This is a genomic window from Streptomyces sp. SP18BB07 (assembly GCF_036322545.1).
In the GTDB taxonomy this organism is placed as follows: domain Bacteria; phylum Actinomycetota; class Actinomycetes; order Streptomycetales; family Streptomycetaceae; genus Streptomyces; species Streptomyces deccanensis.
In genome coordinates, this window is the sequence record NZ_JAQYWT010000296.1 from 115344 (window position 1) to 170357 (window position 55014).

Genomic DNA, 55014 nt, shown 5'->3' on the forward strand with positions numbered 1-55014 from the left:
TCTTTCTGGGTACACGCTCTGGAGGACCTGGCGCACGCCCACACGGACGTCTCCTTCGTGGAGCTGGCCGACCTGATGTCCATCGACGTGGGCGGCGCGGCCGCGCTGGCGGTCACGGCGCAGCGACTGGGTACGGGCCGGATCGTCGTGGACCGTCCACCGCCGGAGTTGGAGCGGATCCTGGACATGTTCTGGCCCGGCCTTTCGAAGATCGAGGTGGCGGGGCGATGAGTACGGCCACGAACAGAGAACACGAACCTTTTGTGCACCCTGCGCTGTTCTACCGGGGCAGGGAGCAGTACACGGCGGGCACGGTGCCGTTCCTGCTGGAGGGACTGTCCGCCGGGGAGGCCGTCGCGGTCGCCGTCCCGGGCCCCAACCTGGAGCTGATCAGGGCCGAGATGGGCGCGAGCGCCGCCGAGGTCAAGTTCCTCGACATGACGTCGGCGGGCCGCAACCCGGGGCGGATCATTCCCGGGGTACTGCGCGCCTTCGCCGACGCCCACCCGGCGAGCCGGGTGAGGATCATCGGCGAACCGATCTGGGCCGACCGCTCGGCCGTGGAGTACCCGGCGTGCGTCCAGCACGAGGCCCTCATCAACGCGGCCTTCCAGGGCCGCGACGTGACGATCCTGTGCCCGTACGACGCGGACGCCCTCGCCCCGGAATCGCTCGCGGACGCCTATGTCACCCACCCCGTCGTCATCGACGCCGGCGTCGAACTGACCAGCGACGCCTACGATCCCGAGCACGCGGTCGCCCGCTACAACCAGCCGCTCACCAGCCCGCCCGGAGCGGCCTCCCTCTCCTTCGACGGGGACGCGCTCCCGCTGGCCCGCTCCTTCGCGGTCCAGGAGGCCGGGCGGCTGGGCCTGGCGGGCGCCCGCTTGCAGGATCTGATGCTGGCGGTGGCCGAGCTGACCACCAACAGCGTGGTGCACGGCGGTGGAGCGGGCACCGTGCGGGTCTGGGCCGAGGGACCGCAGGTCGTCTGTGAGGTCCACGACGGAGGGCGCCTGACCGACCCCCTGGCCGGCCGCAGGCCCCCGGCGCGCGACCAGCTGGGCGGCCGCGGTCTGATGCTCGTCCACTACGTCGCCGACCTCGTGCGCTTCCACACCACCGAGGACGGCACCACCATCCGCTTCTATCTGGACCTCTGACCGATCACGCCCGGCACGCGACCCGGGCGTGATCAGTAGGAGAGCGCGTCCTCGGCCGTTCCGAGGAAGTTGGTGACCGTGCCGTCGTTGACCGTGACGGGCCCGTCGGCGATCGTCACCGTCGCCGGGCTCTCCGCGGCCGTGAGCGCGATCTCCACCTGGTCGGCGGTCTTGCCGCCCTCGGTGCCGGCTCCCGCGAACAGGATCCCGGCGTAGGCGCGCTCGCCGGCGTTCAGCATCCAGTCGTCGACGGTGGGGCCGCGGTGCTCCGCCGCGCCGTCGAGACCCGGAATCGTGATCACCAGGTCGTTCGCCGACAGCAGGCAGGGGTCGCCGCTGTCGTTGGTCGCGGTCAGCAGGGCGTGGTTGGCCGGCTTCGACGCGACGGTGACGTCGTAGCTCAGGTCGGCCGTCTCGCACATGCCCACGCCGCCGTCCTGGTCGTCGTCGGTTCCAGTCTCCTCGGACACGGACTGGTCCGATCCGGACTTGCCCGATCCGGCCTTCGACGGGGGCGGGGTGCTGCCGCCGCCGGTGGAGCCGCCGCTGCCGCCGACGCCACCGTTGTCCCCGGGGGAGGCCGTCGAGGACGCGTCCGCGCCCTTCTCCCCGCCCGGGCCCTTGCCCGCGCCCTTGCCCTTGTCCGTGCTCTTGCCGGGCGCGGTCGCGGACGCACTCGGGGAAGCCGTGTCCTTGTCGGCGCCCCCGCCGCAGGCGGTCAGTGCCGCGACGCCGAGTGAGCAGGCGGCGAGTACGGCGGTGATACGGCGTGAACGGGCTGCGTGAGCCATGAGGAACCCCCCGAAAGTGTGAATGTCCGGTGATCGTGCCTCATGGGAGCGTTCCCGCCACCCGCTCACACCGACAGGGAACGGTCTTCGGACCGTCCCCGGACAGCCCTGTGACACTGTGACACTGTGGCCGGGCCGGGACGGGGCGCGAAACGGTTCCGGCCAACCTGATCGTTTCTGAGTACGCGTACTCAGGTCCGGCGGTGATCAAGCGGGCAGACTGTGACCTCCCGAACAAACGAACGAGGGAGTGCGCGTGAACCGAACAGGACGAGCCCTGGCCGTGACGGCGCTGACGGCCAGTGTGCTGGCGGCTTCCGGCGTGGGGTCCGCCGCGGCGGCCGGAGATCCCCTGCTGCCCCATCCCGGTCCGGAGGGCCTGGTGTGGGTGCCGGAACAGACCGGCGACGGCGGGGTGGCGTCGGGAGGTGCCTGGGACATGCTGCCGACCGTTCTGACGGTGGCCTGTGAGGGCGGCGGTCAGGTGCGGGTGACGATGCGATCGCAGGAGACGGAGGTCGCCGCGTACTCGGTCGACTGCCCGGCGGGCACGGCCGGTGTCGGCTCGGTGACCATGGACGCCGGTGTGGTCCAGAAGGGCTCCTTCACCATCGGCGTCGACGCGTCGTCCGAAGAGATCCGCTGGGCGCTGACGGTGACTCAGCCGGAATAGCCATCGCATGATGGGCGCATGAGCGATCACGAACTTCCCGCCGCGGTGGACTCGGCGGCGCTGCTCGACCTGTCGCGAGGCCATCACGGACGGACCGTACGTCCTCTGGGCACGCGGGAGGCCGCCGGTCACCTGGTCAAGGTGTACACCCTGGAGGCACCGGGCCGCAGCGTCGCGGAGCAGGACACGGCCGAGGCCCTGCGGATCGCGGCGGCGCATCTCGAACTCGGGCGCGTCCGCGGGTCGCTCGGGCTCGCCGCCCTGATCCTGCACGCGGGCGGCGACGGCGACTACGTCCTGGTCCACACCTGGATCGAGGGCCACATGTCCGACCTGGCGGTCTTCACAGGCCCGGCCGGGCGGCCCGACCGGCTCCGCCCGGGACGCACCGGCCTCGCCCCCTGCGTCTGGGAAGCCGCCGTCATCGCCCACGAACGGGACGCGTTCTCCCAGCACGTCCTCGACGGCACCGCTCCGCTCGCCGACCGCCTGGCAGCCTGGCAGGAGGACACCCTGACGGGCAGCCTGCGGTGACCGGCGCCCCGACGCGGCGGCAGCGACGTGGGCGACTGGCGGTCGGACCGGTCGCCCTGGCCGGTGCGGCGCTGTCATCCAGGATCCGGTCTCCCGCGACGGGAGACGTGCGTGGCGGCGCACGTCAGGGTAGAGGGACCGCGACGCCGGGCGATCCGCCCCGCGGAAGGACGCCAGGCAACCCGTTCTGAGAGAAAGGCCGAGAATGGCCATCGACGTCACCGCGCTGCGGGCCCACTTCCCCTCCCTCGACACGGGGCTCGCCTTCTTCGACGGCCCCGGCGGAACGCAGACCCCCCGCCCCGTCGCCGACGCGATCGCCGCGACGCTGACCGGCCCGCTGTCCAACCGGGGAACCGTCAGCCCCTCCGAAGTCAACGCCGAGCGCGCCGTCGAGGAGTTCCGCGCCGCCTACGCCGACCTCCTCCAGGTGCCCGCCGACGGCGTCGTCCACGGGCGCAGCGCCACCCAGCTGACGTACGACTTCTCCCGCCACCTGGCCAAGACCTGGCACCCGGGCGACGAGATCGTCCTCAGCCGTCTCGACCACGACGCCAACGTCCGCCCCTGGATCCAGGCCGCCGAGCGCGCCGGAGTGGCGGTCCGCTGGATCGAGATCGACCCGGACACCACGGAGCTCGACCTCGACTCCTACGAGCGGGCCCTGACGCCCCGTACCCGTCTCGTCGCCGTCACGGCGGCCTCGAACGTGCTGGGCACCAAGCCGCCCGTGCGACGGATCGCCGACCGCGCGCACGACGTCGGGGCCCTCCTGTACGTGGACGGCGTCCACTACGCCGCGCACCACCTCGTGGACGTTCCCGCCCTCGGGGCCGACGCGTTCGTCTGCTCGCCGTACAAGTTCCTCGGACCGCACTGCGGAGTCCTCGCGGCGGCGCCCGAGTTCCTCGAAACCGTGCGCCCGGACAAGCTCGTGCCGTCCCCCGACACGGTGCCGGAGCGATTCGAGTTCGGCACACTGCCCTACGAGATCCTGGCGGGCGCCACCGCCGCCGTCGACTTCCTCGCCGCGCTGGACCCGGGCACGGCGCTCTCGCGCAGGGAGCGCCTCGCCCACTCCCTGGACTCCCTGCACACGCACGAACTGACGCTGCGCGCACGGCTGCAGGAGGGGCTGGAGCCACTGGGCGACGCCGTCACCGTCCACTCGAAGGCGCCCGACCGCACGGCGACCCTCCTGATGACCCTGGAAGGCCGCGACGCCCGCGAGGCCCAGGCGCACCTGGCCGCGCGCGGCGTGGTGGCACCGGCCGGGTCGTTCTACGCCTACGAGCCCTTCAACGCGCTCAAACTCGAAGCCCCCGCCCTGCGCGCGGGCCTGGCCCCCTACAACACCACCGACGACGTGGACCGCTTCCTGACCGGGCTCGCCGCCTTCCTCTGACCTCGTCGGCAGGGCCGTCCACGCGACGCGCGAGCCAGGCTACCGCGACCACAGCCCCCGGCAGGTCGCCGAGGAGGCCTTCCGGCTCGCCGACGGCTGCACGATGAGCGCGAAGAAGGACCTGGCGGGCCGCGACCTGGACATGGTCGCCGAGGGCCTGCGCGAGGTCACCGACCCGGGGTATCTCCACGCCCGGGTCGGTGACACCGCCTACCTGGCGGACGTGGTGCGGTCGGCGGGCGTCGACATCGTCGAGCCGCCCGGGCTGCACGCGCGCTACCTCAACGCCGGCCGTCTGCTGCCGCGCATCCCGCCGCACCACTTCCCGTGACCGTTCGGGGCGGCGGTCACCTCTCGCAGCTGTCCTTCAGGTCGTTGGCGTCGCCCGTGCAGGTGTCGGTGCCGGCGTCGCCGAAGGAGCGGTCGTTTCCGGGTGCAAAGTCTCCGGCGTTGATGCGGTCGTCGCCGTTCCTGCCGAACATGACGTCGTCACCGGAGCCACCGGTGATGTTGTCGACGCCGGCACCTCCGAAGACGGTGTCGTGCCCGCCCTGTCCGTCCAGGAAGGTCCTCGCGGTGGCGGTGTAGTCCATGGTGATGATGTCGTCGCCCGTGCCGCCGGTGATGTCGGCGGCCAGGTTGCCCGTGACGAGGACCATGTCACCGAGGTCCCCCATGGCGAGCGTGAGGGTGCGGCCGTCGTAGGGGCAGGTGACGGTGTCACGGTCGACCTGGGTGCAGCCCGATCCCGCGGTGACGGCGTCACCGCCGTCGCTGATGGTCACCGTGTTGCCGGACCGGGTGACGGAGAGGTCGTTGGCCTTCCCCGCCACGGCGTTGACGTGGATGCGGACGGTGTCCACGCGCACCCCCGTCGCGGCGTGCGCCTGCCCCGCCGACAACACCGTCGCCGCCCCCAGCGCCACGCTCGCCACGCCGACCTGCACGATGGTGCGTATCGAGGTCTTCAATGCTGCTCCTCTTCCCCTGATGACCACGGATGATGACCACGGACTGGTTGTGCCGTGATCCATCGTGGGCGTGCGGTGGTGCGGGCACATGAGGGGAGAACCCCCAACTATAAGATCCGTGTGATGGAGCCTGACCGGAAGGCGTGCTGAACATGACCGGAGATCGCGACCGCTGGGCCGAACTGACCGGCGGACAGGCCGGAGAGGAGTACGCCCGGCGCTTCGCGCGACTCGCCGCATCGGGCCACGACGTCCACGGCGAGGCCGATTTCTGCGCGGCGCTGCTGGCGCGGCCCGCCGCCCGCGTGCTCGACGCCGGCTGCGGCACCGGCCGGATCGCGATCCGGCTCGCCGAACTGGGCCACTCCTGCACCGGCGTGGACATCGACGCCTCGATGCTCGCCGTCGCCCGCCGGGAAGCCCCCGCACAGGAGTGGCTCCTCGGTGACCTCGCCCGGCTGGACACCCTCGGCCTGGAACCGGGCTACGACCTGGCGATCGCCGCCGGGAACGTCGTCCCGCTGCTGGCCCCCGGCACCGAGGCGGCGGTCGTCCAGCAGTTGGCCGCCGTACTGCGCCCCGGCGGAGTGCTGGTCACCGGCATGGGCCTGGACGCGGCCCACCTGCCGCTGCCGGAACCGACGGTGACCCTCCCGGAGTTCGACCACTGGTGCGCCCAGGCCGGACTGACGCTGCGTCAGCGCTATGCGACCTGGAGTGGCGACCCCTACGAAGACGGCTGCGGATACGCCGTCAGCGTGCACGCCCGCTTCACCACGTGAGCGGCTCGGTGGTGTCGGCGCCCCGTCGCGTGGGGCGGCCTCAGCGGGCGAAAACGCTCGCGAACTTCCGGCCCGCCACCACCGGGTATCCGAAGTCCGTCGCGTTGAAGGAGGTCGCCGAGGTGGTCGTGAGGCCGGAGGCCGCACCCCGCAGCACCCATCCCGCCCCGTCGTCGTAGCCGTTCGGCACGACGTCCTCGCCGTACGCGCCGATCGCGAGGTCGGCCTTGCCGTTGCCGTTGATGTCGCGCAGGCGCAGCGACGAGCCGAAGTGGTCGCCGGCCTCCGCGGCACCCGGTACACCCGCCGTCGCCTGGTGGAAGGACTGGGCGCCGGTCGTGGTCAGACCACTCGAACTCCCCTTGAGCAGCACGGTGTTGCCCACGGTGCGCTTGCCGTCGACGCCTTCACCGGGGGCGCCGATCGCGAGGTCCGCGCGGCCGTCGCCGGTCACGTCGCCCAGGGCGAGCGCCGAACCGAACGCGTCGTAGGCCTCGTCGGTGCCGGGGACCCCGGGGCTGTCCTGGTGGTACGTGCGGCCCTTGAGCGGGAGTCCGGACGCCGACCCGTACCGCACCGTGAACGAGCCTCCCTTGGCGCCCGCGGAGTCGGCGACGACCAGGTCCTCGTACCCGTCGCCGTCGATGTCGCCCGTCGCGACGGCCGACGACCACCATGCCGCCGAGCCGGTCGTCCCGTCGTCGCTCAGGACCGTGTGCGCGGAGCCGATGTCGCCGGGCCCGCCGCGCAGTACGCCGATGTAGCCGGGGGCGGGGGTGCCGTCGGGCTCGGTGCGGCTGCCGTGCAGGACGTACTCGTAGCCGTTGCTGCCGTCCTTGGAGGAGAAGTGGCCGGCCACGATGCCGTCGAGGCGCACGCCGTCCGGCAGGAAGTCGACCTCCGGGGCGATCGCGCCGTCCTGCGTGGGCCCTCCGTCGCCGTACCACCAGAACGTGTCGGTGCCGACGACGGCCAGCTGGGCGGTGCCGTCCCCGTCGAGGTCGGCGAAGGCCGCGCCCTCGCCGAAGCCGGCCGCCTCGGCGGTCGGGGCGGTGAGGGCGATGCCGCCCGAGGTGAACGGCTTCGCGCCGCCCCAGACGATCGTCACCGAGCCGCGCGGCTTGCCGGTGACCTCCTCGCCGGGCGCGCCGACGATCAGGTCGGCGTAGCCGTCGTGGTTCACATCGCCGCTGGTGACGTTCTCGCCGAACTTGTCCACGCTCTCCGAGGCACCGGGCACCCCGGGTGTGTCCTGGGTGACGTTCACGAACCGGGTCCGGCTGACGCCGGAGGAGGAGCCGAAGAGGACGGTGACCGTGCCGCCGCTCGCCTTGGGCGTGCCGATGGCGAGATCGCGGTAGCCGTCGCCGTTGAAGTCGTCCGCGAGACCGGAGGGCGCCGCGCCGGCCGAGGGCGCGCCGAGCCCGGTGACGGCAAGGGCGAGGGCGGCGACCGTGGCCACCGGCAGGGTGCGTGCGCGCAAGGTGATACTCCTGTCTGATGATGCGACGTCCGTACGACCCTCCAGGTGGACAGAGGGTTGTACGTGACGGAAGACGGGGTGAACGGACCGCCCGACGCACGGGCCCGCTCACGGCCTCGCCTCGCCCGCGCCTCGCCCTCGTCCCGGCGCGCTGCACGAGGGGCGCAGTGCGGTCGGCTACTGGTCGCCCAGCCCCACGGCCCGCTGGTCCACCTCGATGTCCGTGCGAGGTACGTCCTTGAACCGCGTGGGCCGGAAGGGCGCGAGGAGGCTCTGCTCCTGGTCGGTGGTGAGTTCGGCCGCGACCAGGCGCCCCAGGACCGGTGCCAGGGTGATGCCGCTGTGCGAGACGAGGCAGTAGACACGGGACCGCGCGGAGGCGTAGCCGGCGATGGTGTGGCCGTCCGCAGGCAGTGACCGGATGCCGACCCGCAGGTCGATCTCCGGCTCCCGGCGGGGGCCTGGCAGCAGCGCCGAGAACCGTCCGGCGAGAGTGCGTGCGATCTCCCCGTCGACGGACGGAGGGTTCGCCGGATCGACGCCGGCGTTGAGGTCGAGGGCCTGAAGGACGGTACGTCCGCCGCCGGCGGGGCGGAGGTTGAGGCCCGGACTGTGGATCACGCACCGCAGGTCCAGGGCGGGGGAGGCGGCGTAACCGAGCAGGCCGACGGTCTGCGCTCCACGACCGGTGTCGGTCACCATGGGAATGTCGATCCCGGCCCGTGCGGCGAGTCGATGTGTCCAGCGGCCTGCCGCCAGGACGACGCGATCGCCCTGGTGGACCTGACCTCCGACCAGGGTGACGGAGACTCCGTCCGGCCCTTCGTCGACGGCCTCGACCTCGCCGATCAGGTAGGTGGCGCCGTGCTGCCGGGCATCCGTCAGCAGGTTCCGCACGAAGAGCTCCGGCAGCACGTACCCCTCGCCGGGGAAGTGCGCGATGGACGTGATGGTGGCCGGTACGCGGAGCTCGCCCGCCGTCCGGGTGGCCTCGTCGGCCGTGACCCAGCGCACGGGGTAGCCGAGGGAACGCAGGCGTGCCACGTTGTCGGCGAGCCGCTGCTCGTTCGCGGCGTCCGCCCACTGCAGTGCCCCGCTGGGGAAGTACGACGGCGCACCGGGCAGCGCCTCGGCGAGCCTGGCGTGCTCCTCCATGCCCGCGAGGTTGAGCCGGTGGTAGGCGGGGTCGGGTTTACGGCTGGAGTTGGTCCAGGCGAAGGTGGTCGCGCTCGTGCCGGTGCCCGCTCCCCGCTGATCGAGGAGGAGCACGTCCTGACCGGCGACGGCGAGTTGCCTCGCGACACTCACGCCCAGCACACCGGCACCGATGATGATGACCTTCATGTCCGCACATCCCTTTCCGGAGGCGACTGGTGCTCACATGTCCGGGACCGGCAGCTCCAGGAAGAACTCGGCGGTTCCCGGACGGACGAGGGTCGTGACCACCTCGACGGTGGTCGCGTCCTCGGCACGCAACTCCCTGCGCCTCATCAGCGCCGGTGTCCCGATCTCGCTGTCCAGCAGCGCGGCGTCCTGCTCGCCGAGGACGACCGGGTCGAGGTAGAGCCGGATCACGTCGATCGGCACGCCCCTGCTTCGCAGGTAGGGGAGGGTGACGAGGTGGTCGAGGTTCTCGTTCAGCAGGTCGGGGGCGGCCGCGAAGAGCACGACGTGCCGCTCGACCGACTGCGGCTCCTCGCGCACGTTCAACTTGCGGCGGACCAGCTCCACCACGGCCGTGTCGGCGGCGGCGCCGGGGAGCGCCAGGACCGCGTCGGCGGCTCTGACGATCCGCGCGGAGACGACCTCGTGCCGGCCCGGCACGCCCTTGGCGGCGGTCGCGGGGGTGACGAAGTTGAGCAGATTGATCTGCCGCGTCACGTCCGCGACGAACGTACCGTGACGCCGTCGGCGGATCGCCAGCCCCGCCTCCGCCAGGTCGTTGAGGACGCGTTGCGCCGTGGCGCGACTGACACCGTGCCGCACGGAGAGATCCTTCTCGGTCGGCAACCGCGTACCGGGAGGCAGTTCCCCGGCGCGGATCCTCGCCTCGATCTCGCGTCTGATCTGCACGTAGAGCGGCGCTGCCAACTGACCAGTCCGTTCGTCGAATCCGCCGACCGGCGGCACTGTTCCCCGACTCTTCGACCATACAATTGCGCAATTGACCGGTCAATTGCGGGAGTTGCTGGATCTCGTACTGTGACTCCGCATGACCGAGCGTGAGATCGAGATCACCGCAGACCTGGTGCGCGAGTTGGTGCGAGAGCAGCATCCGGACCTCGCGGCGCTGGCCGTCCGTGAGGTGGCGGGTGGCTGGGGAAACCAGATGTGGCGGCTCGGGGACGAGTTGGCCGTACGCATGCAGCGCATGGACCCCACCCCGGAACACCAGTTCAAGGAGCGGCGGTGGCTGCCCGTGCTGGCCCCGCGACTGCCGCTCCCGGTGCCGACCCCGGTCCGCGACGGCGCACCGTCCGCGCGCTTCCCCAAGCACTGGACCGTGATGACGTGGGTTCCGGGCGAGCCGTTGGACCACGGCATGATCAGCCGTGGTGAGCACGCGGCCGAGACGCTGGCGGGTTTCCTCAGGGCGCTCCATGTCGAGGCGCCCGCCGAGGCGCCGGCCGGTTCGGACCGCGGTGGTCACCCCAAGGAGTGCACGGACGGCTTCGAGAGGTTCTTGCGAGCCGTCGATCCCGGCGACATCACCGCCGACGTCCGGGCCGTCTGGGACGACGCCGTGGCGGCCCCCGAGTGGGAGGGCCCACCGCTGTGGGTGCACGGTGACCTGCACCCCGCGAACGTCGTCGTCTCGGACGGGACGCTGACGGGCGTGGTGGACTTCGGTGACATGTTCGCCGGTGATCCGGCATGGGATCTCGCGGCCGCCTGGGTTCTCCTTCCCGCAGGCGCCGCCGCACGCTTCTTCGACGTGTACGCGCGTGCGGACGAGGCGACGATCCGCCGCGCCCGCGGGCTCGCCGCCATGAAATCCCTGTTCCTCATGCTCATGGGCCAGAACGGGGACCGGGGCCTGCCCGGCGGCAAGCCGACCTGGGGCCCCGCGGGCCGGGCAGCGCTCGAACGCGTCACCGCGGACCCGCGCTAGCGACACCGCGACCTGCGCCGGCGCACCGTCGACCCGCGCCGGCGCACCGACGGCGTGCCGCTACTCGGGGAGGCGGTCCTCGGAGCACCGATCCTCGGAGAAGCCGCGCTCGGGAATGCGGTCCTCGGGAATGCGGTCCTGGGGGACGCGGCGGCCGAGGAAAGCCGCCACCCGGTCGAGGGGCGGGCCGTGCTCGGGTGCGGACCGCACCGGGGCGACGGATCCACCGGCGGTGCGGGGCAGTCCGCCGTAGATCTCCCGGACGACCGGCAGGGCGGCGCGCGCGAGGTCGGGCTCCAGATCCCGGTCGCGGCCGAGCGCGGTCGCGAGGTCCCAGCCGTGCACCAGCAGCTCGACGAGGAGTTGCTCGACCGCACGACGGCCGGGAGCGGGACCGAAGGAGCGGTCCAGCAGGCCCGGTTGCCGGAACGCGGCGCGAGCCGTGGCGGCGGCGGTCTCGAAGGCGGCGATGTGGTCGTCGCCGAGATGGTCCTCGGCGTGGCCGACCGTGGGCGGCGTGCCCTGGGCCAGCCCGCCCCAGATGATGTTCTCCCACACCAGATGGTCGAGCAGGTCCCGTACGGTCCACTCCTCGCAGGGGGTCGGCAGGCCGAACTGTTCCGGCGCCGCCGCGCGCACGAGTGCGCCGACGGTGTCCTGGACGCGCGTGAAAGCGTCCAGGACACCGCCCGGCCAGGGGTCGGTGTCGTCCGTGTAGAGGGCCGCGAGAACGGCGTCGCGCACCGGGCGCGGGGTTGGCGCGCAGCGAGGTGACGAGCCACCGTCCTTCCTCCGCGATCCCGGCGGGTGCGGGCCGGCCGCCGAGGACGCACAGCAGTTGCCAGAAGCGCTCCACGGCGGGCTCGGCCGCGGCGGTGAGCTGCTCGCACAGGAGAGCGCGTGCCGCGGTGCCGTCGGCGACCACGGCGGGGTCGGTGTTCGCGCGGCTGGGCAGCCAGACGGCGATGATGTCGGCGACGACCCGGTCGGCCGCGGGGGAGTCCGCCGCGGTGCCGGTCCGCATCGCCTCGCGGACATGTGCGGTCCAGGTGTCGGTGAGCGCCCGCATCTCCTCCGCCGTGGAGGTCTGCCGCACTCCCCGCTCCTGACGGGCGGCGTACTCTGCCAAGCGCCGCACGGCGGGGCGCAGTTCCCCGGCGGCGACCAGTTCGCCCAGTTCCAGCCAGGCTTCGACCTGCTCGTCGGTGGGGTCCTCCGGTAGGTCGGAGCCGGCCGCGAGGAGCCCCTCACGGAAGTGGGGCACGTTCAGATCGCCCAGTGTTTCGGTGAGGAAGTCGTGGACCGACTCGCGACGTTCGTCGGGGGACATGTGGGCGGTGCGGGTCATCAGAGCGAGCCCTTCGTGGGTGGTACGTCGGGTGACGGTGCGCAGGACGGCCTGGTGGGTCCGCAGGCGGCGGATCTGCGCCTCCAGAGCCTCGACATGCGCGGCCGCGACCTCCGGGAGTCCGTCCTCGCGGTCCAGGGCGGCCCGGATGTCCCCGAGCCCCATCCCCAGGTCCCGCAGGGTGCGGGCCAGGTGCAGCCTGGCCACGCCGGCGGTGTCGTAGCGGCGGTAGCCGCCGGAGGTCCGGCCGACGGGTGTCACGACACCCACGTCCGACCAGTGCCGCACCACCTTCACCGGCAGCCCCACCTGCCGAGCCACGGCCCCGATGCTCCATGTAGGCCGCGACGCGTCGTCCCTGTGCATGCGCTCCACTCTCGACTCTCCCTTCGTGGGAGAGTCAAGCAGCCGCGTCACTCGGCAGGAGGGAAGCGCCAACTCGGCGCCGCACAAGCCGAGTTGTGGCAGGATTCAACGGCATGTCGCCGTCAATCATCTGGTCGCCCACGTCACGTCGTCGTCTGATGGGTGTCCTGCTCGTCCTGCTGGTGCAGCTTGTCGCGATCGGCCCCGGTGCGCGGGACGCCGGTGCGGCGGCCGGGCCGGGAGGGATCGAGGTCGCGACACCGGACCTCGCCCGCTACGACGTGTCCCTGCGCTCCGACGCCGACGGCGGTCACTGGACGGGACGGCAGCGGGTGTCGTTCCGCAACGCCTCCCGGCAGCCGCTGCACGAGGTGTACCTACGGCTGTGGGGCAACGGCGAGGACCAGTGCGGCACCCCCGGCGCGCCGGCACCGGTCACCGTGTCGAACGTCGACGGCGGCACGCCGGACCGGCTCGGCGTGGGGTGCACGGCCCTGCGCATCGCCCTCCCTCGGCGGCTCGGGCACGGCGAGCGGACGTCGGTCGCCTTCGACGTCTCCCTCACCGTGCCCGACCGCACCGCGCGCTTCGGCCGCGAGGGCGCCCACCGCTTCCTCGGCAACGCCCTCCCGGTGCTCGCCGTGCACGACGCGCAGGGGTGGCACCTCGACCCGTACGTGGCACTCGGGGAGAGTTTCTACGCGCTGGCGAGCGACTTCCGGGTCCGGCTCGACCACCCGTCGACCCTGAAGGTGCCCGCGACCGGCCGCACCCGGGCCCTCCCCGGCGGCCCCGGCCGCACGGTCACGCAGAGCGTCGCGCACCGAGTGCGGGACTTCGCGTGGGCGGCGGGCCCGTTCCGCACCGCCACGGAGACCACACCAGGCGGCGTGCGCGTGAAGTCGTACTGGGCGAGCGACACACCGGCCGAGGGGGTGCGCCTCAACCGCGCGGACGCCGTCGCCGCGATCGACCGTTTCGGCGAGGAGTTCGGCCCCTACCCGTACGGCGAGATCGACCTCGTGATGACCCCCGGGTTCGGCGGCGGCATGGAGTACCCGGGCCTGGTCCTGCTCGGTACCACCGAGGAGGGCGGCGCCGTCGTCCACGAGGTGGCGCACCAGTGGTGGTACGGCATCGTCGGCAACGACGAGTACGCCTCACCGTGGCTCGACGAGAGCTTCGCCCAGTACGCCAACGCCCGCTTCTACGGGTGGGAGACCCGTGACTGCTGGTCGGACGTCCAGTGGCCGAGCGACGGTGCCGCGCTGACCAACTCGATGGCCTACTGGTCCGGGCACCGCGGCGAGTACCACCTCGTCTACACGGCGGGGCCCTGCGCCCTGGCCGACCTGGAACGCGTCCTCGGCGCCGACACCATGGCCTGGTTCCTCGAGCGGTACGCCCGGGACCACTGGTACGGCGTCTCCACCACGGCCGCGTTCAAGAAGGCCGCACAGGCGGCCACGGACGAGGACCTCGGCCCGTTCTGGGAGACCCACCGCATCCGGTGACGACGCAGCACACGAGCACGGGCGGCAAACGCATGGGGGCGGTGGGGGCGGTGGGGGCGGTGCGTGCGGTGGGGAGCAGCAGCTGCGGCACCGCCGATCTGAACATCGTCCTCCGGACCGCCGTACTGACGGAGGAGGGCCCGCACGCAGGCGCCGGTGGTGCCGTCGTGCTCGACCCCCAACTCGTCGAGGAGCACGAGGAGATGCTGCTGAAAGCGGCCACATCGCCGCGGGTGCCGCTCGCGGCCACGTCCGGCCAGGACGCCACGCCCCCGACCGGCGGCACGGTGCGGACCCGAGCCGCGGAGGGCGGGCTCCGATGAACGAGCGGGCCGACGGCGTCCGTACCCACTGTCCGTACTGCTCCCTGCAGTGCGGGACGGTACTGCGGCCCGCCCCCGGCGGGGCGGCACCTCCCGCGGTCGACGGATGGCCGGAGTTCCCGGTCAGCCAGGGGGCGTTGTGCGGCAAGGGGCAGAGCGCCGCCGACCTGCTGGACCCGGCGGGCCGGCTCACCACCCCACTGGTCCGCGACGGCCGGGGCAGGCCGTTACGGCCGGCCACCTGGGACGAGGCGCTCGGGCGCGTGGTCGCGGGCATCCGCTCGACGCAGAGCGCGTACGGCCGGGACGCCGTAGGGGTGTTCGGCGGTGGGGCCTGACCAACGAGAAGGCGTACCTGCTGGGCAAGTTCGCCCGCGTCGCGCTGCGCACGTCGGCCATCGACTACAACGGCCGGTTCTGCATGTCGTCGGCGGCGGCCGCCGTCAACCGGGCCTTCGGCCTGGACCGGGGGCTGCCGTTCCCGCTCGCCGACGTCGCCGGGACCGACTGCCTCCTGCTGGTCGGCGCCAACCCGGCCGGCACCATGCCGCCCGCCCTGCGCCACCTCACCCGGCTGGCCGACCGCGGTGGCCGGTTGATCGGGGTGGACCCGCGCCGCACCCGCACCGCCGCACGGGCCGACCTGCACCTGAGCCCCCTGCCCGGCACCGATCTGGCCCTCGCCCTCGGCATGCTGCACATCGCCCTCGCCGAGGGCCAGGTCGACCAGGACTTCGTCGCCGCCCGCACGACGGGCTTCGAGGCGGTGCGCGCCACCGCGACGGAGTACTGGCCCGCCCGCGTCGAAGACACCGTGCACGGCTGGATCAACCTCTGCCTGGCCCTGGGCAAGGCGGGCCGCCCGTACAGCGGATACGGCCGCCTCACCGGGCAGGGCAACGGGGTCGTGCACGACACGGCCGCCCCCGCCTGGCAGCAGGCCGAGGTGCTCGCGGCCAGGCTGTCCGGGCACGACCGGCACGCCCGGTTCACGGGAGCCCGCACCCTCACCCGGCTCATCACGGAGCAGGTCGACCTGGCGGTCTTCGGCGAGGCCACCACCTCGATCGGGACCGGTGCCCGGGGTGGGCCCAGGATCGATGTGCTCTCCGTCTCGGACGACCGGCGGCGCGTCCACAAGAAGATCGTCACCCGCGACGACCGCGTCGTCGGCGGCATCCTGCTCGGTGATCTCTCAACCGTCGACACGGTGCGCCGGGCCTACGAGAGGACCGAACCCCTGCCACCGGACCGCCTCCACCTGGTCTCGACCCTCGGAGGCGACGGATGACCGACCGTCTGGTCCTGGTCGGCCACGGCATGGTCGGCCACACCCTGCTGACCGCCCTGGACGCCCGCGGAGTCTTACGGGACCGGCAGGTCACGGTGGTCGCCGAGGAGGACGTACCGCCGTACGACCGCTCGCCCGGGCCGGTGCCCGGACTGCCGGAAACAGGCGAGGCGCATGCACAGCACTTATCAACGAGCTCTGAATGAAAGACCGTTGGGATCCCGCCGAGCCATCGTTCGGCTGCGGGTCCGCCGGTACTTCTGCGACCGGAAGAAGTGTTCCCGCAAGACGTTCGTCGAGCAGGTGCCGGGCCTGTCCGAGCGGCACCGCCGCTCCAGCACCGGGCTGACGGGGTGGCTGCGGTCGATCGCGGCGGAACTGGGTGGCCGTCCGGCCGCGCGGTGGTGCCGCCGCCTGCAGCTGGTCGCGGGCCGGACCCGGCTGCTCAGACTGTTGACGACGCCGAAGGTGCCGGATCGTGCGCCGCGTGTGCTGGGGGTTGATGAGTTCGCCTTCCGCAAGGGCTGCACCTACGGCACTGTGCTGGTCGATGTCGAGGCCGGCCGGGTCGTGGACGTGCTGCCCGACCGCACCTCGGAGACGTTCGCGGCCTGGCTCACCGAGCACCCCGGAGCCGAGATCATCTGCCGGGACCGGGCCACCGCCTACACCAAGGCGGTCAGGGAAGCCGCCCCTCATGCCCTGGAAGTCGCTGATCGCTGGCACCTGTTAGAGGGCATCTGATCTAGGTAGTTGGTGTTCTGGGATGTTTTTGTGACTGGCGGCGTCGGCGGTCGTTGCACGGTGCGTGAGTTCTCGCCGTCCGTATCGCAGTGATGTGTCCGATGCCCGCTGGGCTCTGATCGAGCCGGTCTTCGCCGCCTGGCGGGCGAGACGGACCGGTCCCGGCACGGCGGCCCGGGTGCATGACTTGCGGGAGATCGTCAACGCGATCCTGTACGTCAACCGCACCGGCATCCCGTGGGAGTACCTGCCCCACGACTTCCCGCCGTGCAAGACCGTCTACGACTACTACGCGAAGTGGGAAGCGGGACGGCACTACCCAGCAGGTGCATGACCTGTTACGTGACAAGACCCGACGAGCCCACGGCCGCAGTGCCGAGCCGACCCCGGCCGTGATCGACGCGCAGAGCGTGAAGACCTCGACAAACGTGGCCGAGACCAGCCAGGGCATCGACGCCGGCAAGAAGATCAAAGGACGCAAACGGCACCTGATCACGGACACGCTCGGTCTCGTGTTGGCCGTCGTCATCACCGCCGCGAACGTGCAGGACACCACCGGCGGCAAGTTCCTGCTCAACGACGTCGCTGCGAACCACACAAGCGTGTCCAAGGTCTGGGCCGACGGCGGATACCAGAACAGCGTCTTCAACCACGGCGCCCTCCTCGGCATCGACGTGGAGGTCGTGCAGCGACCTCGAGCGAAGGGGTTCGAGCCCCTGCCGAAACGGTGGGTGATCGAGCGGACCTTCGGCTGGCTGATGCAGCACCGCCGCCTGGCCCGGGACTACGAAGCCCTACCCCAGAGATCCCGGGCAATGATCCACTGGGCGATGGCTAACAAAATGTCCCGCGAACTGACGGGAGAATCCACGCCAACCTGGCGAATCGAAACGGACATGACCGCCACAACGACCTGAACGTTGATCAGATACCCTCTTAGCGGGGCCTGAGTCCGTCGACGACGACGTCCAGCATTCGGTTCAGCTGGGGGCGCTGCTCGGGTGCGCCGGCCACGGAGAGCAAACCGGCGAGGATGCCGCCTACCTCGACCGGGTCGATGTCGCTGCGCAGTTCTCCTGCTGTGGCGCCGGCCTCGAGCACCATCGCCAGGACCTGCTGGACTTCGTCGCAGACCGGTCCGGTGCCGAAGCGGCCGGAAGCGCTCATGGCGACCAGGGCCTCGCAGATGCCGCGTCGTTCACCGGCCCAGTCGGCGAATCGGAGCATCCACGCGTGGAGGGCCTGCGCGGGTGGCTCGGTGGCCAGCAGGGTGCGCGCATCTTCGCGCAAGGGCCGGATCTGGTCCCGGTAGACCTCTTCGACCAGATCCTCTCGGGTGGGGAAGTGCCGGTACAGGGTGGCGTTCCCCACTCCCGCGCGTTTGGCGATCGCGTCCAGCGAGATCGGGCGTCCGGAGGCGAAGGCTTCGGCAGCCGTGGCGATCAGCTGCTCGCGGTTGCGCTGCGCGTCGGCGCGCAGGGTGCTGCGTGGAGGTGTCATGACCTTCGCGATCGTGAGTGTCGGATGAGGCTCGGGAACGATTCGGGGATGTCCCCGGTTCAGTGTACGGTGAGGCAAACGGGGAGTTCCCCGATTACGGGTGGTCTCACCCATCGCTTCAGCGACGAAAGGTTTGCCATGCCTACAGCGGTCATCACCGGGGGACGACCGGGATCGGTAGAGCGACGGCCGAGCTGCTGCACGCCCGCGGCTACCAGGTCGCGGTCACCGGACAGAATCCCGAATCCGTCTCGCGGGCGCAGTCCGAGCTCCCCGGTGACGTGCTTGTCGTCCGATCCGACGGGCGCGTGCTCTCCGACACCGACGCCCTGATGTCGGCGGTGTCGGCGCGGTTCGGATCGCTGGACCTGCTCTTCCTCAACGCCGGGATCTTCCGTCCGGCACCGGTTGCCGAGGTGACGGAGGAATCGTTCGACGAGCACGCCGACCTCAACTTCAAGGGCCAGTACTTCACCCTCCAAAAGGCCCTTCCCCTCATGAACGACGGCGGCTCGATCGTGCTGACCGTCGGCATCGGATCCCGTCGCGGCACCCCTGGCGCCACGGTGGGGGCGGCGACACGCGGCGCGCTGCTGGCCATGCTGCCCTCGCTCGCGCTCGAACTGGCCCCGCGCAGGATTCGCGTCAACGCCGTGAGCCCCGGGGCCACCGACACCCCGCTGCTCAACAAGCTGGGGGTGCCCGAGAGCGGCCGGGACGCCATGCGCTCGAAGATCCCCTTCGAGCGCTTCGGATCCAGCCAGGAGGTCGCGGAAGCAGTCGCCTTCCTCGCCTCGGACGCCGCCGGCTACATCACCGGCCAGGACATCACCGTGGCCGGCGGCTACGGGCTCGGCGCCTGAAACCCGGGCGGGTCGACCACCAATCTGCACCTCTCGAACGCCACGAGCCGCACCTCACAGGAGAACGCGATGGCACTCACTCTCGACACTTATCGGCTGCTGGGCCGTTCCGGACTCCGGGTCTCACCGCTGGCGCTGGGCACGGCGACCTTCGGCACCGAGTGGGGCTGGGGCGCCGAGCGCGACGAGGCGCGCAAGCTCTTCGACCGCTACACCGAGCTCGGCGGCAACTTCTTCGACACCGCCAGCACCTACACCAACGGCAGCTCCGAGCGACTGCTCGGTGAATTCGCCCGCACCAACCGCGACAAGATGGTGCTGGCGACGAAGTACTCGACGCTGTGTCAGCCCGGTGACCCGAATTCCGGGGGTACGCACCGCAAGAGCATGCTGGCGTCGGTGGAAGCCAGTCTGCGGCAGCTGAACACGGACTACATCGATCTGCTCTACGTGAACGTATGGGACTTCAGGACGCCAGTGGAGGAGATCCTGCGGGGCCTGGACGACCTGGTGAGGCAGAGCAAGGTGCTGTACGTGGCGATCTCCAGCGCCCCGGCCTGGCAGGTGTCGCGCATGCAGGCGATCGCCGACCTGCGCGGCTGGTCGCCACTGGTCGCACTGGAGACCGAGTACAGCCTGATCGAGCGCACCGCGGAGCGTGACCTGATCCCGATGGCACGCGAGATGGGACTCGGCGTGGTCCCCTTCTCTCCGTTGGGCGGCGGGGTGCTCACCGGCAAGTACAGCCGGGAGGACCAGAACCAGGCGGGCTCCGTTGTCGGCGAAACCGCCGGCAACCGCAAGAGCCTCAACGTCGCCCTGGGATGGGTCACCGACCGCAACCTTGCCATTGCCGATGTGGTGAAGGAGGTGGCCTCGGAGCTGGGCCGCACACCCGCCCAGGTCGCACTGGCCTGGTCCCTGAACGCCCCGGGCGTGACGGCACCCATCATCGGCGCCCGCACCCTCGCGCAGCTGGAGGGCAACCTGGGTGCCCTGCAGGTCGACCTCACTCCTTCCCAGCTGGCCCGCCTCGACGAGGTCAGCGCCATCGACCTCGGCAATCCGCACAGCCTGCTCGCCAGCGATCACATCCGCACGGTCACCACAGGCGACATGAAGATCGAAACCCTCGGCTGATTCGCTTCATGAACGGCGACATCCAGACATATCACCACGTTTTTGATGAGGGAACGGAGCAACCTCGGCATGGGTAAGTACAGCGACAAGAATGTGGTGATCACGGGTGGCAGCAGCGGCATGGGGCTCGCGCTGGCGGAGCTGCTGGTGCAAGGCGGAGCCCGCGTGGTGATCACCGGCCGTTCTCAGGCCAAGCTCAACGCGGCACGCGAGCGGCTCGGCGAGAATGCCGTGGCCGTCCAGGCGGATGTGGCCTCACTGTCCGACCTGGATATGCTCGCCGGCCGTGTAAAGAGCGAGCTCGGCTCGATCGAGGCTTTGTTCGTCAACGCCGGCATCTCACCCCTCACGCCCCTCGAGTCGACGACCGAGGACGTGTACGACGAGCTGTTCGCGATCAACGTCAAGGGCGCCTTCTTCACTGTGCAGAAGCTCGCTCCGCTGCTGAGCGCGAACGTCGGCATCGTCCTCACCACCTCGATCGCGAACGTCATCGGCATGGTGGACACCAGCGTCTATGCGGCCGGCAAGGCGGCGCTGCGCTCGATGGCCCGCACCTTCTCCCGCGAGCTGCTTCCGCGGGGAATCCGTGTCAATGCGATCAGCCCGGGTCCCATCGACTCGGGGATTCTGGAAACGATGAACTTGTCCAAAGAGGCCGCCGACCAGTTCAGGGCGGAGCGGACCGCGAGCAACCCCATGAAGCGCTACGGCACCGTCGAAGAGTTCGCCAAGGCGGCCGCATTCCTCGCCTTCGATGCCACGTACACCACCGGCATCGAGCTGGCCGTGGACGGCGGCGAAACCCAGCTCTGAGCTCGTCTGCCCTCCCGCCACGGGCGTAAGGCCCGCTACCACGGCGGTTTCAGGGGGCTCCGCAACACGTGGTCGTGTCGATCAGGCCGCGAGCTGTTTATGCAGGCGCTCGGCTGGGGTTTCCCAGCCGAGCGTTTTGCGTGGGCGGCCATCGAGTTCGGCGGCGACGGCGTCAAGATGCTCGCACCAGGAGGTTGTCGCGGCCCATGAAGACACGCCGACTGAACCTTCCCCCGTGAAGTGGACACCCGTTTGTGTCGTTATGCGGCGAGGGTGCTGGTGACCAGATGCTGTTCGTAGGCGATCGGAGCCCCAGCTCCTCACCCCAGGACCGCCGGTCTACCCTCGGGGGCGCGCGGCCTGGGCACGGCGTCCCGGGCGGTCAGGTCCAGGTCGAGGCGTCTGTTCATGTCCAGCTCGAACCGGCCGTAGGGATTCACATGGGTCCAGAACAGCGGGGAGAGCGCCCTCCGGTCCGCGTCAGTGAGGGTGTCGGCCCACTTCGGATCGGCGAGGACCTGCTGCACCAGCAGCGTGTTGACGTGGACCAGAGCGGACTGGAGCAGGTGCAGCGCGAGCATGCTGACCTCCTGGGACTCCTTGTCCGCGTCGGCCAGGTCGCCGTCCTTGCCGTAGAAGAGGTCCTTGTTCGCGGAGTTCCAGTTCTCCACGACCTGGAGCCCCTCGTGGATCTCCTGGCGCATTTCGACGTCGGCGAGGTAGTCGCAGACGAACGCGGTCCGCACGGCACGCCCGAGTTCTTCGATGGCCTGGTAGGTGGGGTGCTTGGGGCCGCCGCGGGTGAAGCGGCGCAGGACCTGCTCGGCTTCGGCGGTGCCCTGGCGCAGGGCGGTGGTGTACTTCACGATCTGGTCGTACTGCTGGCGGATCAGGTCCCAGTTGATCGTCTTGGTGGACAGCACCGGTGCGAGGTTCGGCCACTTCTCGTCCTGCCCGGCGGCTGACCGGTACAGCTTCGCGGAGCCGATGTTCTTCAGCCGCGGCATCAGCTTGAAGTCGAGCATGTGGGCGAAGGCGAAGCCGACGATGGAGGCGCCGTGGGTGTCCGTGTACTGCCGGTCGACGTCCATGTCGGTGCAGTGCCGCAGCACGCCCTCGATCATCGAGGCGACTTCGGAGGCCGAACAGCTCTTGAGCTGGGAGTAGATGCAGACCGACTTCCGCTCGACGTGCCAGTAGATGAGCACGCCGGGGCCGCGGTAGCGCTGGTGCCACTCGGTCATCAGGTTCGAGGACCAGGCGCCGAACTTGCGGCTGTCGGAGGCGCACGCCGTACCGGTGCCCCACCACATCTCGGCCCGGGCAGCGAAGGTGGCGTTCACCAGCTTGCGCAGGGCCGCGCGCATGTTGGTCCGGTTGACGAACAGGTGCCGCACCCGCCGCAGCGTCGCCTCGGACTCGCCGTGCTTGCCGGTCACCGCGACCCGCTTGATGCCCATGTTGGTGCCCAGACCGAACAGCACCAGCAGCAGGCGGCGCCGCAGCACGTCCTTGGACAGGTTCTCCCTGGTGGCCACTGAGGTGAACTCAGCGATGAAGTCCGTGTCGAACTCGGCGTACTTCAGGATGTCCAGCAGGTCGATGGTGCCCCAGCGCCGTTCGATCTCGCCCTTGACCGCCACCAGGTTCTCAGGCTCCTCCTGCTTCGCCCGCGGGGAGACCCGAATCCACGGCTCGCCGTGCTTCTTCACGATGGCCCCCCACCCGTCGTGCCCTCCGCCAAGGCGCTCTCGAAGCAGTCCAGTGAGGTGCGGAGCCGCTCTTGCAGGGCGCTGATGAACTCGCCGGAGTCCTGCGGCTGGCCCAGCGCGGCGTAGTGCACGTCCCGGTTGTCCTCGAAGTCGGCGGGCAGGTCGTCCTCCGGGTTGCGCCACCGGTTCGCCCCCACCACCCAGATCTCCCGCCGGCGCACCGCGTCCCGGAGTGCGACCAGCGCGCACAGTTCGTACGGGATGCGCTCGACCCGCCCCTTGTCGTCCACCGCCGCCGCCCGCCACTGCTCGGGCACCACCCCCGTCAGCGGCACACTCTCCGCCGGATCGAAGAACGCCCCCTCCTTCAACGGCTGCTCTAGATACCGCTTGAGCAGGGCGATCGCGTCCATCACCGGCCGGTAAGCGGTGTTGTTGCACTTCCATTCCAGCGAGCCCAGCAGCGGCGAGAGCATCCTCCGCCAGCGCGCCGAGTACGACGACCGCAGCGCGGTGCGGACCCGCGCCTTGTAGCGCGCCTCGTTCGCCGCGGCCTCCGCCGCCAGCGCCTTCAACGTCTTCTCCCAGCCGACCACCGGGTAGATAACCCGCCGCACCGTGCCGGACGGCTCGGACAGCGCCGCCTCGGAGACCCGCAGCAGCATGCCCTCCTTCCCCCGGATCTTCTTCAGCTCGGCATTCAGCTCCTTGTCGACCTTCCGCTCCGCCCTCGTGTTGATCTTCAGTACGAGCTGGATGAACAGATCCACCAGTGAGTCGGTGATCTCCGTCTGCAGCACATGGCACAGCGTCGCCAGCAGCGTCAGGCGCCGGGCGGGTGTCATCCGCTCCAGGTTCGCCGGGTACTCCTTCGACGCTCGCGCCCGCCACGCGTCCACCAGCTTCTCCGACACGTCCGCGAACAGGTCCGCGGGCAGCTCCAGCCACCGCACCCGCTGGAGCTTGTGCACCTCCGCCAGCAGGCTCTCCAGCCCCGGCGCCCCCGGATCGGTCTTCAACTCGGCGAAGTGCGACCGTCCGCCGCCTGCCACCGAGCCCGCACCGGCCGCGCCCTCGCCCGTCTCGCCCCCGCTCCCGACAACCAGGTCCTCCAGCCGGGAGCGCGTCGCATGCGAGATCCGCTCCAACCTGCTGCGGCAGAACTGGGCCTCGAAGTCCGTGACCGCCCGGCCCACCAGCCGCCGCACCTGCCCGGGCGCCGACGGCTCGATGTGGTCGCTGCGGCACCGGGCCACCACGGCCGCCGCAAGCCGGTCGCGCGACATCTCCACCGGGCACAGCTCGGTCGCCAGCCACGCGGCCAGCCGGCCCTGATCCTCCTCAGTGTTCGCCCGAAACCCGTACGCCGCCCGGATCTCGCCCCGGTGCCTCTGGATCGCCTTGCTCTGCCAGTCGTAGTCCGCCCATGCCTCCGCAGGCACCTTGACCTGCTGGGCCACGTACTCCACCGCGGCGGTCGGCACCTCCTGGGCCGACTCGGGGAACCGGGCCTCCACCTCGAAAAACTTGAGCAGCAGCGCGAACCCGAGCCGAGTCGCCCCGGACTTGTTCCGCACCCGCTTCATGTCGTCTTCCAGCAGCGTCCAGACCTCGATCAGGTCCTCCGGCTCCCAGTCCTGCCGCACCCGTACTCCTCGCCCCACGCCCGAGACCACTCGTTCAGCCCAACGAGGCGCCAGGCGAGGGGAAACGACGACCACAGCAGGCACACAGCGCTACATGTCCGTTCGCCGTAGCTATACGAGAACAGGGCCAAGAGTTCCGTGAGTTCAGGCGAAGTGAAGGACCTTCAACGGGAACCCGCGAATCTGATCCTGTGCTGTGCGGAGATGGCCCTGCGAGTTCGCTTCGAACTCACGGCGAGGGATCTGGTGCCGTGTGTGTCGTGACCTCGTGGAGATGCGCCTCGACCGGGCCCAGGTGCTGGTCGTGGGCGAGGACGAGCTCGTCGGCGAGGTTGAGGATGCGGATGCTTCCGCTGGGGAACTGAACGGTGATGCCGACGGCGAAGTCCAGGTTCCCGTCCCGATAGCGGATCTCTCGGACGGAGAGAACCTGCTCGCCGACGAACGGACTCGTCGGGAAGTCCCGTGGATCGTCCTCGACCGTAGTGTGGCCGTACTCGTCCATGTCGTAGGGGGCGTGGGGCTGGTCGATCTCCAGGGCCAAGCTGTCGCCACTTGTATGGAATCGGACGGGGCCAAGGCCGTCCATGTGTAGCCACAGGTGCAGGAGGGACGGCCCGCTCTCTGGGTAGTGGTGCCAGGACGTTGTCACCTGCAGCAGGCGCCTGTCGGCCAGGCCCTCAGCTTTGATCACCCGTCGATGCTTTCACGTCGTTCAGCGACTCGGAACTGGATTCCAGGAGGCGGCGAGCCGAGTCCGCGTAGCGGATGGCGGTCTTCTCGTCGATGCCGAAAACGAGGGCGAGGTGAAGGGGGTCGGCGCCGTGGGTGAGGGCTTCTTCGAGCTGGCGGTCGACGCGGAGCCGTTCGAGGGTGGCGGTGAGGTTGCGGGTGGCCCGGGTGGTCCAGAGCTTGCCGGCCGGGCCGAGTTCAACGGCGGTCTTCTGGGTGATCAGCAGGTGGGGGTTCGCCGTGTTCGGCCAGCGGCTGCGGCGATGGTCGAGCCAGGCCAGGACCGCACTGCGCGTGAGGTCGTCGAGCGGGCGGACGTGGCCGCCGACGGTGATGCGCCGGTTGCCCAGGTCGACGTCGTCCAACTGCATGGTGCGGATCATCTTCGGTCGTGCCGCATGGACGGCGGCCAGGGCGACGATGAGTCGGATGTCTGGGGTGGTGGCGGTGGCGATGGCTTCGTCGATGTCCGCCTGGTCGAGGGCTTGAAGGACGCCGCCGGTCTGCCGGGGGACACGGATGCGGATCGTGGGGCTGCGGAAGATCTGGCCGTTCTTCTTCGCGTGCCGGAACAGCGACCGCAGCGCGACGATGCGGCTTTCGCGCTGTTTGCCGGTGACAGCGTCCCGGGCCGCGATGATGTCTTCCCGGCTGACCTCTCGCAGGTGGTCGTAGCGGTTGGACCACTCCAACAGCACCGGCTGGATCTCGCTCAGGTAGGCCCATGTCGTGCGCCGGGAGCGAGGCTCGGATCGCGGGCCACCGTCGAGGAGGGTGCGAATCCAGGCTTCGACGGCGCGGTGGATGCCCGGGGGTATGCCGTCGAGTTTTCGCTCCAACCACCGGTCGACGGCGGGTGGTTGGTCGTCGGTGAACAGGCCGAGATGGTCGAGGACTTCGGCGGTCCGCACGACGGGAAGTCCACGGACTCGTAGGGCAGGGAAGAGCTCGGAGTATCGGATCGACTCACCTTCGCGGAAGCCGGACAGCACGATGACCAGGGCTCGGTTCACGTCGCTGGCAATCCAGCGGCTCCAGCCGCGGGCCTCTCCTAGCGCCCGAGCGGCCTGCCGGGCCCGGACCAGCCAGGGATTGGCCAGGTCGGCGTGGAGTTCCCGGTCGAACCGACGGAAGTCCCGAGGGGCAGTGAACAGCGTCAGTTGTGTCGACGTCGTGATCACGCGAGGCGGTTCGGGAAGCGGCGACGGCTTCAGCACGCGCCGTCCGGCCTTGCCGACCCGCGGCCCGCCATTCTTGGGCCGCTGGAGGTTCGCGAAGAACAGCTGCTGGCAGGTCACCTGTCGTAGGTGCGGCTCGATCACCGAAGCCTTGCCGCTGGCCTTGATCGCTCAGGTCGCCTGAGCCCGGCAGAGACGGCAGTAGCCGTACTTGTCATCGACCGGGACCTGTCGTCGGCAACCGGCGCATTCGCCGACGGCGTGTTGCTGGCCGTAGGTGTAGCAGCCGCGGCAGAACCGGCCGGGCAACTGCCCCCAGGCGAAACAGCCTGAGCAGGAGGCCGCCGACTTTTTCTCGCTGATCTTCCCCATGGTGATGGCGAGGAGGTCACATCGGCGGCAAGGAACGGCCGTCGCGGCGCTTGGGCACCACGGCCGGGGCCACCATCGAGCCGGTCGTGGCCTCCTGGACGCCGGCCTGCTGACCTGGGCGCCTGACCTTCCCGGGCTCGGGAATCAGCAGGTCGCTGATCTCGCATCCGAGCACGACGCAGATCACGTCCAGGTCTTCCAGCTTGAGGGAGACTGGCTGGCCGGACCATAGGCCGGACATCTTCCCGGCCGAGATCACCATGCCGTGTTCGGCCAGGCTCCGCTGGAGTTCGGACGCCTTCCAGATGCCTTTGTTCGCGGCGGTCAGCCGTAGGTTCCACTTCATCTCATCAGTCCTTCCAGCCGCTTCGCGGCGCGCTGCTGCCCGGACACCCAGGCGTCCTCGACCCGGGTCTGCTGGACGTGGATGTACCGCATCGTCGTGGCGATCCAGGAGTGCCCGGGCACCTCCTGGATCCCGAGCAGATCAAGACCCCCGAGGTAGAGCTCGGACGCGCAGAAGTGCCGCAGGACGTGCGGCGTGAGCGTGTCGGCCCAGCCGGGCAGATGGGCTTTCGCCGCAGCGGCCAGGCCGTTGCGCAAGGCGTCGTCGCCGACGCGGCGCGAGGAGCCGTCTGCGTTCTTGCGCTCGGAGGGGAACAGCGGGGCACCGGGGCGGGTGTGGTCGTCGTCGAACTGGCCCCAGACGTCCTCGATGAACCACCGCAGCGTGCGGTCGGCGCCGTTGATCAGCGGCACCATCCGCTCGCGCGGCCCCGAGCCGCGGGCGCCCTTGCCGTGGCGCACGTGGAGCTTGCCGAAGCGGGCCAGCTCCCACTTGATGTCGGCCAGGTCGAGCTTGCATGCCTCGCTCACCCTGAGTCCGACCTGCGACATCAGCTTCGATGCGGTGTAGTTCCGCGCGGTCGGGGCGAACTTGCGGCAGGTGGCCAGCTCGCCGCCCCAGCCGGTGAACAGTGTCTTGATCTCCGGCTCGGTCGGCGGGATCCGTAAGGCAGCGTCCTTGGAACCCCGTGGCCGGTTCATCTCGTCGATCGGGCACTCGACGACCCGCCCGGTCATGCGGTGGATCTCGACCTTGTGCCGCAGCTCCAGGAACAGGAAGTACGTGGTCAGCGCCTGCGCGCGGGCGAGCCGGGTTCCACTCGGCGAACCCCGCAGCACCTTCCCGAAGTACTCGTCGGCGTCGGCGGGCTCCATATCCCACAGTGGTCGGCCGAACCAGGCCCGCATCTGGTCCAGGTGCCCAACGTCCCCGCGAATGGTGCCGTCCGCCAGGCCCGCCGAGGCCCGCGCGAGCACGAACCCGGCGAGCACGTCGGTCTCGAACTGCTCCAGTTCCTCCGCCGAGACCGGATCGCGGAACTCGCGCAGGTCGCGTACGGCTGCTAGCGCCAACCCGAGCCTCCTCACCTTCACCCCAATCGCAGATCGATCGGACGAAGAGAGAACGCTTCAAGAATCCTGAAGTTACGTCACCAGCTTGAAGAGCACCCCAAGGAGACAGACACCCTGGCCACGGGGACAAGGACTCAGTGGGGCTCAGGGGAACTCACGGGATGTCGCACACCACGGCCGTCACGTCGTCCACCTTGACGACACCACAGCAGCCCTACTGCATGCCTGGCTCCGCTACCGCCATCAGCGTTGGCCACGCACCGTCAACGCGCACCTCCTCGTCACCCAACAGACCGCCAGCACGACCGATCCTGTCTGCGCGGACTACGTCTACAGGCGCTTCGATCCCGCCGGGCTGACTCTGCGCGCAGTTCGCGCCGACAGAATCCTGGACGAGGCCCGCGAGACCGAAGACCCCGTCCACCTCGTCCGTGTCTTCGGAATCTCCATCACCACTGCCATGAAATACGTCCACACGGCCCACCCCCACCGTGGCGGCCCCATCCCTCCATGACGGGCGGGTGTCCCTGAGTGCCTGACGATGTCGGGGATCTTGGGAGTCCGACCGGGCGCGGTCAGGAGGGCTGCCGACCGGCCGGGACTCCGCCGGGATCGTCGGCCAGCTCGATGACTGCGGTGATCCGCGTGCCCACCGGTTCCCGCTGAACACAGAAGGTCTGGGACACCGCCATCGCGATGTCCAGGCCGTGCTGACCGATCCGTTCCGGGTCGGTCGCTTGGACCGCCGGCAGGGTGGTGCTGCTGTCCCACACGCCTTTGCCGTCGACCGACAAGACCAGTGGCGTGGTGTCGGTGCAGGGGGCGGGTACCAGGGCGTCGTAGAACGCGTCGATGTCCACCGCGGCGCTGACAGCGAGTTCCTGGACCTGCCGGTGCCCGATGCCGGAGCCGGTGTGGGCGTTGATCCGCTCGCAGGCGTCGGCGAAGCTGCCGCGGGCGGACTCGATCGCGGCGAGCCTGGCCAGCCCGTGCGAGTGCATTCCGCCCGGCCGGTTCAGCACCGCGTCGGCCGGGTGCACGTCCGCCACGCCGGTGCCGCGGTAGGCGATCCGGACCACGGTGACCTTGCCGAACACCGTGGCCAGCCTCCGGTGCCGGCCCCGCTCGATCCGGGAGCGCCCGACACCGGCGGCGTCCACGACCTCCTGCCGGCGCACCTCGTCCCTGGCCCGCAGCGTCAGGTGGTCCTGGAACAACTGCCGGGTGACCTCGCGCATCCGCGCCCCCAGCAGATCCTCCAATTGTGCGTGCGTCATCACCGCCGCCTCCGGGGCCGCCAGCTCCGCACACGCCGCGGCGAACAGACCCGCCGAGGCGGCGAACGCGTCCTCACACTCCGCGAGCGCACCCCGAGCCGGCCCCATCACGCTCACCACCCCTGCTTCCTGCCGTCGACCTTGAACAGCCCGGACGAAGGCTCGGCCAGGATCCCGCGCTCCACGAGGCGCTTCAGCTTCGAGCGCATCCCCTCGACATGCCGCGGCTCGGTCCCCAGACCCAGGTGCTGGCAGACCTCTTTGCAGCGCATTGCCGCCCCCGAGGTCGCGAACAAGGCGATGATCTCCTCCGGCGGCGGTCGCCCCGCGAGGTCGCCCCCGGCGAAGTGAGACGGCCGCCAGCCGCTTGTGCAACGCCACTGTCTGGCCCGAATCAATCATGAAAGTGACTCCGCGACATGGTCCTCGCCGGGTGACTTCTGCCCCGCTGTGGGACAGCCTCCAGCCAGGTTTCTCTCGGTGTGGTTTGCCTCGAACCCGTCGGCGGCCCGGCCGCGTCCGGCCGCGTGTGTCTTCAGGTGCGCCTGGCGGGGTGGGGTGGGGCAGCCAGGAAGGGGAGAAGCTCGCGGGCGAAGGCATCGGGATGTTCCTCGGGCACGAAGTGGCCACTGCCCGGAATCACTGCACCGGTCAGCCGCTGCGCGACCGTGTTCAGACTGTCGGTGAGTCGGGCGCCTGTGCTGTGTTCGCCGCCGACGGCGAGTACGGGCATGGGGAGGGTTCCTCCGGTTTCGTGCCAGGCCCGGTTGACGCGGCCGTCCTCAAGGAGGGTTCGGTAGTGCGCGAAGCCGGCGCGCAGTGCCTCGTATCCGCGGTAGGAGGAGGCGACGGTGGCGACCTCTTCCGGCGGGAAGATGCCGGGTACCGCGGACAACCGATCGAACCACCAGGTGAGGAAGTCGCTCTCCTGGCCTTCGAGGAGCAGCTCGGGCAGTTCTTCGGTCATGAAGAGGCCGAAGTGGAACAGACCGCCTGAGGCCACGTCCATCGCCTGCTCCAAGCCGAAGCCGGGCAGGGCGAGTTCGACGAGGACGAGGTGTTCGACCTCCTCGGGGTGGAGGCGGGCGTAGGCGAAGGCGACCATGCCACCGATGTCGTGCCCGACGATGCGCACGCCGCCGTGGATGCCGAGCTGTGCGAGGAGTTCGCGCATGTCCTCGGCCTGTGTGTTCTTGTCGTATCCGCTGGGGGGACGGTCGGAGGCACCGATGCCGCGCAGGTCGGGTGCGACGACGCGGTATCCGTGTGCGGCGAGGGCTGGCATGAGGTGTCGCCAGGCCCGCCATGTCTGGGGCCAGCCGTGCAGAAGAAGTACGGGTTCACCGGCCCCGCCGACCACGGCGTGCAACCGGATGCCGTTTGCCGGGACGGTGATGCTTTCGAATCCCTCGGGGAGGGGCACTTCGTCGCTCATGGGATCACCTGGGGTCAGGTCGAAGAGGAGGACCAGGACTTTCTGGTCGCGGGGGCCGGTGGAGTCGGCGGCGAGCCCGGCCGGTACCTGGTCGGTGAAGGTGGCGCAGGCTCGGTCCGTTCGGTGCGGGGCAGTGATGCCGGCATCGTCTGGTTGGCGTTCGAAGCCGGAGGGGGACGGGGGAGGACGCTGCTCTGGGAAGGAAGACCCTGACGGGTATGGCCGATGCCGTGCGGGACGCCGACCCTCGTGTGGGGCCGTGCTCCGGTCCGTGCCGCGGGAGGTCATCCCTGTGCGCGGCATGTTGCCCGGTCCGAGAGCACAAGGAGGTTCAGGTTTCCCGTGCGAGGGCTTCGCGGACTGCGGGTACGACTTCGGCGGCGAACGTGCGGATCTGCTGGGCGTGGTCTCGTTCGGGCCAGATGACGAAACCGTTCATTTTGACGGTGCGCACGAGTGTGACGAGGTGCTCAGTCCACTGGGCGGCGGGCGCCTGGAACGGGCCGGCCGACTGCGGTTGGATGACACCGGCGATGTTGTAGACCCGGCGGATCGTGTCCGGATCGCGGCCCGCCGCCAGAGCTGCGTCGTTGATGCGGCGGACAGCCGTGGGCAGTGCGTCGAGTCCGAGGTAGGCGTGCGAGGGAAGCCAGCCGTCCGCCTTTGCACCGGTCAGGGCCAGCATGCGGGGGCCGTACGAGCCCAGCCACAGTCCCAGACCGGGGGTCGGCGCCGGGCCGGGGTGGACGCCGGCGAGCGAGTAGTGCGCGCCGTGCGTCCGCACACTGCGCTCGCCACTCCACATGGCCTGGATGACGGTGATCGCCTCTTCGAGTGCGTCGGCGGCCTCCTTCGGTGTGCGCCGGGGGCCGCCCATGGCCTCGATGGCTTCCCAGAAGGCGCCGGCGCCCAGGCCGAGCTGGACCCGGGAGCCGCTCAGTCTGTCCAAGGTCGCCGCAGCCTTCGCCAGCACCGCCGGCGGACGCAATGGCAGGGAGCTGACCGTCGGGACGAGCGTGACATGTTGCGTCCGCGCGGCCAGGAACGTGAGCAGCGTCCAGGTGTCGTCGAACGCCGCTTGGTAGGGATGATCCTGGATGGTGAGAAGGTCCAGGCCGAGACTGTCGATGAGTAGTGCCTGCTCACTGGAGCGGCCGACGGGCAGAGCGTTCGGCTCTACGTTCGCTCCGAACAGGACAGGGAGTGCCATGAAGGTCTCCTGAGCAACCGGCGCTCGACGCCGGTCGGCGGTGGTCGCAGGTGAGGAGGGAAACGGACCCGCTGTCGTCTCGGAGGCAGCGCCTCCGAGCGCAGGCGGCAGCCGGAGGCGGTGGCTGTCGCGGCACGGGCGCTCGGGCCCGTGAGCGGTTCAGCGCGGCGGGCCGAGGATGACGCCGCCGTAGAGTTCGGATGCTTCCGCCAGGAGGGACTTGGGGATCTCGAAGCCGTCGGGGCGTGGGGTGGTGAGGTCGCGTCCGGCGTGGCGGAACATGCCCTCGATGCCGCCGGGCGTGGCGATCATCAGAAGGTCGGCGCGGTCGGAGGTGATGCGGTAGCCGTGCGGGACGTTGCGGGGCAGGTAGACGATCCCGCCTTCGCTCAGTTCGTGTTCCTCCTCCCCGGACCACACCAGGGCCGTGCCCTTGATCAGCATGAACACCTCGTCCTCGCGGGTGTGCAGGTGGAACGGCGGGGCTTCGCCCTTGGCGACGTCGAAGCGGCCCACGGTCAGCTTGCCCTCGGTGGCTTCCTTGTCGAGCAGTACGGAGAATGTTCCCCCGTCGAGCCATTCCAGCTTCTGCTGCTGTTCGGGCTGCGCCAGATAGGCCATGGTCATCGGGGACCTCCAGGGAAAATCCGGCCTTCAGGCCGGGGCGGAATCGGACTCCTGCGGAGCGGGGCAAGGGGTCGGAACACGCCGGAGCGAATCCCGGTGCCCTGACTCGCAAGCCTGAACTTGACCGTGATGCTGTGCGTTTGTGAGGACCGCACACGGTGTGAAGCGGGCGTTCACCTCCGGTGAGGGAGGGACGCAGAGGGATATGGGTGGGGCGGGGGACGGTGTGGGCCACACGCGACGAATCCGGATATCGCGTGGGTACGGACCGACCGGAGAGGACCGGCTGGTTGCAGGCGGCTGTGCGGGGCCGGCCCCCGCGGGAGAAGGTCAGTCGACGGTGAGAACGAGCTTTCCGCGGCTGTGGCCGGCGTCGCTGGCCTGCTGGGCCTTGGCCGCGTCGGTAAGCGGGTAGGTCGCGCCGACCGTGATCGCCAGCGTGCTGTCGGCGGCCTGCCGGGCCAGTTCGGCCAGCCGAGCCGCCGAGCGGCGCTGCGGGCCTTCGGCGAAGACGATGCCGAGTTCGCGGGCGCGGAAGTCGGCGGTGGTGACGATCCGGTCGGTGCCGCCGCGCAGGGTGATGGAGTCCTCCAGTGCGCCCTTGCCCGCGGCGTCGAATACCGCGTCCACGCCGTCGGGGGCGAGCGCGCGGACCCGCTCGACCAGGCCGTCTCCGTAGACCAGCGCGGTGGCGCCGAGCGAGGTGACGTACTCCTGGTTGGTGGGGCCGGCGGTGCCGATGACACGGGCGCCGCGGGCGACGGCGAGCTGGACGGCGACGGTGCCGAGTGCGCCGGACGCGCCGTGGATGAGCAGGGTCTCGCCGGTTTTGACGTCGAGCAGGTCCAGGACGCGGTCGGCGCCGTCGCTCGCCACCGGCAGGGCGGCCGCGTGCGTCCAGTCCAGGCCGGCCGGCTTGGGGGCGAGGACGGCCGCACTGGCGAGTGCGTACTGGGCGTACGCGCCGGTGTCGGACCAGCCCAGCACCTCGTCGCCCTCCTTCAGATGGTCGACGTCCTTGCCGACGGCGTCGACGATCCCGGCGATCTCCCCGCCGGGGATCGCGGGCAGGGTGGTGGGGAAGATGGCTTCCATGGTCCCGGAGCGGATCTTGCCGTCCACCGGGTTGACACCGACAGCCTGTACACGCACGCGGACCTGGCCGGGGCCGGGCTCCGGGATCTCGGTCTCCGCCTCGTGCAGGACCTCGGTGCCGCCGAACGTGTCGAAAACGATGGCCTTCATCACTGCTGTCTCCTTGATGAACTGATCCGGTGAAATCAATGGGGTGGCTGAGCACCTAAAACGCGACGCCAGTCATGTGCTGGCCAAAGATCTGTCGGGTGGGCTCGTTCGTGGGCTGGAGCCGCGGCGATTTGGGCCGTCACCCGGTCCGGAGCGGCGCCTGCTCACTGTTTTCCGCTGTTTCGATGACGTGGACGCACCGTCGAGGGCGGCCACCATGTAGCGGCGCCAGAGCGGGGCGAAGGGGCCGGCGAGGATCCAGCGGCGGCCGGGCAGCGGCTTGAACTCGTACGTCCAGCGGATGAGGGTGCCGTCACCGTCGGGGTTGACGTTGAACTCGCCCCGTACACCGGCCGCGAGGCGGGAGAGGACGTTGGTGAAGCCGGTCAGCTGGTAGGCGAAGCTGGAGTCCGGTACGTACTCGGTGAGTTCCTCGTCGGCCTGGGAGCCGTCGTCGAACTGCGGGTTTCTTCGCGGGCCCACGTGGTCCCAGGCCTCGGTCTGGTTCTTCACGCCGCTGATGCCGGGGAACGGGGCCACCGGGCGGAAGACGGTGGGGAGGTCGATGGGCACCAGGATGCGGAAGGCGTCCTGGGGTGTCGAGCGGGGTGCCGCCGCGGTTGGTGATCAGTGCCGTGGACCACTGTCGGCTATGTGCTGCGCGAATTCCTCGTCGGTCCTGGATGAGGTGCAGGTAGGCGAGCCCGAGCGGGGTGACGGCGTCGAGCAGCGCCGGGTAGACGTCGTGCATGTCGGGGTAGGGGTGCAGCGCCTCCCGGATCAGCTCGTTGGTCACACGAGGCCCGTAGGCCCCGCTCGTGTCGATGTGGGTGATCCCGCGCTCGACTGCATCACGCAAGACGGCCAGAGCGCCCTCGTGGTCGGCCGGGGGCTCATGACCCCGGGCCGGCCAGTTGCATGTCGCCGTAACCGAACCGGGTGACGGCCGCGTCCCCCAGTTTCCAGGTGCCGCCGGGAAGGGGAAGAGACGGCGCATCCGCATCCGCATCCGCATCCGCATCCGCGCCCGCGCCCAGCGGGTCATGTCGATGTGTCACGACTGTTTCCTTTCTTGAGGTCAGTGGGACGGGCCGGGGGCGCGGTGGTGAGGCTCTGCCCTGCTGATGGGGGGTCAGGAGCGGTAGCGGGTACAGGGTGCCGCGATGTCGCCTGCGGCCGGTGGTGTGGCGTCCGCCATCGCGCCGGCCATCGGGGCAAGCGCCGCGGCGATTTCGGGGTCCAAGCTGAGTGCGCCCTTTCCTTTCGGTGGAGGGCCGGCGTCAGGCGGCGGGCGGGACGACGATGACCTTGCCGTGCACCGCGCCCTCGGCGGCCCGTGCATGCAGCGTCGGCAGCTCGGCCAGCGGCACCCGCTCGGCGACATCGACGCGCAGCTCGCCGCGGTCGATTGATGCCACCAGCTTCGCCAGCTGGTCGGCGTCGCTGCGGACGAACAGGTCGATGCCCCGCACGCCGCGCTCCTCGTCGCTGGGGGCGGGCATCCACACCGTGGTGTTCACCAGGACCCCGCCGGGACGGACCAGGGTGACCAGCGCGGCCAGCTCGGCCGGGTCGACCGGTGCGAGGTTGAGCACGACGTCGACCGGTTCGGTCACCGCCGCGGTCATGCTGGTGGTGGTGTGGTCGATGACTTCGTCGGCGCCGGCGGACTTGACCGCTTCGCTGCTGCGCGGGCCGGCCGTGGCGATGACGTGAGCACCGGCGTTCTTGGCCAGCTGCACGGCGTAACCGCCGACCGCGCCGCCCGCGCCGTTGATGAGTACGCGTTGCCCGGCTGTCAGCTTGCCGTGGTCGAACAGCGCCTGGTACGCGGTCAGGCCCACCAGCGGGAGTGCGGCGGCGTCGGCCAGCGGGACGCTCTTGGGGGCCGAGGCCAGGACCGCGGTCGGCGCTAGAACGTACTCCGCCGCGGCTCCGGTGCCGTCCATCGGCAGGAAGCCCACGACATCGTCACCGACCGCTATGGCGTCCACGCCCTCGCCCAGCGCGTCGATGGTGCCGGCGACGTCGATGCCGGGGGTGTGGGGCAGTTCCACCGGGATGGGGCCGCGCATGAAGCCGCCGCGGATGTTGCCGTCCACGGGGTTGAACGACGTCGCGGCGACGCGGATCCGGACCTCACCGGCACCGGGGAGGGGCTGCTCCACGTCCTCGTAGCGCAGGACGTCGGGGGCGCCGTACTCGTGGAAACGTACTGCCTTCATTTCGGTTCTCACTTTCACCGCGATCGATGTTGCTTCGAATTCGAAGTAACTGTTGATGACGATACATCTACTTCGAATTCGAAGCAAGTGCTGTCGGTTACCGCCGGTGCGAGCGCATCGCCGCGGCGAGTTCGGCGGCGGCTTGGTCGATGCAGGCCCGCAGCCGCGCCGCGTCGCCGCGCCCCGTGGCCGGCCCGTCGGCGGGGCCCGCGACGACGACCGTGGGCACGGGGTCGGCGTGCACGCCGGTCAGGCGCCCGCGTATCACCTGTGTGATGTCGGGCGGCTGCCAACGGGAGCCGCTGTCGAGCGCCAGCAGCATCGGCATGCCGGCCAAAACTCCGTCCCCGAGGACGGCGAGGAACGAGTCGAACACCTCACTCGGGGATGCGGCGAGCACCGGGGTCACCACCACCAGACCGTCGGCCGCTACGACCGCCGCGACCGCCTCCCGCAGGTCGAGGCTGGCGCAGCCCTGGGCGGAGTGCTGGGCGAGGTCGGCCGCCAGCCGGTGCAGCTCCAGCACCTCCACCTCGGCGCGCGCACCGCCGGCCGCCAGTGACCGGCACACAGCCTCCGCGACCCAGTCCGCGAGCAGGCGAGTGGGACGCGGATGGCCGACACCGGCGCTCAGGACGGCCAAGGACACCGGGCTCCACGCGGCGGTGCTCATCCCGGCATCATGTTCAAGGCTTCTTCTTCCCCGCGGCCGGGCCGTGGTGCCGTCACCGGGGAGGACCGAGAAGGACGTTGCCGGACAGTTCCGCGGCTTCGGTGAGCAGTTGCACGGGGATGCTGTTGGTCCTCACATCGTGCGAGGCAGGGGATGCTCATGGCCGGTCCTCGGGATCCGTGGGCGGCGGCGCCGTCCTCCTGCTCGTAACCCTGCGCCGCACCACTGCCCGATCTCCATGTTCTGGAGTGCTCAGTGGGGCCCAACACTGCCCACGCCGTGCCCTCATGAGGTCATGGCATCGGGCCCGTGAGACCCTCGCGTCCGGCTCACTTCGCCCGGGAGGACACCGGCATTCGCGGAGGAGTTCAGTTCCAGCTCCGCCTGCGGTGGCTGGAAGGGCCGCACGCCGCACGGCACACCCCACTCTTCGAATTCGAAGCAGTAGACTCCCGTCATGCCTGATTCACCGCCGTCGCTCGACCCCGTACAGCTCGGCGCTTACTTCGACCTCATCGAGGTGACCAGCCTGCTCCGGCATGCAGTCGAGCAGCAGCTGCGCGAGACCGGCGATCTCAGCTATGTGCAGTTCCAGCTGCTGGCCCGCCTCGGGGACTCGCCGACAGGCAGCCACCGCATGACCGACCTCGCCGACGGCGTCGTCTACAGCCGCAGCGGCCTGACCTACCAGGTGGATCTGCTCCAGAAGGAGGGCCTGGTCGTCCGCGCTCCCTCACCGGACGACGAGCGGAGCATCACCGTCACCCTCACCGACGCCGGACGTGAGCTGCTCGCGAAGGTGCTGCCGGGTCACGTCGAGGTGGTCAGCGGTCTCCTGTTCGAACCGCTGTCACGCGACGACGTCAAGACACTCGCCGCCCTGCTGGCGCCGGTACGCGAGCACATGCGCTCGACGCCGCCTCGCTCGGCCGCGCCTCGCCGCCGCAAAGGTGGAGCATAAGGACTCGACAGGCATCGGGGCCGCGGCGACCGCAGCGGATCAGGACACGACAGGACGCCGGGCAGCCCGCAGTCGCCGGTGAACGGGGAACGGGGGCGGAGTCAGGCCGGGTCATCAGGCTGGTCGGCGTGCGAATTGCGCCGGTGTCGCTTGGTACTGCTTCTTGAAAACGCGGATGAAGTGGCTGCTGTCGGTGAAGTGCCAGCGCGCGGCGGCCTCGGAGACCGTGAGTCGTGATCCGGGGGCGGTGAGTGCCCGGGCCGCTTCCTCCAGGCGTCGGCGACGGATGTAGGCGCTGAACGGCTCGTCCAGACTCGCGAAGGCCCGCTGTAGGGTGCGGACGGAGACGTGCAGGTGGGCGGCGATCGTGGCCGGCGATAACTCGGCGTCGGTGAGCCGGGCATCGGCCAGATCCTTGGCCGCTTGCGCCAGCGCCGGGATGAAGGTGGGCTCGCGGTCGTCGAAGTGGTCAAGGACCAGCCCCTTGGCCAGTTCGAGCAGGGCGTTGCGGGCCGCGTGCACGCCCGCCGGGCCGAGGTGTCTCACGGTCCGCTGGACCATGGTGGTGTGTGCCATGAGGATCTGCGCCGCGGGCGAGGTGGCCCGGCCGGTGCGTGGTTTCCCGGCGACCAGTGACCGCAGAGCGTCACCGGGGAAGATGAAGATGCGCCTGCCGATCTCGGGCGTGGTCTGGAAGTGGTTCTCCGTCACGACGTGGTGCATGAAGTAGGTGCCGGCCGAGACGTAGGCGTCATCGCCCTGGTCGTGCGGGTCCCGCAGGGTCGTCACACCTCGCAGCCCGACGTACAGCCTGATGTGGTCGTGCTCGTGCGTGCCGACCGCCTGGGTGCGCACGGATGAGGAGCCCCAGAGTTCGTTGACGACCGTGTCCTGCAGGGTCACCGAGCGCATGATTCCCTCGAAGCCGTCGACCGTGGAAGCGCTGAACTCCGGCAGGGGGTAGAGGTCTCCCATGCGGTCGTTCCAGGTGTCGACGAACAACTCCCACGTCCCCCGCCCCGTACCGGTGGAGTCGACGTCGATGGTGAACGCGCCCACCTTGGCGCTCGGTCTGCTGCTCATCTGCCCTCCGCGCGCATGGAGTTGTCGCCGGGATCCCATCTCGTGTCGCAAACGTACACGCTTCCTTCGCACGGCCGTTCCTACTCTTGGCCTTAGTTCAACCGTTGACGATCTTCCGCCCGCGAGTGCCGCCGACTGGGCTGCCGCTGTGCGGGCCGGAGTCGCCGCAGGGGCACTGCCCGGTGACGAATTCGTGGTCCCGCCGACCACTGATCCCCACCTGACCGACCTTCGAGGAGACGACCGCGATGATTCCCGATGACGATCCGTCCCGGTCCCTGACCGTGGCCAACCCGGAGGACCCCGGCACCACATACGTCTCACTGGTCGGCAACACGTACGCCATGCTGGTCACCGGCTAGCAGACCGACGGCCGGTACTGCCTGATCGAGGTGCGCGTGCCCGACGGCGGCGGCCCGCCGCCGCACCGGCACGACTTCGAGGAGATGTTCACGATCCTCGATGGCGAGATCGAGTTCACCTTCCGCGGCGAGAAGCACACGGTGCAGGCCGGGTCCACGATCAACGTTCCGGCCAACGCGCCGCACAACTTCCGCAATGTCTCGGGTGCGCCGGCCCGCATGCTGTGCATGTGCACCCCCGCCGGCCAGAACGAGTACTTCCTGCGCATCGGCGATGTCGTCGCGGGCAAGGACGCGCCGCCGCCCCAGCTGTCGGAGGGCGAGCTCATGGAGCGTCGCCGCCGTGCGGCCGAGCTGGCCGCGACCTACAGGAGCGAGTTTCTCTAGCCCGCAGGCAGGCGGGCCCGGGCGGCCCGCCTCAGATAGTTCGACGTGACCGGGGCCCCGGCTGGTCCCGGACCCGCTCCGGTCACGGATGGGGCCGTGTCGAGTGGTGTGACCGTGATGAGCGCTCCGGCGGCGCGACCGCGGACAGGCCGACTGTTACCGCTATTTATGAGGAGCGCGGATTGGGAGCGGTGGGACTGGCGGACCGGCTGGCCGCGGCACGAGACGGTGGGTTGGTGGGCAGGGAGCCGGAGCGGGCGGTGCTCGACCGGATGCTGTCGGGGGCGCCGGACGCTCCGCTCGTGGTGTACCTGCACGGTCCCGGAGGTATCGGCAAGTCCTCGCTGGTGCGCTACGCCGCCCGGCAGGCCGAGCTCATCGGCCGCCGCGTGGTACACGTGGACGGACGGTTCCTCGACGCCGACCCGCGCCGGCTGGAGGAGGCCGCGGCCCTGGCCTGCGCCGAACCCGGTGCGGTGCTGCTCATCGACACCTTCGAGCAGTGTCAGCCCCTTGAGGCGTGGCTGCGTGAGAGCTTCCTGCCGCGGCTCGCCGACCATGCGGTCGTGGTGGTGGCCGGCAGGGTCGCCCCCGACGCCGAGTGGTCGCTGGACCCTGGATGGGCACAGCTGTTCACCGCACTGGCCGTGCGGCCGCTGGACGCCGCCCAGTCCCACGCCCTGCTCGCTGCCCGGGGTGTTCCCGCCGAGCAGCGGGGTGCCTTCGTCGCCTTCGCGGGAGGCAGTCCGCTCGCTCTCTCGCTGGCCGCCTCCGTACCTGCCGCGACACCCGGCGCACTGTGGGAGCCGGCCGGCGACGTCCTGACGACCCTGGTCGAACGGCTGGTGGGCGACCTGCCCAGCGCCGTCCACCGGCGCGCCCTCGAAGTCGTCGCGCAGGCATACGTCACCCGCGAGCCCCTGCTGCGCGCGGTGCTGGGCGACGAGGACACCGACACGGTGTTCTCCTGGCTGCGCCAGCTGCCCTACATCGAGGCCAGCCCCGAGGGGCTGCACCCGCACGATGCGGTGCGAGCCACCCTCGAGGCCGACCTGCGCTGGCGGGACCCCGAGCGCTACGACGACATCCGCGTCCGCGTCTCGCTCGCGGGCCTGCGGGCCGTACGCGGCGCCGCCGACGACGACGCGCTCCTGCGGGTCGCGGAGTGGATGTTCCTCTTCCGCCACCAGGGCGGATCCGGCAATCTCTACAACCACCGGACGCACCCACATATTGAGGACACTCCGCTTCGGCCCGAGGACGTGCCCGGCGTGCTGCGCATGGCCGAGGAAGCCGAAGGCCCGGAATCGGCGGCCGCTGTCGCGCACTGGCTGCGCCGTCAGCCGGAGGCATTCCGCGTCCACCGCTACGCGGGCTCCTGCACACCTGTGTCGTTCATGGCCGTCCTCCGGCTGGACGCCCCCCTGCCCGAGGACCGTGCAGCGGACCCGGTGATCGCAGCAGTCTGGGGCCTCGTGGAGGCGGCGGCCCCCCTCGGGCCGGGCGAGCATTTAGGTATCCGCCGCTTCGCGGTGCAGGCCGGCGGGCGCCAGCGGCCCTCACCCCTGATGGAGCTCACCAGCCGGCGCACCATCGCCGAGGAGATGCGCGCCCACGGACGCGCGGTGACCTTCACCGTCTTCGAAGACGCCGACCGGTGGGGACGCTACCTCGCCGAGGCCGGGATGCCGGAGCTCGCGGCCGTGGACGTCGACGGGAGGCACCAGCACATCTTCGGCCGGGACTGGCGACGGCAAACAGTGGAGGAGTGGGTGCGACACCGGGCTCGCGCCACGGTCACGCCCGTAGCGACATGGCCCACGACTGCCTCCGCGAGTGGCCCGGGCCACCAACTGTCGCGCGCCGCGTTCGAGGAAGGAGCGCTGGAGGCGCTGCGCACCTGGCACACCCCCCGCGCATTCGCGACCAGCGTCCTGCTGCACTCCCATCTCGTGCCGCCGGGCTCATCCGACCCGACCGCCGACCTGCGCGGCGCCATCCTCACCGCGCTCGACGCGCTGCAGACCGATCCTGCGGGCGTCAAGGCACACGAAGCTCTCACCACCACCTACATCACGGCCCCCCGTACCCACAGGGCTGCCGCCCGACGGCTCGGCGTGCCCTACGGCACCTACCGGCGCCACCTCGCCCTGGCCAAGGAACGCCTCACCGAACAACTGCTGCGACAACCGGCCACGCCATCCACACCGATCCAGCCACAATCGTTGCCGCAGGAGTGCCCCCTGGTCAGCGCTGAGCACGGTTGAGCAGCACAGGCCGTGGCGACCGGACAGCGGGTCGGCGCAGAGTGTCCTGGCAGGAGGACAGCGCCGCTGTCCGGACCCTTGAGGACCCGCTATGAGCATGACCTTCCGCGCAGCCCGAGCAGAGCCAAGGCGACCACGACCGCCGCGGAGGTACCCGGCTTCGCCGCCGAACTGACCACCCGGCTCGGTTCGCCTTCCGGTCCTCGTCGTTGCCGGCGATCACGACTACCTGTACGCAGGCGACGACCCGGATGCATTCGTGCCCGACCGGAAGGCGGGCGCAGACCGACGACCTCATCAACCGATGGGCGGCGTCCCTCACCTGACCACCCACGCCGCGCGCCGCACCGTGCGGACCCGCTGAGACGGCCGGCGCCGACGAGATCGTCGACCACACCACCACCGAGGTGACCGCGGCGGTGACCGAGCCGGTCGACGTCGTGCTCAACCTCGCTCCGGTCGACCCGGCCACGCTGCCCGGCCTGATCCGTTCCGGTGGAGTGCTGGTGAACACCACCGCGTGGATGCCCGCCCCCTCCGACGAGGAGCGCAGCGTGCGCGGCATCGACCTGTTCGTCAACAGCGACGCCGCTCCAGTTGTCGCGGCTGGTGGCGCTGGTCGACTCCGGCGAACTGCGCGTCGACGTGGCGCAGCTAGTGCCGCTGGCCGAGCTGTCGGCCGTCCACAACCGGGCCGCCCAGGGTGCGTTGCTCGGCAAGATCATCATCGTCTCCCCACTGCCTGACATCCCGTCATCTCCCATCAGAACAGTCCAGAGCAGGACGGTTAGGAAAAGACCATGTCACTTTCGCTGGATCCCGAGATCGCCGAGGCACTGGCCCCGATGGCCGGTGCGATGGCGGACGCCCCACCGCTGGCGGTGGGCGACATCGAGGGCCGCCGCGTCCTGTGGGAGCCGATCATCGGCGCTGCGGGAACCGCCCAGCCCGTCCCGGCTGATGTGACGACCAGCGAGCACCACGCGACCGCCGACGACGGCACCCGGATCACCATGCGCTGGTACACCAAGGACGGCGCCGCACCGGGCCCGGCCGTGCTGTTCTTCCACGGCGGCGGATACATCTTCGGCCACATCGACCTGTTCGACGGACCGGTCTCCCGCTACGTGTCCGCCAGCGGCGTGCCGATGCTGTCGGTCGAGTACCGCCGCGCACCCGAACACCCCTTCCCGGCCCCGCTCGAGGACGCTTACACCGCGCTGAGCTGGTTGCACGAGCACGCGTCCGCGCTGGGCGTCGACCCCGGCCGGATCGGTGTGATGGGCGACAGTGCCGGCGGCGGCATGGCCGCGGCCGTGTCGATCCTCGCCCGCGACCGCGGCGGCCCGAAGATCGCCCGCCAGATCCTCATCATGCCCATGCTCGACGACCGCACCACCACCCCCGACCCGCACATCGCGCCCTACGTGTTGTGGTCCTATGACGACAGCCGCACCGCCTGGCCGGCTCTGCTCGGTGAGGCCGTCGGCGGGCCCGACGTCCCGGCCACGGCGGCCCCGGCCCGCCTCGAGGACGCCACCGGACTGCCCCCGGCCTACATCGAGGTCGGCCAGCTCGACGTCTTCCGTGACGAAGACACCGCCTACGCGACCAAGCTCAGCCGGGCCGGGGTGTCCGTGGAATTCCACCTGCACCCCGGTGCCCCGCACGAGTTCGACTCCATCGCCTTCACCTCCGACGTCGCCCGGCGTGCCATCGCCGATCGGGTCCGGGTGCTCAAGTCGATCTGAACCGCGACCACCCAGCCACCCACTGCACGGAAAGAACACAATGACTCTGACTCTCTGGACCCCCGTCACCGTCGGCGCGATCGAGCTTCCGCATCGCCTCGTGATGGCTCCGATGACCCGTGACCGCTCGCGGGCGGACTGTGTCCCCACCGACCTCAACCGCGAGTACTACCGTCAGCGCGCCTCAATGGCCCTCATCATCACCGAGGGCACCCAGCCCTCCGCCGGCGGACAGGGTTACATGCTGACGCCCGGCATCTGCACCGAGGCGCACATCGCCGGCTGGCAGGAGGTCACCGGCGCCGTGCACGCCGCCGGCGGCTGCATCGTCGTCCAGCTCATGCACACCGGCCGCATCTCGCACCCCGACAACACCCCGCACGGCCGCCAGCCGGTCGCCCCCTCGGCCGTACGGCCCCAGGGCGGCATGTACACCGCCTCCGGCCTGCAGGACATGCCCACCCCACGGGCGCTGACCACTGGAGAGGTCGCAGGTGTGGTGGACGAGTTCCGGCACGCGGCGTCGGCGGCCGTCGCCGCCGGCTTCGACGGCGTCGAGATCCACGGCGCCAACGGCTACCTCGTCCACCAGTTCCTCGCCGGCAACACCAATCAGCGCACCGACCGCTACCGCGGCCCGATCGCCAACCGCATCCGCTTCGCCACCGAGGTCGCGTCCGCGGTGGCCGACGAGATCGGCGCCGAACGCCACCGGATGAATTGTGGGAGCTGTTCGAGCGGGTGGTCCCGCCTGCTCCATCGCGGCCGCAGGGCGGCGGTCGGCGGCGATACGGGGATCGCGAGGTGCTGGCCGCGATCATCTTCGTGGCCACGACGGGCTGTACCTGGCGGCAGTTGCCGCCGGTCTTCGGCCCTTCAGGGCCGACCGCGCACCGGCGCTTCATCGAGTGGAGTGCCGCCCGGGTCTGGGCGAAGCTGCACCGCCTCATCCTCGACGAGCTGGGCTCGCGCGGAGACCTGGACTGGTCGCGGTGTGCGATCGACTCGGTGAACATGCGGGCCCTGAAAGGGGGGACCTGACAGGTCCGAATCCTGTGGACCGGGGCGAGAAGGGCTCGAAGATCCACTTGATCACCGAGCGGACCGGTTTACCCCTCTCGATCGGGATCTCCGGCGCGAACCTGCACGACAGCCAGGCACTCGAGCCGCTCGTGCGCGGCATCCCGCCGATCCGCTCTCGCCGCGGCCCGCGCAGGCGACGGCCCGCCAAACTGCACGCGGACAAGGGATACGACTACGACCACCTGCGCCGCTGGCTACGCAAGCGAGGCATCCGGCACCGCATCGCCCGCAAGGGCATCGAGTCCTCCACCCGACCGGGCCGGCACCGCTGGACGATCGAGCGCACGATGTCCTGGCTGGGCGGCTGCCGTCGCTTACACCGCCGCTACGAACGCAAGGCCGAACACTTCCTGGCCTTCACCGCCATCGCCTGCAGCCTCATCTGCTACCGCAGACTCACCAAATGAGACGACGTCTAACTGATCATTTAGGAATGAGGTTCGGAGCCGTCTCAAGCAGATGATGCTGCAGGCGAGTTGGAGCAGTCCGAGGTGGAGGTCGGCTCGTATCTCGTAGCGGATCCGCAGGGTGGCGCTCACAGTCACGCGGGCGGCCGGGGTACCTATCCGCCGCCGGTAGGACGGAGGGGTACGGGGCGCCCGGTCGCGTAGGCGGCGAGACTCGGGATGCTCCCGGTCACCTGTACCGGGTCCATGCCGCCAGGCACGCCCAGAACCAGGTCCGGCTGCTGTCCTCGGCTCCAGCCCGGCATATCGGAGCGATTTGTTAGCGTCAGCAGCGTGAACGGTTCATCCCTGCCCGACAGGCGCGCCACGAGCGTCGTCGAATCCTGTCCGCTCGGTGCCACGACCACGCTCGCAGAACTCGCCCGGGACCCGCATCCGCGGCTGGCGCTGCTGCGTGCGCGGGAGCCGGTGTCCTGGGTCCCCGAGTTGGACGGCTGGCTGGTGACCCGCCGTGATCTCGCCCTCAGCGTGATGCGGGACGCCGCGACCTTCACTGTCGATGACCCCCGGTTCTCCACCGCACAGATCGTCGGCCCCAGCATGCTCTCGCTCGACGGCGACCAGCACACCCGGCACCGAGAGCCCTTCAACTCCCCCTTCCGTCCCCGGGCCGTGCGTGACGGTTTCGCCGCGTTCATAGAGCGGGAGACCGACAGGCTCATCACCGGGCTGGAGCCGGCGGGCGCCGTCGACCTGCGACGTGCCTTCGCCGGCCCCCTTGCGGTCGCGGTCGTGACCGAGGCGCTGGGGCTGGTCGGCACCGACGGGGAGACAGTGCTCGCCTGGTACGACTCCATCGTGCAGTCGGTCTCGGACATCACCGCCGGCCACGAGGCGGGCCCCGCGGGTCTCGCGGCGTACGCGCAGCTGAGAACTGCGGTGGAAGTCACCGTGGCCGACCGGCACGCTTCCTCTCTCCTGGTCTCGGCCGCCGGGCAGCTGACAGTGCCCGAGGTGGCATCCAATGCCGCCGTACTGATGTTCGGAGGCATCGAGACCACCGAAGCGATGATCACCAACGCGCTGCTGCACCTGCTGCGACACCCCGACCAACTCGCCCTTGTCCGGGCCAACTCCGACCTGCTGGACGGCGCGATCGAGGAATCCCTGCGCCTCGAACCCGGCGCGGCGGTCGTGGACCGCTACGCCACCCGTGACACCGTCCTCGGCCCGGCCACGATCCACCGCGGCGACCTCGTCACCGTCTCCCTGACCGGGGCCAACCGCGACCCGGCCGTCTTCTCCGACCCCGACCTGTTCGACGTCCGCCGCGAGAACGCGCGTCTGCAACTGGCCTTCGCACACGGCCCGCACTACTGCCTCGCGGCGCACCTCGCCCGACTGGAGACCCGCATCGCCCTCCAGCACCTACTCGAACGCCTCCCCGCACTGCGCCTCGACCCTGGCCACCCCGCGGCCCCCTACGGGCTGGTCTTCCGCAAACCCACCACCCTGCATGTGCGGTGGGACCAAGCGGCCTGACCCACGACACCGGAGACGACTCCACACGAGTCCACATACGTCGCAGGGCAGAACCCCCTACAAACGGGCTACCGACCGGGAGTGTGGAGCGGGGTGGTGGGTGATGCCGTAGTTGCGGGCGAAGTGGTTGGCTTCCATCGCCGATCCAGTCATCCGATGCAGCCAGAGCCCGTACGCCACTGACTCCATCTGCTCGGCTGTCAAGTACAACAGCCACCGCCGCGCGCTGCGATCACAGCGGGCCGTACACGCCTGCTCCGCCAGCCCTGCCGCCACCGGCACCCGCAGCTGGCCGACCAGGCCGAGGAACAGACGCAGCGCCGCCATCTGAGTGGACGTTAAGTCCGCTTCTGGTAGCGGCCTCGTCCGGGTTGAGTGAGGAAGCCTTGGCGGGTGAGGCGTCCGAGGCGGCTGCGGGTGATGTTGACGGATGCCTCGTCGGTGGGCATGCCGAGGCGTTCGCGCAGCTCACGGGCTCGGAACTCTTGATCGGGATGCTGGTTGAAGGTCTTCACGATGGCCTGGTAGGCGGTGTTCGTCTCGGGTGGTGCGGGTTGGCCTGAAGCCGGTGCGAGTTCGGCGATGACCTTCCGGGTGGTGACCAGGTTCGCGAGTCGCGCTTCGGTCTCGGTCAGGGCGGCGGTCAAGTGCTGGATCTGGTCACGCAGTTCGTCGGCACGGGCTGCGGTCTTGTCGTGCTGGGCCTGGAGGTCGGCCAGGAGATCGAGGACGTTCACGCGGCCAGTCCGAGGGCGTCGCGCCAGGCTGGACTCGGTGTGGTGAGGCGGCGGGTCATGTTCGCGATCGAGGCCCAGTAGACGCGCGAGGCGGACGTGTCGGGCCGGTGATCGTACTCGCGGGCCAGTCTGCGGTGCAGCATCAACGTGCACATGGCTGTTGGGGGGACTGATGAGCGATTACTACGACATGGACGACAGCGCAGACGACTGGGGCAACGAACCCGAAAGCCCCGGAGGATCCGGAGAACTGGCGGTCAGTGAGGAATCCGACGACGGATGGGATGCTCTCCTGGTCGCCGTCGCAGCGGGAGGCGGGCTCCTGGCCTCGGCGTTCCTCGGCGCGGTAGGTACTCGTTTGGGCGAACAGAGTGTTCAGGCCGTACGCGACAGGCTGGGGCAGCGGGGTAGCCGTGCACGCACGCAGGACGCCATCTCGGCGGCTCCGGCCTTCCTGGGGGCGATACGAACGCTCGCCGCCGCCCGTCCCTCCGACGGCGGTGTGTTACGTCTGTCCACTGCACACAACGCCGTTGTCGTCGTTCACCCGTTGCTGCCCGCGAAGGCAGTTGCCCAGTTCGGTCGTCTGGACCTGGCTGATCCGGTGATCGCCGACTTGACTGTCACCTGGGAAAGCAGGGTGTGCGGCTACAACGTGCACGACATCTGGGTGGATTCCAGCGATGTATGGGCCACGTCCTCCAAGCGCGTGCGGGTGGACGACGGACGGGAACGCGTACTCCGGTACGTGTGGAACGATCGGGTGCTGCTCTGGCAGCGCTGCACCGACGAGCCGTGGAGGCCCAGCACCGACGCAGGGGGTCCAGGATCGCTATCAGACTGATCACGCTGCCGACGACACGGCAGCGCAGACGGCCCCCTCGAACAGCAATACCCAGCCGTGGACGGTGCACGTCGTCTCGGGTGGGGCGCGGGACGCCATGGGCAAAGAGCTGCTCCGGGCAGAGGAGGAGGGACGGACCTCCCGTTCTTGCCCGTCTTGATCGTCAGCTTCTTCGCGATGTCAGGGACGGGGACGCCCTCGTTCTTCAGTGCGACAGCGAAGGTGAGCATGTCGTCGTCGATGACCTTGGGACGTCCGCCGTGGTTGCCCTTGGCTGCGGCGGTCTGTTGGCCCTCCAGGGTCTTCTCCCGGATGTAATTGCGGTCGAGCGGGCTCGGCGTTCGCGGACTGCGGTCGCTTATCCCGCTCCGGCGCATGCCTCCGCCTCTGCCAGGTACCGCGCCACCGGGCCCAGGGTCAGCATTCCGCTGGCGGCGCCGGCGTGTTCTGCACAGGCATCACGCAGGGCAGCCGCAGCGTGCGCGGCGATTCCGCGCTCGCCGAGGCGTACGGCGGCGCGTGCGGTCAGGCACCACATGGCCTCCTGCATGTGGTCACGCGGTGGTTCGGGCACTGCAGCGAGGGCGGTACGGGCCTGCTCGCCCCGGTCCTGGGCGAGCAGCACGAGGGGTCGCGTCCAGGGCCTGTACGGGCCCCAGTCGAGGTGCGGGTCGGTGGGCGCGGGCCGGTCGTGCAGCAGGCGCAGTCCCAGTAGGGCGAGCGGGAACAGGCCGCGGTGCAGTCCCGGCATTCCGGCCGTCCGGAGGGCGTCCTCGGCAGCGCGGTAGTGCGCTGCTGCCGTGGCGGCGGTCGGTCCGCCGGGTTCGGCGCTGCGGGCGGCCGTGGCACGGGCCCTGAACCACCCGGTGAGGACGGAGACGAGGGGCGCCTCGGTGGTGCCGGCGAGCTGGTCGGCTGCATTGGCGTGTGAGGTCGCGGCGTCGAGGTCGCCGAGGGCCGAGGCGGATTGCAGGCGGACGAGTCGGCCGAGTACGGCGAAGTTCGGCAGCTCGTGCCGGGTGGCCAGGTCGAGGATCTCGGCGCCGGTCCTGTCCCGTGCTGCCGCGAGCCCGGGGCGGGTGAAGGACTGCAGGAAAACCCCGTTGAGGGCGAAGGCCAGCAGGGCGGGATCGGCCAGGTGCCGTGCCAACTCCTCTGCCTGTCGCGCCGCCTGCTGCGCGTGGTTCAGCTCGGTCCCGGACAGATCGGCGCTGCGGCTCTCGACACCGACCGTGGCCAGGAGGCGGGCGCGCAGGTCGGCGGGGCCGTCTGGGCCGAGCCCGGTGAGCGTGCGCTCGGCAGCCGCGACGACGGCGCGGGACTGCGCGGGGTCGTCGGCCCGGCTCCAGAGGGCGGGCACGTCGTAGGCGCCGATGATACGGGCGGTCAGGGAGAGGTCTCCCGTGCGTTCCGCCGCCTGGATGGCGGCGAGGCGGTCGCGCCGAGAGTGGACGAGGGCGTCGCCACCCGCCAGCGCGAGGGTGCGGGCCAGATCCACGGTGGTGCGCGGGCCGAGCCGGACACCAGGGCCGGTCCACGCGGTACGTGCTGCTTCGGGGGGGGGCGCGGACCCGTTGAGGATGTCCGTCTCCAGGCGCTGAAGGTCGCCACCGGGGTCGAGTCCGAGTTGGTCAACGAGCATCGCGCGGGCACGGCGGAGGGTGGCAAGCGCGTCGGCCTGGCGGCCCGCGCGGTACAGCGCGCGGGCAAGCAGCTCCCAGGCCGGCTCGCGCCACGGGTGTTCGGCGACATGGGCACCCAGTTCGGCGACGAGATCGGCCCCTTCCCCGGAGTCGAGGAGGATGCGGGCGCGCAGTTCCACCCCCTCCAACCTCAGTTCCTCCAGCCGGGTCCGCCCGCGCTGCGCCCATGCGGAGCCGGTCACATCGGCGTAGGCGGGTCCGCGCCAGGCCGCGAGTGCCGCGCCGAGGTCGGTCACCGCGGCGGGGTTGCGGCGGGCTCGGGCCAGGGTGTCCTGGAACCGACGGACGTCCACGTCCTCGCGCGACAGGCGCAGCGCGTAGCCGGGACCTTCGGTGACGATGACGCGCGGCGGATTGCGGGGCGGTCGGTCGGGTTCGAGGGCGCGGCGCAGCGCGGCGACGAACGTACGCAAAGCACCAACGGCGCGGGCAGGCGGATCGGTCCACAGGTCATCGACAAGGGTGTCGGTGGTGACCATCCGTCCCTCGGCGGCGACGAGCCGGGCGAGTACCTCACGATGGCGGGGTCCGCCCAGGTCAACCGGGCTGCCGTCGTCGCGGAAGGCCTGCACGGCACCGAGCACGTTGATTCGCATGCCCCCATCCTCCGCGCCAGGGGCCGGCTGCGCCCAACCGTACTGATCGGCTGCTGATCGCCGTCGCCCAAGCTGATCCGGTCAAGTCCCCCCAGCCGAAAAGACGACCTTCATGACGCTCACCATTCCCGGCTTCGATCACGTCCGCCTTCCCGGTGCGGACGGTGTGGAGCTGGCTGCAGCTGTCGGCGGCAGCGGCAGCCCGGTCGTGCTGTTGCACGGTTTTCCCCAGACCCACCTGATGTGGCGACACGTGGCCGAGCGGCTCGCCGACGAGCACACGGTGGTCTGTCCTGACCTGCGGGGCTACGGCGCCAGCGACAAGCCGGCGGCCACCGACCCACATGGCCGCCGACGTCGACCGCCTCCAGCTCTCCCGGTACTTCGAGGAGACCGACCCGGAGAACCGCCTGTTCCGGCGGACCGGACCCACGGGCCTACTCCTCGGCGAGCCCGGCTTCGCCGACCGCACCGGCATCCGGACCCACCTCGGCGACCCGGCCGTCACGGTCGACCGCCTGCACCGCCGGGTCACCACGGCCGCCGGCCGGGTCATCGACTACGACCACCTGCCCGGGTGGTCGCCGACCGACTGACCGGCGGCACACGGACCTTCACCGGCTGGGACACTGCGACCCGGCTGAAGCTGCTCGGCGTCGTGGTCGCCTCCCTCGGCGATCGGCTGGAGGAGACGACCGGGGCGTTCGAGGCCACGCACCTCGACACACGGGCCGGGATCCACCGCAGTCTGCGGGTCTCGGGCGACGGGCGGTTGCTCGGGGGGACGTTCGTCGGGGACTCCTCCGGCTACGCGGCGTTGCGCCCCCTGGTGGGCAGCGGCCGTCCGCTGCCCGCCCCCGTCGAGGAACTCGTCGTCCCCGGGCCGCCCGCCGGGGCGGCAGGTGGCCGTCGGACCCCTGCCGGACGAGACGGTGATCTGCCACTGCCACAACGTCCCGGCGGGCACGCTCCGCTCCGCCGTCCGCAGCGGCTGCACCGACCCGACGGCGCTACGGCACCGCACCCGCGCCGGCAGCGGCTGCGGAAGCTGCGCGGAGACCGTGGCCACACTGCTCGACGAAGGGCTGCCCACCCCCGGGAGCGGGGGAGTCCCGGGCGGCGGGGAATCTCCAGGCAGCGGGGAAGTCCTCGACGGCCGGGAATCCCCCGGCAGCGGAAATCGACCCTGCGCCAACACTGTTCATCGGTAGCGTGATCGTCGTGATGATGGGCACCGAAGAGACCCGACTGGTCGTGCTGCGCGGCAACAGTGCCTCGGGCAAGTCGTCCGTCGCGGCCGGCCTGCGGGAGAGGTTCGGCCGAGGACTGGCCCTGGTCGGCCAGGACAACCTCCGCCGCACGGTCCTCCACGAACACGACCGGCCGGGCGCGGCGAACATCGGCCTGATCGACCTGACGGCCCGCTACGCCCTCGACGCGGGGTTCCATGTCGTCGTCGAGGGCATCCTGTACGCCGACCGCTACGGCGACATGCTCGCCCGGCTCCGCGCCGACCATCGCGGCCCGACCCACGGCTACTACCTGGACGTCCCGTTCGACGAGACCCTCGCCCGGCACGCCACCAAGCCGATCGCCGACGTCGTCGACGGGACCCGGTTGCGGGACTGGTACCGGCCCCGGGATCTGCTGCCCGGCGGGATCGAGACCGTCATCGGCGCTGACAGCGCCCTCGGGGAGACCGTGGACCGCATCATGGCCGACACCGGCCTGGCCCGTCTGCCCGCGGTCGACCACTGACCGAGGCTCGGTCGTTCGCCGGCCGGCTTGTCGCTAACCTGTGCGAGTGACACCCGCCGATGATCGACGGTTCCCCGCCCCGCTCGCCGCAGCCCTGGCTGTTCCCTTCGTGTACGTGGGCGGTGACGGGATCGACCTCGAGCCGTTCGAGGCGTTCCTGTCCGCCGAGGACACCACCGACTGGTTCCGCGCCTGGACCGGCAACGGCGAACTCGACGGCGACGCCTTCCGCGTCTTCGGCCAGGACGGCACGGGCGGGTACGCGGCGTTCTGGCTGATCCGGCCGGGCCGCCCCCTGGCCGATCAACCCGTCGTCTTCCTCGGCTCCGAGGGCGAGACCGGTGTCGTGGCGCGCGACCTGGGGGACTTCCTGTGGTTGCTGGCCGGCGGATTCGGCCCCTGGGAAGCGGCCACCTCCTACGAACCCGACCGGATCCCGCGCCCGGATCCCCAGCTGAGGGCCGTCGCCGAACGGTTCGCACCGGACCGGCGTCGGCCGGCCGCCGCCGTGATCGAGCTGGCCACGGAGGAGTTCCCCGACTTCGACGACACCATCATGGCGCTCTGCCGCTGAGGCCGCGGATGCTGTTGGTCCCGTTGGTCCCGTTGGTCCTGTGGCCCGTTGGTGCCGTTGATGGCGCGCCTGACAGCGGCGGCACGGCCGTGCGGCTGCGTCAGCCGGCCATGTCGAAGCAGGCACGGGCCTCGGTGAAGCGGCCGGCGGCCAGGTCGTCCCGGCGAATGACCCAGTGGACGATGCCCAGTTCGCCCTCGGTCAGGTCCTCGCCCCCGACCTCCGCGAGCAGCACCCAGTCGCCCGGGCCGTGGTCGTGATCGGTGAGGGGATCCGCGTTCCAGACCCACGGATAGCCGCCTATCTGCACCGGCCCGTCCGTCTGCATCTCGCCGCAGGTCTTCCACCACACCGAGCCCAGCTCACCGCCGTGCGGGAACTCCTCCGTGTCGGAGCCGCGGTTGGGCAGCGAGGGGGAGATCGCCAGAAGGAGATCTTGGACCGGGTGGACCTGCGGCGGCCAGTCCCCGTCCGGGGCACGTTCGGAGACGGGCGTGCCGACCGGGACGTACACGAGCCGGGACCAGTCGTCGTCGCCCCACGGGTCCTCCGTGTCCGCGAAGAACAGCAGCGTGCCGTCCGCCGGCAGCGGGAGGTCCGTCGAGCCCGGTGGGATCGCCGCAAGGTCGACCGAGGCGAGGAACGGCAGGTCCGGCACGGGCTCGCCCTCCGGCAGAGCCGGCAGCCCGCCGAGCCGCCCCGCCACCACGCCGTCGGGCGGCCCCTGACCGGCCGGGCTCAGCATCACACAGGGCCGGACGGCCCCGAGCCACCGCTCGACCTCGTCCTCCGGTAACGCGCGGTCACGGGCTTCGTCACGGAAAGGGTCCATCGATTTCATCTGGTGGAGTATGGCAGCGCCGATCATCGCCGGGCCCCCTTTCGCCGGTGCAGCTCTGGAGGCCGCTCCCGACGCGGGCGCGACCAGGGACAGCCTCGGCTTCGCCCAGCAGCACCTCGGCGAACACACGACACTGTGACCGAGCGACCGAGGCCGCCGGGTCCTGATGAGGATCCAGGCGGTGTCGAGCCGGGCGTTCGTCAGAACAGGCCGTTGCCGTGCGGCAGTTCGGCGGGTACGGAGGCGATGACGTCCCAGTGCTCGACGATCCTGCCGTCCGCGACCCGGAAGAGGTCGTAGTAGGCGACCACCACGCCGAACTCGCCCTCGGACTGCGTCAGGACGAACTCGCCCTCGGCGATGATCCTTTGGACCTTCTTGTAGACGAGGTTCTTGCCCAGGTCGGCCCACCTGGCCGCGGCCGCCCCGAAGCCGTCGAGTCCGTCGGCGGCATCGGTGTTGTGCTGGTGGTAGGTCTCGGTGGAGATGTAGTCGGTGAGCACCGAGTGGTCGGCGCCGACGAGGACCTTCTCGGCGAACTCGGCCACCAGGGCGCGGTTGGCGTCGGTCCTGTCGGTCTCGGTGACGGCGGTGGAGCCGTCGGTCTGGGAGCGGCCGGAGACGGTGTTCCCGACCAGCGGGGTCAGGGCGTCCCAGTGCTCGGCCAGCTTGCCGTCGGCGTCGACCCGGAAGACGTCGAATCCGACGAGCGGGTCCGGGCCGAAGCCGTGGTAGGTGCCGTGCAGGGCGACCAGATCGCCGTCGGCGATGACCCGGGCGCCTTCGTAGCGGAAGTCCTCGCCGAGGCCGGCGACGAGGCCCCGCAAGGCCTCGGGCCCGTCGGCGGCGAGCGCGCTGTGCTGCTGGTAGTCGACGGCGACCCAGCGGTCCACGGCGCAGGGGCCCTTGTCACCCCGGAGGAACAGCGACCGCTGATAGTCAAAAAGCGACACGCCTGGTCTCTGGTGGAGTGGATCAGCGCGTCACGGCGCGGACGACGTCGGCGAGGGGCGTGGCGGGACGCCCGGTGAGACGGGGCACGGCATCACTGACGCCGTCGAGTTCACCAGAGGCGATGGCCGTGTAGGTGGACACCCAGGCATCCAACTGCCAGGCCGGAGCGCCGTAGGAGGCACGGGAGGCGTAGGCCTCCTCGACCGTCTCCTGCCGGTAGGTGACGGCGCGTCCGAGCTGCTCCGACAGGACGGTGGCCGCATCGTCCAGCGAGAGCGCCTCGGGTCCGGTCAGGTCGTACGTCATGCCCGCGTGGTCGTCCGGCCGCGACAGCACGGCGGTGGCCGCGTCGGCGATGTCGTCCTGGGCGACGAACGCGGCGCGCCCGCTTCCCGCCGGGCCGCGGATGACGCCCTCCTCGCCGGCCAGATCGGGGACGAACTCCGCGTAGAGGTTGTCCCGGAGGAAGGTGTACGCCAGGCCGCTCGCGCGGATGTGCTGCTCGGTGTGGAAGTGGTCGCGCGCCAGCGTGAAGGTGGCGTCGGGTGCCGCTCCGTAGAAGGAGACGTACACCAGGTGCCGCACACCCGCCTC

Annotated in this window: 59 protein-coding genes and 6 pseudogenes (2 of these 65 running past the window's edge); 33 read left to right on the forward strand and 32 right to left on the reverse strand. The window is 70.5% G+C overall.

Features of this window, described 5'->3' with window-relative positions:
- Positions 1–231: the 3' portion of a hypothetical protein gene (locus PUR53_RS17980; RefSeq protein ID WP_329900764.1), read on the forward strand. The gene continues 129 nt to the left of window position 1, outside the view; the window shows 231 of its 360 coding nt (coding positions 130–360); the start codon falls outside the window, past its left edge; its stop codon occupies positions 229–231.
- Positions 228–1163: an anti-sigma factor RsbA family regulatory protein gene (locus PUR53_RS17985; protein WP_329900763.1), complete on the forward strand. Its 936-nt coding sequence runs from the start codon at positions 228–230 to the stop codon at positions 1161–1163. The genes PUR53_RS17980 and PUR53_RS17985 overlap by 4 nt, the downstream gene beginning before the upstream one ends.
- Before the next feature lie 32 nt (positions 1164–1195).
- On the opposite strand, the gene PUR53_RS17990 is transcribed toward PUR53_RS17985, so the two are convergent.
- Positions 1196–1954, reverse strand: a complete 759-nt coding sequence (locus PUR53_RS17990) for a DUF4232 domain-containing protein (protein ID WP_329908880.1) — start codon at positions 1952–1954, stop codon at positions 1196–1198.
- 256 nt (positions 1955–2210) lie between these two features.
- Between PUR53_RS17990 and PUR53_RS17995 the strand changes: the two genes are divergently transcribed.
- The 4 genes from PUR53_RS17995 (at position 2211) to PUR53_RS18010 (ending at position 4897) form a co-directional block, all read left to right on the forward strand.
- The gene (locus tag PUR53_RS17995; RefSeq protein ID WP_329900761.1) at positions 2211–2627 is read left to right on the forward strand and encodes a hypothetical protein; all 417 of its coding nucleotides are present in this window, start codon (positions 2211–2213) and stop codon (positions 2625–2627) included.
- A gap of 18 nt (positions 2628–2645) precedes the next feature.
- Complete coding sequence (locus tag PUR53_RS18000; RefSeq protein WP_329908881.1) at positions 2646–3161, forward strand: hypothetical protein; 516 nt, start codon at positions 2646–2648, stop codon at positions 3159–3161.
- Positions 3162–3366: 205 nt separating this feature from the next.
- On the forward strand, positions 3367–4566 hold the full coding sequence (locus PUR53_RS18005; protein ID WP_329908882.1) for a cysteine desulfurase-like protein: 1200 nt from the start codon (positions 3367–3369) through the stop codon (positions 4564–4566).
- A 103-nt stretch (positions 4567–4669) separates the two neighbouring features.
- Entirely contained in the window at positions 4670–4897 is a 228-nt protein-coding gene (locus tag PUR53_RS18010) for a hypothetical protein (RefSeq protein ID WP_329900758.1), read from the forward strand.
- Between the two features lie 16 nt (positions 4898–4913).
- Here the strand turns inward: PUR53_RS18010 and PUR53_RS18015 are convergent, their stop codons facing one another.
- Positions 4914–5537 (reverse strand): calcium-binding protein, encoded by a 624-nt coding sequence (locus PUR53_RS18015; RefSeq protein WP_329908883.1) that lies wholly within the window; start codon positions 5535–5537, stop codon positions 4914–4916.
- 152 nt (positions 5538–5689) lie between these two features.
- Here PUR53_RS18015 and PUR53_RS18020 point away from each other — a divergent pair, with 152 nt between their 5' ends.
- On the forward strand, positions 5690–6319 hold the full coding sequence (locus PUR53_RS18020) for a class I SAM-dependent methyltransferase (protein ID WP_329908884.1): 630 nt from the start codon (positions 5690–5692) through the stop codon (positions 6317–6319).
- A gap of 40 nt (positions 6320–6359) precedes the next feature.
- On the opposite strand, the gene PUR53_RS18025 is transcribed toward PUR53_RS18020, so the two are convergent.
- The 3 genes from PUR53_RS18025 to PUR53_RS18035 form a co-directional block, all read right to left on the reverse strand.
- Positions 6360–7802: an FG-GAP and VCBS repeat-containing protein gene (locus PUR53_RS18025; protein ID WP_329908885.1), complete on the reverse strand. Its 1443-nt coding sequence runs from the start codon at positions 7800–7802 to the stop codon at positions 6360–6362.
- A gap of 177 nt (positions 7803–7979) precedes the next feature.
- Positions 7980–9146, reverse strand: coding sequence for an NAD(P)/FAD-dependent oxidoreductase (locus PUR53_RS18030; RefSeq protein ID WP_329908886.1), 1167 nt, complete (start codon positions 9144–9146; stop codon positions 7980–7982).
- Positions 9147–9179: 33 nt separating this feature from the next.
- Positions 9180–9893 carry a GntR family transcriptional regulator gene (locus PUR53_RS18035; protein WP_329900753.1) on the reverse strand — a complete coding sequence of 238 codons (714 nt, stop codon included), beginning with the start codon at positions 9891–9893 and terminating at the stop codon, positions 9180–9182.
- A 121-nt stretch (positions 9894–10014) separates the two neighbouring features.
- On the opposite strand from PUR53_RS18035, the gene PUR53_RS18040 reads away from it, so the two are divergent.
- Positions 10015–10914: an aminoglycoside phosphotransferase family protein gene (locus tag PUR53_RS18040; RefSeq protein ID WP_329908887.1), complete on the forward strand. Its 900-nt coding sequence runs from the start codon at positions 10015–10017 to the stop codon at positions 10912–10914.
- A 60-nt stretch (positions 10915–10974) separates the two neighbouring features.
- On the opposite strand, the gene PUR53_RS18045 is transcribed toward PUR53_RS18040, so the two are convergent.
- Positions 10975–11658: a TIGR03086 family metal-binding protein gene (locus tag PUR53_RS18045; protein WP_329908888.1), complete on the reverse strand. Its 684-nt coding sequence runs from the start codon at positions 11656–11658 to the stop codon at positions 10975–10977.
- Positions 11659–11822: 164 nt separating this feature from the next.
- Between PUR53_RS18045 and PUR53_RS18050 the strand changes: the two genes are divergently transcribed.
- Positions 11823–12023 (forward strand): hypothetical protein, encoded by a 201-nt coding sequence (locus PUR53_RS18050; protein WP_329908889.1) that lies wholly within the window; start codon positions 11823–11825, stop codon positions 12021–12023.
- Between the two features lie 335 nt (positions 12024–12358).
- Here the strand turns inward: PUR53_RS18050 and PUR53_RS18055 are convergent.
- Positions 12359–12628: pseudogene (locus PUR53_RS18055) on the reverse strand (helix-turn-helix domain-containing protein); the annotation flags it as partial.
- Between the two features lie 113 nt (positions 12629–12741).
- On the opposite strand from PUR53_RS18055, the gene PUR53_RS18060 reads away from it, so the two are divergent.
- The 7 genes and pseudogenes from PUR53_RS18060 to PUR53_RS18090 all read left to right on the forward strand — a co-directional run bounded on the left by PUR53_RS18060 (position 12742) and on the right by PUR53_RS18090 (position 17417).
- Entirely contained in the window at positions 12742–14142 is a 1401-nt protein-coding gene (locus tag PUR53_RS18060) for a M1 family metallopeptidase (protein ID WP_329900750.1), read from the forward strand.
- Positions 14139–14465 carry a hypothetical protein gene (locus tag PUR53_RS18065; RefSeq protein WP_443080319.1) on the forward strand — a complete coding sequence of 109 codons (327 nt, stop codon included), beginning with the start codon at positions 14139–14141 and terminating at the stop codon, positions 14463–14465. The genes PUR53_RS18060 and PUR53_RS18065 overlap by 4 nt, the downstream gene beginning before the upstream one ends.
- Positions 14462–15369, forward strand: a pseudogene (locus PUR53_RS18070) (molybdopterin oxidoreductase family protein); the annotation flags it as partial. The gene PUR53_RS18065 and the pseudogene PUR53_RS18070, both read left to right, overlap by 4 nt.
- Before the next feature lie 42 nt (positions 15370–15411).
- The gene (locus PUR53_RS18075; protein WP_329908923.1) at positions 15412–15756 is read left to right on the forward strand and encodes a hypothetical protein; all 345 of its coding nucleotides are present in this window, start codon (positions 15412–15414) and stop codon (positions 15754–15756) included.
- Entirely contained in the window at positions 15753–15962 is a 210-nt protein-coding gene (locus PUR53_RS18080) for a hypothetical protein (RefSeq protein ID WP_329908890.1), read from the forward strand. Before PUR53_RS18075 ends, PUR53_RS18080 begins: the two co-directional genes overlap by 4 nt.
- Entirely contained in the window at positions 15931–16500 is a 570-nt protein-coding gene (locus PUR53_RS18085; RefSeq protein WP_329908891.1) for an ISL3 family transposase, read from the forward strand. The genes PUR53_RS18080 and PUR53_RS18085 overlap by 32 nt, the downstream gene beginning before the upstream one ends.
- Before the next feature lie 64 nt (positions 16501–16564).
- Positions 16565–17417 (forward strand): annotated as a pseudogene (locus tag PUR53_RS18090) (IS5 family transposase).
- 19 nt (positions 17418–17436) lie between these two features.
- Here the strand turns inward: PUR53_RS18090 and PUR53_RS18095 are convergent.
- Positions 17437–18000 (reverse strand): TetR/AcrR family transcriptional regulator, encoded by a 564-nt coding sequence (locus tag PUR53_RS18095; protein ID WP_329900747.1) that lies wholly within the window; start codon positions 17998–18000, stop codon positions 17437–17439.
- 62 nt (positions 18001–18062) lie between these two features.
- Between PUR53_RS18095 and PUR53_RS18100 the strand changes: the two genes are divergently transcribed.
- The 3 genes from PUR53_RS18100 to PUR53_RS18110 all read left to right on the forward strand — a co-directional run bounded on the left by PUR53_RS18100 (position 18063) and on the right by PUR53_RS18110 (position 20819).
- Positions 18063–18863, forward strand: a complete 801-nt coding sequence (locus PUR53_RS18100) for an SDR family oxidoreductase (RefSeq protein WP_329908892.1) — start codon at positions 18063–18065, stop codon at positions 18861–18863.
- 69 nt (positions 18864–18932) lie between these two features.
- Positions 18933–20003, forward strand: coding sequence for an aldo/keto reductase (locus PUR53_RS18105; protein WP_329908893.1), 1071 nt, complete (start codon positions 18933–18935; stop codon positions 20001–20003).
- Between the two features lie 69 nt (positions 20004–20072).
- Positions 20073–20819 carry an SDR family oxidoreductase gene (locus PUR53_RS18110; RefSeq protein WP_329908894.1) on the forward strand — a complete coding sequence of 249 codons (747 nt, stop codon included), beginning with the start codon at positions 20073–20075 and terminating at the stop codon, positions 20817–20819.
- 320 nt (positions 20820–21139) lie between these two features.
- On the opposite strand, the gene PUR53_RS18115 is transcribed toward PUR53_RS18110, so the two are convergent.
- The 16 genes and pseudogenes from PUR53_RS18115 to PUR53_RS18190 form a co-directional block, all read right to left on the reverse strand.
- Positions 21140–22531, reverse strand: coding sequence for a transposase (locus tag PUR53_RS18115; protein ID WP_329908895.1), 1392 nt, complete (start codon positions 22529–22531; stop codon positions 21140–21142).
- Positions 22528–24177 (reverse strand): DUF4158 domain-containing protein, encoded by a 1650-nt coding sequence (locus tag PUR53_RS18120; RefSeq protein ID WP_329908896.1) that lies wholly within the window; start codon positions 24175–24177, stop codon positions 22528–22530. The genes PUR53_RS18115 and PUR53_RS18120 overlap by 4 nt, the downstream gene beginning before the upstream one ends.
- Before the next feature lie 229 nt (positions 24178–24406).
- The gene (locus tag PUR53_RS18125; protein WP_329900741.1) at positions 24407–24721 is read right to left on the reverse strand and encodes a hypothetical protein; all 315 of its coding nucleotides are present in this window, start codon (positions 24719–24721) and stop codon (positions 24407–24409) included.
- A gap of 136 nt (positions 24722–24857) precedes the next feature.
- Positions 24858–26231, reverse strand: coding sequence for a hypothetical protein (locus PUR53_RS18130; protein WP_329908897.1), 1374 nt, complete (start codon positions 26229–26231; stop codon positions 24858–24860).
- A gap of 244 nt (positions 26232–26475) precedes the next feature.
- On the reverse strand, positions 26476–26805 hold the full coding sequence (locus PUR53_RS18135; RefSeq protein ID WP_329908898.1) for a helix-turn-helix domain-containing protein: 330 nt from the start codon (positions 26803–26805) through the stop codon (positions 26476–26478).
- Positions 26802–27878 carry a tyrosine-type recombinase/integrase gene (locus tag PUR53_RS18140; protein WP_329908899.1) on the reverse strand — a complete coding sequence of 359 codons (1077 nt, stop codon included), beginning with the start codon at positions 27876–27878 and terminating at the stop codon, positions 26802–26804. Before PUR53_RS18140 ends, PUR53_RS18135 begins: the two co-directional genes overlap by 4 nt.
- Before the next feature lie 575 nt (positions 27879–28453).
- Positions 28454–29272, reverse strand: coding sequence for a hypothetical protein (locus PUR53_RS18145; RefSeq protein ID WP_329908900.1), 819 nt, complete (start codon positions 29270–29272; stop codon positions 28454–28456).
- A complete protein-coding gene (locus PUR53_RS18150; protein WP_329908901.1) occupies positions 29269–29451 on the reverse strand; it encodes a hypothetical protein in 183 nt (60 codons plus the stop codon). Before PUR53_RS18150 ends, PUR53_RS18145 begins: the two co-directional genes overlap by 4 nt.
- A gap of 239 nt (positions 29452–29690) precedes the next feature.
- Positions 29691–30590: an alpha/beta fold hydrolase gene (locus tag PUR53_RS18155; protein ID WP_329908902.1), complete on the reverse strand. Its 900-nt coding sequence runs from the start codon at positions 30588–30590 to the stop codon at positions 29691–29693.
- 331 nt (positions 30591–30921) lie between these two features.
- Positions 30922–31800: an LLM class flavin-dependent oxidoreductase gene (locus PUR53_RS18160; RefSeq protein WP_329900733.1), complete on the reverse strand. Its 879-nt coding sequence runs from the start codon at positions 31798–31800 to the stop codon at positions 30922–30924.
- A gap of 159 nt (positions 31801–31959) precedes the next feature.
- Positions 31960–32427, reverse strand: a complete 468-nt coding sequence (locus PUR53_RS18165) for a cupin domain-containing protein (protein WP_099945715.1) — start codon at positions 32425–32427, stop codon at positions 31960–31962.
- A 330-nt stretch (positions 32428–32757) separates the two neighbouring features.
- Positions 32758–33672: an NADP-dependent oxidoreductase gene (locus PUR53_RS18170; protein ID WP_329908903.1), complete on the reverse strand. Its 915-nt coding sequence runs from the start codon at positions 33670–33672 to the stop codon at positions 32758–32760.
- A gap of 72 nt (positions 33673–33744) precedes the next feature.
- Positions 33745–34245 (reverse strand): SRPBCC family protein, encoded by a 501-nt coding sequence (locus tag PUR53_RS18175; RefSeq protein WP_329908904.1) that lies wholly within the window; start codon positions 34243–34245, stop codon positions 33745–33747.
- A 178-nt stretch (positions 34246–34423) separates the two neighbouring features.
- A pseudogene (locus PUR53_RS18180) lies at positions 34424–34592 on the reverse strand (aldo/keto reductase); the annotation flags it as partial.
- 360 nt (positions 34593–34952) lie between these two features.
- Positions 34953–35897 carry an NADP-dependent oxidoreductase gene (locus tag PUR53_RS18185; RefSeq protein ID WP_329908905.1) on the reverse strand — a complete coding sequence of 315 codons (945 nt, stop codon included), beginning with the start codon at positions 35895–35897 and terminating at the stop codon, positions 34953–34955.
- A gap of 97 nt (positions 35898–35994) precedes the next feature.
- Positions 35995–36570 carry an NAD(P)H-dependent oxidoreductase gene (locus PUR53_RS18190; protein ID WP_329908906.1) on the reverse strand — a complete coding sequence of 192 codons (576 nt, stop codon included), beginning with the start codon at positions 36568–36570 and terminating at the stop codon, positions 35995–35997.
- Positions 36571–37027: 457 nt separating this feature from the next.
- Here PUR53_RS18190 and PUR53_RS18195 point away from each other — a divergent pair, with 457 nt between their 5' ends.
- Positions 37028–37531 carry a MarR family winged helix-turn-helix transcriptional regulator gene (locus tag PUR53_RS18195; RefSeq protein WP_329900727.1) on the forward strand — a complete coding sequence of 168 codons (504 nt, stop codon included), beginning with the start codon at positions 37028–37030 and terminating at the stop codon, positions 37529–37531.
- 114 nt (positions 37532–37645) lie between these two features.
- Here the strand turns inward: PUR53_RS18195 and PUR53_RS18200 are convergent, their stop codons facing one another.
- On the reverse strand, positions 37646–38614 hold the full coding sequence (locus PUR53_RS18200) for a helix-turn-helix domain-containing protein (protein ID WP_329900726.1): 969 nt from the start codon (positions 38612–38614) through the stop codon (positions 37646–37648).
- Between the two features lie 392 nt (positions 38615–39006).
- On the opposite strand from PUR53_RS18200, the gene PUR53_RS18205 reads away from it, so the two are divergent.
- From PUR53_RS18205 to PUR53_RS18235, 6 genes and pseudogenes are all read left to right on the forward strand, one after another.
- On the forward strand, positions 39007–39363 hold the full coding sequence (locus tag PUR53_RS18205; protein WP_329908907.1) for a cupin domain-containing protein: 357 nt from the start codon (positions 39007–39009) through the stop codon (positions 39361–39363).
- A gap of 191 nt (positions 39364–39554) precedes the next feature.
- A complete protein-coding gene (locus PUR53_RS18210) occupies positions 39555–41630 on the forward strand; it encodes an ATP-binding protein (RefSeq protein ID WP_329908925.1) in 2076 nt (691 codons plus the stop codon).
- Positions 41631–42430: 800 nt separating this feature from the next.
- Positions 42431–43381: an alpha/beta hydrolase gene (locus PUR53_RS18215; RefSeq protein ID WP_329900724.1), complete on the forward strand. Its 951-nt coding sequence runs from the start codon at positions 42431–42433 to the stop codon at positions 43379–43381.
- Positions 43382–43421: 40 nt separating this feature from the next.
- Positions 43422–44090, forward strand: a pseudogene (locus tag PUR53_RS18220) (oxidoreductase); the annotation flags it as partial.
- 11 nt (positions 44091–44101) lie between these two features.
- A protein-coding gene (locus tag PUR53_RS18225; protein WP_329908908.1) for an IS5 family transposase occupies positions 44102–44871 on the forward strand; the annotation gives its coding sequence in 2 pieces (ribosomal slippage) (positions 44102–44420 and positions 44420–44871; 771 coding nt in all).
- Between the two features lie 333 nt (positions 44872–45204).
- The gene (locus tag PUR53_RS18235) at positions 45205–46413 is read left to right on the forward strand and encodes a cytochrome P450 (RefSeq protein ID WP_329900722.1); all 1209 of its coding nucleotides are present in this window, start codon (positions 45205–45207) and stop codon (positions 46411–46413) included.
- Between the two features lie 57 nt (positions 46414–46470).
- Here PUR53_RS18235 and PUR53_RS18240 read toward each other — a convergent pair whose 3' ends face one another.
- The 3 genes from PUR53_RS18240 to PUR53_RS18250 are packed head-to-tail and all read right to left on the reverse strand — an operon-like array spanning position 46471 to position 47293.
- On the reverse strand, positions 46471–46740 hold the full coding sequence (locus tag PUR53_RS18240; protein ID WP_329900721.1) for a DUF6417 family protein: 270 nt from the start codon (positions 46738–46740) through the stop codon (positions 46471–46473).
- An 11-nt stretch (positions 46741–46751) separates the two neighbouring features.
- The gene (locus tag PUR53_RS18245) at positions 46752–47150 is read right to left on the reverse strand and encodes a hypothetical protein (protein WP_329900720.1); all 399 of its coding nucleotides are present in this window, start codon (positions 47148–47150) and stop codon (positions 46752–46754) included.
- Complete coding sequence (locus PUR53_RS18250; protein ID WP_443078281.1) at positions 47147–47293, reverse strand: hypothetical protein; 147 nt, start codon at positions 47291–47293, stop codon at positions 47147–47149. Before PUR53_RS18250 ends, PUR53_RS18245 begins: the two co-directional genes overlap by 4 nt.
- Before the next feature lie 29 nt (positions 47294–47322).
- On the opposite strand from PUR53_RS18250, the gene PUR53_RS18255 reads away from it, so the two are divergent.
- On the forward strand, positions 47323–47994 hold the full coding sequence (locus PUR53_RS18255; protein WP_329900719.1) for a hypothetical protein: 672 nt from the start codon (positions 47323–47325) through the stop codon (positions 47992–47994).
- 358 nt (positions 47995–48352) lie between these two features.
- Here the strand turns inward: PUR53_RS18255 and PUR53_RS18260 are convergent, their stop codons facing one another.
- A complete protein-coding gene (locus PUR53_RS18260) occupies positions 48353–50293 on the reverse strand; it encodes an AfsR/SARP family transcriptional regulator (RefSeq protein WP_329908909.1) in 1941 nt (646 codons plus the stop codon).
- 112 nt (positions 50294–50405) lie between these two features.
- Here PUR53_RS18260 and PUR53_RS18265 point away from each other — a divergent pair.
- The 5 genes and pseudogenes from PUR53_RS18265 to PUR53_RS18285 all read left to right on the forward strand — a co-directional run.
- Positions 50406–50636, forward strand: a pseudogene (locus PUR53_RS18265) (alpha/beta fold hydrolase); the annotation flags it as partial.
- Position 50637: 1 nt separating this feature from the next.
- Positions 50638–50889, forward strand: a complete 252-nt coding sequence (locus PUR53_RS18270; RefSeq protein ID WP_329901076.1) for a hypothetical protein — start codon at positions 50638–50640, stop codon at positions 50887–50889.
- A gap of 306 nt (positions 50890–51195) precedes the next feature.
- The gene (locus PUR53_RS18275) at positions 51196–51504 is read left to right on the forward strand and encodes a (2Fe-2S)-binding protein (protein WP_329908910.1); all 309 of its coding nucleotides are present in this window, start codon (positions 51196–51198) and stop codon (positions 51502–51504) included.
- Positions 51505–51517: 13 nt separating this feature from the next.
- Positions 51518–52051, forward strand: coding sequence for an AAA family ATPase (locus PUR53_RS18280; protein WP_329908927.1), 534 nt, complete (start codon positions 51518–51520; stop codon positions 52049–52051).
- A 46-nt stretch (positions 52052–52097) separates the two neighbouring features.
- Positions 52098–52625, forward strand: a complete 528-nt coding sequence (locus PUR53_RS18285; protein WP_329900718.1) for an SMI1/KNR4 family protein — start codon at positions 52098–52100, stop codon at positions 52623–52625.
- Between the two features lie 100 nt (positions 52626–52725).
- Here the strand turns inward: PUR53_RS18285 and PUR53_RS18290 are convergent, their stop codons facing one another.
- On the reverse strand, positions 52726–53466 hold the full coding sequence (locus PUR53_RS18290) for a DUF1963 domain-containing protein (protein WP_329908911.1): 741 nt from the start codon (positions 53464–53466) through the stop codon (positions 52726–52728).
- Positions 53467–53476: 10 nt separating this feature from the next.
- Here PUR53_RS18290 and PUR53_RS18295 point away from each other — a divergent pair, with 10 nt between their 5' ends.
- On the forward strand, positions 53477–53605 hold the full coding sequence (locus PUR53_RS18295; protein WP_329908912.1) for a hypothetical protein: 129 nt from the start codon (positions 53477–53479) through the stop codon (positions 53603–53605).
- A 61-nt stretch (positions 53606–53666) separates the two neighbouring features.
- Here the strand turns inward: PUR53_RS18295 and PUR53_RS18300 are convergent, their stop codons facing one another.
- Positions 53667–54419 carry a nuclear transport factor 2 family protein gene (locus tag PUR53_RS18300; RefSeq protein WP_329908913.1) on the reverse strand — a complete coding sequence of 251 codons (753 nt, stop codon included), beginning with the start codon at positions 54417–54419 and terminating at the stop codon, positions 53667–53669.
- Between the two features lie 22 nt (positions 54420–54441).
- Positions 54442–55014: the 3' portion of an SDR family oxidoreductase gene (locus PUR53_RS18305; RefSeq protein ID WP_329908914.1), read on the reverse strand. The gene runs 294 nt beyond the window's last position; the window shows 573 of its 867 coding nt (coding positions 295–867); its start codon lies off the right edge, out of view — the gene reads right to left on this strand; its stop codon occupies positions 54442–54444.

Bases quoted from the DNA above. Each gene is read 5' to 3' on its own strand.
- PUR53_RS18160 (WP_329900733.1), bottom strand. From the start codon at position 31,800: ATGGCACTCCCTGTCCTGTTCGGAGCGAACGTAGAGCCGAACGCTCTG.
- PUR53_RS18215 (WP_329900724.1), top strand. From the start codon at position 42,431: ATGTCACTTTCGCTGGATCCCGAGATCGCCGAGGCACTGGCCCCGATG.
- PUR53_RS18155 (WP_329908902.1), bottom strand. From the start codon at position 30,590: ATGAGCGACGAAGTGCCCCTCCCCGAGGGATTCGAAAGCATCACCGTC.
- PUR53_RS18250 (WP_443078281.1), bottom strand. From the start codon at position 47,293: ATGCTGCACCGCAGACTGGCCCGCGAGTACGATCACCGGCCCGACACG.
- PUR53_RS18010 (WP_329900758.1), top strand. From the start codon at position 4,670: ATGAGCGCGAAGAAGGACCTGGCGGGCCGCGACCTGGACATGGTCGCC.
- PUR53_RS18080 (WP_329908890.1), top strand. From the start codon at position 15,753: ATGACCGACCGTCTGGTCCTGGTCGGCCACGGCATGGTCGGCCACACC.
- PUR53_RS17990 (WP_329908880.1), bottom strand. From the start codon at position 1,954: ATGGCTCACGCAGCCCGTTCACGCCGTATCACCGCCGTACTCGCCGCC.
- PUR53_RS18000 (WP_329908881.1), top strand. From the start codon at position 2,646: ATGAGCGATCACGAACTTCCCGCCGCGGTGGACTCGGCGGCGCTGCTC.
- PUR53_RS18005 (WP_329908882.1), top strand. From the start codon at position 3,367: ATGGCCATCGACGTCACCGCGCTGCGGGCCCACTTCCCCTCCCTCGAC.
- PUR53_RS18190 (WP_329908906.1), bottom strand. From the start codon at position 36,570: ATGAGCACCGCCGCGTGGAGCCCGGTGTCCTTGGCCGTCCTGAGCGCC.
- PUR53_RS18095 (WP_329900747.1), bottom strand. From the start codon at position 18,000: ATGACACCTCCACGCAGCACCCTGCGCGCCGACGCGCAGCGCAACCGC.
- PUR53_RS18105 (WP_329908893.1), top strand. From the start codon at position 18,933: ATGGCACTCACTCTCGACACTTATCGGCTGCTGGGCCGTTCCGGACTC.
- PUR53_RS18295 (WP_329908912.1), top strand. From the start codon at position 53,477: ATGGCAGCGCCGATCATCGCCGGGCCCCCTTTCGCCGGTGCAGCTCTG.
- PUR53_RS18270 (WP_329901076.1), top strand. From the start codon at position 50,638: ATGGCCGCCGACGTCGACCGCCTCCAGCTCTCCCGGTACTTCGAGGAG.
- PUR53_RS18110 (WP_329908894.1), top strand. From the start codon at position 20,073: ATGGGTAAGTACAGCGACAAGAATGTGGTGATCACGGGTGGCAGCAGC.
- PUR53_RS18240 (WP_329900721.1), bottom strand. From the start codon at position 46,740: ATGGCGGCGCTGCGTCTGTTCCTCGGCCTGGTCGGCCAGCTGCGGGTG.
- PUR53_RS18260 (WP_329908909.1), bottom strand. From the start codon at position 50,293: ATGCGAATCAACGTGCTCGGTGCCGTGCAGGCCTTCCGCGACGACGGC.
- PUR53_RS18135 (WP_329908898.1), bottom strand. From the start codon at position 26,805: ATGAAGTGGAACCTACGGCTGACCGCCGCGAACAAAGGCATCTGGAAG.
- PUR53_RS18185 (WP_329908905.1), bottom strand. From the start codon at position 35,897: ATGAAGGCAGTACGTTTCCACGAGTACGGCGCCCCCGACGTCCTGCGC.
- PUR53_RS18040 (WP_329908887.1), top strand. From the start codon at position 10,015: ATGACCGAGCGTGAGATCGAGATCACCGCAGACCTGGTGCGCGAGTTG.
- PUR53_RS18280 (WP_329908927.1), top strand. From the start codon at position 51,518: ATGATGGGCACCGAAGAGACCCGACTGGTCGTGCTGCGCGGCAACAGT.
- PUR53_RS18200 (WP_329900726.1), bottom strand. From the start codon at position 38,614: ATGAGCAGCAGACCGAGCGCCAAGGTGGGCGCGTTCACCATCGACGTC.
- PUR53_RS18030 (WP_329908886.1), bottom strand. From the start codon at position 9,146: ATGAAGGTCATCATCATCGGTGCCGGTGTGCTGGGCGTGAGTGTCGCG.
- PUR53_RS18195 (WP_329900727.1), top strand. From the start codon at position 37,028: ATGCCTGATTCACCGCCGTCGCTCGACCCCGTACAGCTCGGCGCTTAC.
- PUR53_RS18085 (WP_329908891.1), top strand. From the start codon at position 15,931: ATGCACAGCACTTATCAACGAGCTCTGAATGAAAGACCGTTGGGATCC.
- PUR53_RS18165 (WP_099945715.1), bottom strand. From the start codon at position 32,427: ATGACCATGGCCTATCTGGCGCAGCCCGAACAGCAGCAGAAGCTGGAA.
- PUR53_RS18060 (WP_329900750.1), top strand. From the start codon at position 12,742: ATGTCGCCGTCAATCATCTGGTCGCCCACGTCACGTCGTCGTCTGATG.
- PUR53_RS18020 (WP_329908884.1), top strand. From the start codon at position 5,690: ATGACCGGAGATCGCGACCGCTGGGCCGAACTGACCGGCGGACAGGCC.
- PUR53_RS18170 (WP_329908903.1), bottom strand. From the start codon at position 33,672: ATGAAGGCCATCGTTTTCGACACGTTCGGCGGCACCGAGGTCCTGCAC.
- PUR53_RS17985 (WP_329900763.1), top strand. From the start codon at position 228: ATGAGTACGGCCACGAACAGAGAACACGAACCTTTTGTGCACCCTGCG.
- PUR53_RS18255 (WP_329900719.1), top strand. From the start codon at position 47,323: ATGAGCGATTACTACGACATGGACGACAGCGCAGACGACTGGGGCAAC.
- PUR53_RS18290 (WP_329908911.1), bottom strand. From the start codon at position 53,466: ATGAAATCGATGGACCCTTTCCGTGACGAAGCCCGTGACCGCGCGTTA.